This window comes from bacterium (assembly GCA_016716565.1).
GTDB lineage: Bacteria > Bacteroidota > Ignavibacteria > Ignavibacteriales > Ignavibacteriaceae > IGN2.
Window position 1 is genome coordinate 57,672 of sequence record JADJWC010000002.1, and the last position, 57,671, is coordinate 115,342.

Annotated in this window: 51 protein-coding genes (1 of these 51 only partly in view); 26 read left to right on the forward strand and 25 right to left on the reverse strand. The window is 35.0% G+C overall.

The features are described 5' to 3' along the window. From IPM14_06940 to IPM14_07000, 13 genes are all read right to left on the reverse strand, one after another. On the reverse strand, nt 1–15 hold the start of the coding sequence (locus IPM14_06940; protein MBK9097855.1) for a pyridoxal-phosphate dependent enzyme. 951 nt of this gene lie to the left of the window's left edge; the window shows 15 of its 966 coding nt (coding positions 1–15); its start codon is at nt 13–15; its stop codon lies beyond the left edge, outside the window. Then, nucleotides 12–779 carry a 3-deoxy-manno-octulosonate cytidylyltransferase gene (gene kdsB / locus IPM14_06945; GenBank protein MBK9097856.1) on the reverse strand — a complete coding sequence of 256 codons (768 nt, stop codon included), beginning with the start codon at nt 777–779 and terminating at the stop codon, nt 12–14. Before kdsB ends, IPM14_06940 begins: the two co-directional genes overlap by 4 nt. A gap of 112 nt (nt 780–891) precedes the next feature. Next, nucleotides 892–1,593: a 1-acyl-sn-glycerol-3-phosphate acyltransferase gene (locus tag IPM14_06950; protein ID MBK9097857.1), complete on the reverse strand. Its 702-nt coding sequence runs from the start codon at nt 1,591–1,593 to the stop codon at nt 892–894. After that, nucleotides 1,590–2,735, reverse strand: coding sequence for a M48 family metallopeptidase (locus IPM14_06955; GenBank protein MBK9097858.1), 1,146 nt, complete (start codon nt 2,733–2,735; stop codon nt 1,590–1,592). Before IPM14_06955 ends, IPM14_06950 begins: the two co-directional genes overlap by 4 nt. Before the next feature lie 100 nt (nt 2,736–2,835). Beyond that, entirely contained in the window at nt 2,836–3,618 is a 783-nt protein-coding gene (locus IPM14_06960) for a tetratricopeptide repeat protein (GenBank protein ID MBK9097859.1), read from the reverse strand. Beyond that, entirely contained in the window at nt 3,611–4,711 is a 1,101-nt protein-coding gene (locus tag IPM14_06965) for a protein BatD (protein ID MBK9097860.1), read from the reverse strand. Before IPM14_06965 ends, IPM14_06960 begins: the two co-directional genes overlap by 8 nt. Before the next feature lie 11 nt (nt 4,712–4,722). Further along, nucleotides 4,723–5,481, reverse strand: coding sequence for a BatD family protein (locus IPM14_06970; protein ID MBK9097861.1), 759 nt, complete (start codon nt 5,479–5,481; stop codon nt 4,723–4,725). After that, nucleotides 5,478–6,200, reverse strand: a complete 723-nt coding sequence (locus IPM14_06975) for a tetratricopeptide repeat protein (GenBank protein MBK9097862.1) — start codon at nt 6,198–6,200, stop codon at nt 5,478–5,480. Before IPM14_06975 ends, IPM14_06970 begins: the two co-directional genes overlap by 4 nt. Continuing rightward, a complete protein-coding gene (locus IPM14_06980; GenBank protein MBK9097863.1) occupies nt 6,197–7,237 on the reverse strand; it encodes a VWA domain-containing protein in 1,041 nt (346 codons plus the stop codon). Before IPM14_06980 ends, IPM14_06975 begins: the two co-directional genes overlap by 4 nt. Before the next feature lie 3 nt (nt 7,238–7,240). Then, nucleotides 7,241–8,224, reverse strand: coding sequence for a VWA domain-containing protein (locus IPM14_06985; protein MBK9097864.1), 984 nt, complete (start codon nt 8,222–8,224; stop codon nt 7,241–7,243). A gap of 4 nt (nt 8,225–8,228) precedes the next feature. Next, entirely contained in the window at nt 8,229–9,179 is a 951-nt protein-coding gene (locus IPM14_06990; protein MBK9097865.1) for a hypothetical protein, read from the reverse strand. Beyond that, nucleotides 9,173–10,048, reverse strand: coding sequence for a DUF58 domain-containing protein (locus tag IPM14_06995; protein ID MBK9097866.1), 876 nt, complete (start codon nt 10,046–10,048; stop codon nt 9,173–9,175). The genes IPM14_06990 and IPM14_06995 overlap by 7 nt, the downstream gene beginning before the upstream one ends. Nucleotides 10,049–10,098: 50 nt before the next feature. Continuing rightward, nucleotides 10,099–11,082: a MoxR family ATPase gene (locus IPM14_07000; protein ID MBK9097867.1), complete on the reverse strand. Its 984-nt coding sequence runs from the start codon at nt 11,080–11,082 to the stop codon at nt 10,099–10,101. Between the two features lie 209 nt (nt 11,083–11,291). On the opposite strand from IPM14_07000, the gene IPM14_07005 reads away from it, so the two are divergent. Continuing rightward, nucleotides 11,292–13,121: a PQQ-binding-like beta-propeller repeat protein gene (locus tag IPM14_07005; protein ID MBK9097868.1), complete on the forward strand. Its 1,830-nt coding sequence runs from the start codon at nt 11,292–11,294 to the stop codon at nt 13,119–13,121. A gap of 104 nt (nt 13,122–13,225) precedes the next feature. Further along, nucleotides 13,226–13,876 (forward strand): HAD-IA family hydrolase, encoded by a 651-nt coding sequence (locus IPM14_07010; protein MBK9097869.1) that lies wholly within the window; start codon nt 13,226–13,228, stop codon nt 13,874–13,876. 13 nt (nt 13,877–13,889) lie between these two features. Here the strand turns inward: IPM14_07010 and IPM14_07015 are convergent, their stop codons facing one another. From IPM14_07015 to IPM14_07060, 10 genes are all read right to left on the reverse strand, one after another. Next, on the reverse strand, nt 13,890–14,156 hold the full coding sequence (locus IPM14_07015; protein MBK9097870.1) for a DUF3788 family protein: 267 nt from the start codon (nt 14,154–14,156) through the stop codon (nt 13,890–13,892). After that, entirely contained in the window at nt 14,137–14,310 is a 174-nt protein-coding gene (locus IPM14_07020; protein ID MBK9097871.1) for a DUF3788 family protein, read from the reverse strand. Before IPM14_07020 ends, IPM14_07015 begins: the two co-directional genes overlap by 20 nt. Nucleotides 14,311–14,342: 32 nt before the next feature. After that, entirely contained in the window at nt 14,343–19,733 is a 5,391-nt protein-coding gene (locus IPM14_07025; protein ID MBK9097872.1) for a T9SS type A sorting domain-containing protein, read from the reverse strand. 64 nt (nt 19,734–19,797) lie between these two features. Next, nucleotides 19,798–20,508 (reverse strand): WecB/TagA/CpsF family glycosyltransferase, encoded by a 711-nt coding sequence (locus IPM14_07030; protein MBK9097873.1) that lies wholly within the window; start codon nt 20,506–20,508, stop codon nt 19,798–19,800. Further along, complete coding sequence (locus IPM14_07035; protein MBK9097874.1) at nt 20,508–21,530, reverse strand: glycosyltransferase family 4 protein; 1,023 nt, start codon at nt 21,528–21,530, stop codon at nt 20,508–20,510. Before IPM14_07035 ends, IPM14_07030 begins: the two co-directional genes overlap by 1 nt. Nucleotides 21,531–21,592: 62 nt before the next feature. Further along, nucleotides 21,593–22,729 (reverse strand): glycosyltransferase, encoded by a 1,137-nt coding sequence (locus IPM14_07040; protein MBK9097875.1) that lies wholly within the window; start codon nt 22,727–22,729, stop codon nt 21,593–21,595. Between the two features lie 72 nt (nt 22,730–22,801). Further along, on the reverse strand, nt 22,802–23,866 hold the full coding sequence (locus tag IPM14_07045; GenBank protein MBK9097876.1) for a hypothetical protein: 1,065 nt from the start codon (nt 23,864–23,866) through the stop codon (nt 22,802–22,804). 155 nt (nt 23,867–24,021) lie between these two features. After that, nucleotides 24,022–25,257 (reverse strand): peptidoglycan DD-metalloendopeptidase family protein, encoded by a 1,236-nt coding sequence (locus IPM14_07050; GenBank protein MBK9097877.1) that lies wholly within the window; start codon nt 25,255–25,257, stop codon nt 24,022–24,024. Further along, nucleotides 25,251–26,036, reverse strand: a complete 786-nt coding sequence (locus tag IPM14_07055; GenBank protein MBK9097878.1) for a DUF4292 domain-containing protein — start codon at nt 26,034–26,036, stop codon at nt 25,251–25,253. Before IPM14_07055 ends, IPM14_07050 begins: the two co-directional genes overlap by 7 nt. Next, entirely contained in the window at nt 26,033–27,850 is a 1,818-nt protein-coding gene (locus IPM14_07060; GenBank protein ID MBK9097879.1) for a tetratricopeptide repeat protein, read from the reverse strand. Before IPM14_07060 ends, IPM14_07055 begins: the two co-directional genes overlap by 4 nt. A 199-nt stretch (nt 27,851–28,049) precedes the next feature. Between IPM14_07060 and IPM14_07065 the strand changes: the two genes are divergently transcribed. The 11 genes from IPM14_07065 (at nt 28,050) to menE (ending at nt 40,538) form a co-directional block, all read left to right on the forward strand. Beyond that, nucleotides 28,050–28,820 carry a hypothetical protein gene (locus IPM14_07065; protein MBK9097880.1) on the forward strand — a complete coding sequence of 257 codons (771 nt, stop codon included), beginning with the start codon at nt 28,050–28,052 and terminating at the stop codon, nt 28,818–28,820. Between the two features lie 175 nt (nt 28,821–28,995). Further along, a complete protein-coding gene (locus IPM14_07070; protein MBK9097881.1) occupies nt 28,996–30,276 on the forward strand; it encodes a hypothetical protein in 1,281 nt (426 codons plus the stop codon). Between the two features lie 61 nt (nt 30,277–30,337). After that, a complete protein-coding gene (locus IPM14_07075; protein ID MBK9097882.1) occupies nt 30,338–30,631 on the forward strand; it encodes a hypothetical protein in 294 nt (97 codons plus the stop codon). A 121-nt stretch (nt 30,632–30,752) separates the two neighbouring features. Next, nucleotides 30,753–32,087, forward strand: a complete 1,335-nt coding sequence (locus IPM14_07080) for a hypothetical protein (protein MBK9097883.1) — start codon at nt 30,753–30,755, stop codon at nt 32,085–32,087. Nucleotides 32,088–32,391: 304 nt separating this feature from the next. Next, nucleotides 32,392–33,186 (forward strand): ribosome small subunit-dependent GTPase A, encoded by a 795-nt coding sequence (gene rsgA, locus IPM14_07085; protein MBK9097884.1) that lies wholly within the window; start codon nt 32,392–32,394, stop codon nt 33,184–33,186. After that, nucleotides 33,186–34,592 carry an isochorismate synthase gene (locus IPM14_07090; protein MBK9097885.1) on the forward strand — a complete coding sequence of 469 codons (1,407 nt, stop codon included), beginning with the start codon at nt 33,186–33,188 and terminating at the stop codon, nt 34,590–34,592. The genes rsgA and IPM14_07090 overlap by 1 nt, the downstream gene beginning before the upstream one ends. Next, complete coding sequence (gene menD, locus IPM14_07095; protein ID MBK9097886.1) at nt 34,576–36,348, forward strand: 2-succinyl-5-enolpyruvyl-6-hydroxy-3-cyclohexene-1-carboxylic-acid synthase; 1,773 nt, start codon at nt 34,576–34,578, stop codon at nt 36,346–36,348. Before IPM14_07090 ends, menD begins: the two co-directional genes overlap by 17 nt. Further along, on the forward strand, nt 36,348–37,169 hold the full coding sequence (menH, locus tag IPM14_07100) for a 2-succinyl-6-hydroxy-2,4-cyclohexadiene-1-carboxylate synthase (protein ID MBK9097887.1): 822 nt from the start codon (nt 36,348–36,350) through the stop codon (nt 37,167–37,169). Before menD ends, menH begins: the two co-directional genes overlap by 1 nt. Nucleotides 37,170–37,226: 57 nt before the next feature. Beyond that, nucleotides 37,227–38,072 carry a 1,4-dihydroxy-2-naphthoyl-CoA synthase gene (gene menB / locus IPM14_07105; protein MBK9097888.1) on the forward strand — a complete coding sequence of 282 codons (846 nt, stop codon included), beginning with the start codon at nt 37,227–37,229 and terminating at the stop codon, nt 38,070–38,072. Nucleotides 38,073–38,186: 114 nt separating this feature from the next. Further along, on the forward strand, nt 38,187–39,071 hold the full coding sequence (locus tag IPM14_07110) for a 1,4-dihydroxy-2-naphthoate polyprenyltransferase (GenBank protein MBK9097889.1): 885 nt from the start codon (nt 38,187–38,189) through the stop codon (nt 39,069–39,071). Nucleotides 39,072–39,077: 6 nt separating this feature from the next. Further along, the gene (gene menE / locus IPM14_07115; GenBank protein MBK9097890.1) at nt 39,078–40,538 is read left to right on the forward strand and encodes an o-succinylbenzoate--CoA ligase; all 1,461 of its coding nucleotides are present in this window, start codon (nt 39,078–39,080) and stop codon (nt 40,536–40,538) included. On the opposite strand, the gene IPM14_07120 is transcribed toward menE, so the two are convergent. Next, nucleotides 40,517–40,930 carry an acyl-CoA thioesterase gene (locus IPM14_07120; protein MBK9097891.1) on the reverse strand — a complete coding sequence of 138 codons (414 nt, stop codon included), beginning with the start codon at nt 40,928–40,930 and terminating at the stop codon, nt 40,517–40,519. The two genes, menE and IPM14_07120, sit on opposite strands and share 22 nt — an antisense overlap. Nucleotides 40,931–41,120: 190 nt before the next feature. On the opposite strand from IPM14_07120, the gene IPM14_07125 reads away from it, so the two are divergent. Continuing rightward, nucleotides 41,121–41,528: a YbaN family protein gene (locus IPM14_07125; GenBank protein ID MBK9097892.1), complete on the forward strand. Its 408-nt coding sequence runs from the start codon at nt 41,121–41,123 to the stop codon at nt 41,526–41,528. Here IPM14_07125 and IPM14_07130 read toward each other — a convergent pair. Further along, nucleotides 41,525–42,283 carry a carbon-nitrogen family hydrolase gene (locus IPM14_07130; protein MBK9097893.1) on the reverse strand — a complete coding sequence of 253 codons (759 nt, stop codon included), beginning with the start codon at nt 42,281–42,283 and terminating at the stop codon, nt 41,525–41,527. The two genes, IPM14_07125 and IPM14_07130, sit on opposite strands and share 4 nt — an antisense overlap. Nucleotides 42,284–42,350: 67 nt before the next feature. Between IPM14_07130 and asd the strand changes: the two genes are divergently transcribed. The 12 genes from asd to IPM14_07190 all read left to right on the forward strand — a co-directional run bounded on the left by asd (nt 42,351) and on the right by IPM14_07190 (nt 57,563). Further along, nucleotides 42,351–43,400: an aspartate-semialdehyde dehydrogenase gene (asd, locus tag IPM14_07135; protein ID MBK9097894.1), complete on the forward strand. Its 1,050-nt coding sequence runs from the start codon at nt 42,351–42,353 to the stop codon at nt 43,398–43,400. 73 nt (nt 43,401–43,473) lie between these two features. Further along, nucleotides 43,474–44,961, forward strand: a complete 1,488-nt coding sequence (locus IPM14_07140; protein ID MBK9097895.1) for a PAS domain S-box protein — start codon at nt 43,474–43,476, stop codon at nt 44,959–44,961. A 15-nt stretch (nt 44,962–44,976) separates the two neighbouring features. Further along, entirely contained in the window at nt 44,977–46,332 is a 1,356-nt protein-coding gene (locus tag IPM14_07145; GenBank protein ID MBK9097896.1) for a sigma-54-dependent Fis family transcriptional regulator, read from the forward strand. A gap of 19 nt (nt 46,333–46,351) precedes the next feature. Then, complete coding sequence (locus tag IPM14_07150) at nt 46,352–46,765, forward strand: GNAT family N-acetyltransferase (protein MBK9097897.1); 414 nt, start codon at nt 46,352–46,354, stop codon at nt 46,763–46,765. Nucleotides 46,766–46,955: 190 nt separating this feature from the next. Then, nucleotides 46,956–47,306, forward strand: a complete 351-nt coding sequence (locus IPM14_07155; GenBank protein MBK9097898.1) for a cytochrome c — start codon at nt 46,956–46,958, stop codon at nt 47,304–47,306. A gap of 61 nt (nt 47,307–47,367) precedes the next feature. Beyond that, nucleotides 47,368–48,507, forward strand: coding sequence for a hypothetical protein (locus tag IPM14_07160; GenBank protein ID MBK9097899.1), 1,140 nt, complete (start codon nt 47,368–47,370; stop codon nt 48,505–48,507). Beyond that, complete coding sequence (locus IPM14_07165) at nt 48,441–49,499, forward strand: cytochrome b/b6 domain-containing protein (protein ID MBK9097900.1); 1,059 nt, start codon at nt 48,441–48,443, stop codon at nt 49,497–49,499. Before IPM14_07160 ends, IPM14_07165 begins: the two co-directional genes overlap by 67 nt. Further along, nucleotides 49,417–51,501 carry a hypothetical protein gene (locus tag IPM14_07170; GenBank protein MBK9097901.1) on the forward strand — a complete coding sequence of 695 codons (2,085 nt, stop codon included), beginning with the start codon at nt 49,417–49,419 and terminating at the stop codon, nt 51,499–51,501. Before IPM14_07165 ends, IPM14_07170 begins: the two co-directional genes overlap by 83 nt. Beyond that, a complete protein-coding gene (locus tag IPM14_07175) occupies nt 51,498–52,334 on the forward strand; it encodes a cytochrome b/b6 domain-containing protein (GenBank protein MBK9097902.1) in 837 nt (278 codons plus the stop codon). The genes IPM14_07170 and IPM14_07175 overlap by 4 nt, the downstream gene beginning before the upstream one ends. A 41-nt stretch (nt 52,335–52,375) precedes the next feature. Further along, nucleotides 52,376–53,914 carry a NapC/NirT family cytochrome c gene (locus IPM14_07180; GenBank protein MBK9097903.1) on the forward strand — a complete coding sequence of 513 codons (1,539 nt, stop codon included), beginning with the start codon at nt 52,376–52,378 and terminating at the stop codon, nt 53,912–53,914. A 187-nt stretch (nt 53,915–54,101) separates the two neighbouring features. Beyond that, a complete protein-coding gene (locus IPM14_07185) occupies nt 54,102–55,226 on the forward strand; it encodes a VWA domain-containing protein (GenBank protein MBK9097904.1) in 1,125 nt (374 codons plus the stop codon). A gap of 132 nt (nt 55,227–55,358) precedes the next feature. Further along, nucleotides 55,359–57,563 (forward strand): VWA domain-containing protein, encoded by a 2,205-nt coding sequence (locus IPM14_07190; protein ID MBK9097905.1) that lies wholly within the window; start codon nt 55,359–55,361, stop codon nt 57,561–57,563. The last annotated feature ends 108 nt before the right edge of the window (nt 57,564–57,671 follow it).

Consider the following 57,671-nt stretch of genomic DNA (forward strand, 5'->3'; position numbering starts at 1 on the left):
CTCAGGTATTTTCATTTTTCTTTCGCTCTCTTTTGAAGCCATTTGTAGTAGGTTCTCGCTCTTTTCAAATCTTCCTGAGTATCAACACTGATGCTTTCAAATTCAGTTTCCACGACTTTAATTCTAATTCCGTTTTCCAGCATTCTTAATTGCTCAAGCATTTCAGTTTTTTCTAAGTCTGTTTGCTTCAGTGTTACAAATTTCAATAGTGCTTTTCTTCTGAATACATACAAACCGATATGCTTGTAGTAATCCGTTATCTCGATTGCCGCTGAATCAGAAACTGCATTTCTTGTAAAAGGAATAGGTGCACGTGAAAAGTAAAGAGCAAAATTGTTGTAGTCAAAAACAACTTTTACGACGTCAGGCGATTTTAGTTCTTTAAGTGTGCTGATAAGCTTTATTAAAGTTGCAACTTCAATTGACTTGTCGAACAATAATGGTTCAATTGCCTGATCAATCATTTCTCCCTGAATAAAAGGTTCATCTCCCTGTATGTTTACAACAATATCTGCTTCTTTGTAGATTTTTGATACAAATGCAATCCTATCCGAACCGCTTGCAATATCTTTTGGAGTTTCAATAACATCTGCTCCAAAACCTCTGGCAACAGCAGCCACTTTTGCATCATCAACTGCAAGAATTACTTTCTCTAAAAGTTTTGATTTTTTTGCACTTTCATAAGTATGCTGAAGCATTGGTTTATCACCAATTACGGCAAGTGGTTTCCCCATCAAACGGGTCGATGCAAAACGAGCGGGTATAACTCCAATAATCATAAAAATTTAATTAATATAAATTGTCATTCCCGACAAACGATGTAAGATCCGGAATCTAATTTTGGATTCCTGCTTTCGCAGGAATGACATACTCTTCATTTTGAATAGAAGATCAAACATGATTTGCAATTATTATTTCTCTTACTCTGTTCATCAAATCTATTTCCTGTTGACGATTAACACTTCCAATTGATTCAATTGGCTTATCAAAATGTACTTTTATTGTTCCTCTTCTAAGTTTGTAAGTTCCTTTGGGCATTATTTTATTTGAACCAACAATCGTTGTCGGTATGATCGGATAACCAACCTGCGTGGCAAGTCTGAATGCACCTCTTTTGAATGGTTGAATCTCACCGGTTTTACTTCGTGTTCCCTCTGCGAATACTACGATAGAGATGTTTTGCTTTTCCATTTTTTGTTTTGCTTCATCAATACTTTTCAAAGCCTTTTCATAATTTTCTCTATCGATCATTACGTACGGACCCATTGCAAGCTGCCAGCCAAAAAATGGAATTTTAGCCAACTCTTTTTTAAAGATCATCGCCATTCTGTTTGGTATCGTTTTCTGAAGAACAACAATATCGTATTGGCTGGAGTGATTTGATACAAAGACATAAGTTTTCTTTTTATCAAGATTCTCAATACCGGTAATCTCTAATTTTATTCCACTTAACCAGAGCACACCGCCAGAAAAATATTTTGATAATTTGAAATAAAGAGTGTGTGTTCTGTCAACGATTGCAAAGATCATTGCAAAGATTGAGCAGATGAAGGTATGAATTACAATTAAGAAAAGTTTCAGAGTTGTGATCATGAACTAGTTTCCAGAATTATTTCCTTCGCCGGCCTCATCGGAATAGAATTTCTGATTGCAAAATTCTCAATCGCTTTTAACCTGTTTTTAATTGATGGATGGCTGTAGAAAAACCACTCAACAAATGGATGTGGCTCTTTATCACCAAGGTTCTGGTCAGTTAATTTCTCGAGTGTTTTTATAAATGCAACAGGATTCTTTGTTTCCTGAATTGCATATTCATCGGCTTCGTATTCAAATTTCCTGCTCAAAATATTTCCTAGCGGAGTTTGAATTATTCCAATCAGCATTGACCATAGTGCGAGTAAAGGAATTGCTGAAACTTGAGTGATAGAATCAAATCCAAACCAGGTTATTGAGTTTTCATACAATATTGCAATCAGAAAAAGTGTAAGGAACGACGAGGCTGTACCTATAAGAATATTTTTTACTATATGCTTTTTTTTATAATGACCCAGTTCATGAGCAATGACAGTTTCAATTTCTTCTGTGCTGTAATTATCGAGTAATGTGTCACCTAAAATAATGCGCTTAGTTTTTCCGAGACCCGTGAATGCAGCATTTGCTTTCTTTGTGTTCTTACTCATATTGAATTTATAAACGTTCTCGACTTTAATTCGTGCATTCGTGGCTAGTGATCTAATTCTGTTTTTCAAATCATTGTTATCGATTGGAGTAACCTTATAAAAGATTGGAAAAATCAAGACTGGGAATATCTGAGAAAGAACAACTGAAATAAAAAACATTATGATTGAAAATGGCAGCCACCAGAGAGAGTAAAAAGTATTTAGTATGTAGTAGAAAGTAAGTAGAATTGGGATTCCGATTATCAGCGATACAATCAACCCTTTTAATCCTTCCCAAATCCATTTCAGAAAAGTCTGGTTTGAAAGCTTGTATTTATGTTCGAGATGAAAACCAGAATACCAGCTTACCGGAAATGATATTACAGAACCGACAAAACCAATTACCAGAATGAAAACGATAAAAAGCAGGTATTGGCTTTCTATGAAACCTGAGAGATAATTTTCAAGCTGCAAACTGTAACTAAGTGATACAAATAATAAAAGTAAAATGAAGGAAACAATTCCCTCGCCTATTCCAATTGCAAGTTTAATATTATTATATTTTTTTGCATCCATCAAAACAAAAATAGTTAAAGGGGTTTAGGTAAGCAATGAATCTATTTTAGCTTTAAACGATTGGCTGGTATTGGAAGAAAAAAGAGCAGGAATGAATTGGTCAGATTCTCTCAACAGCTGTTTTTTCAATCCAGCCGACTTTCCCATCCGCTAATCTGATTTTAATCCATTCATCGAGCTGATCTTCCAGATTGACCTTTAATCCTTCGTGGATTACAAACGCATCCGTACTTTGGGAATCAGGTGAAGTTTTCACAGTAATTGATTGTTCAATTACTACACCTCCAATGACAGTCTGCTCTCTGTTGATTTTTACAATAAGAAGTGAAATGGTAAGAATTAGTACAACCAGAACTCCTAATCCGGAAAAAAGAATTAACTTTTGCTGTGAAATAGTTTTTGCAAAGAAATAAATCACAATCAGCACTAATAGCAGCATATAAAAAATGAAAACAGTGTACGTCCATCCATTAATCGATAGCGAAGCGAGCAATGATTCCCACCATTCAAAAAGAAAAAAGGTCGGCAGGGGTTGAATTCGATCCACTGTGTTCAGGTTTGCAAATGCAAGATTGTGTTTTACATCTTCATCGGAAGGTGTGAGTTTAAGAGCCCGTTCATAATTTAGTATAGCATAACCAAGCTTACCAATCCGATAATATGAATTGGCAAGATTATAGTAAAGAGAAGATCCTTCATAGTTATCTTGTCTCAATTGTTTGTATATCACGATTGCTTTATCAAACTCACCGTTTCTGTAATGGTTACTTGCCTGCTGCATCAGCTCATCTACATTCTGTGAATATAATGCACCTGTAAATACTAAAATGATATTCAAGTAAAAGAAAAGTTGTCTGAAAAATTTATCGTGAGAGCTAAGCATTTTTCTTTCCAACAAAATTCTTTTCGATATTAATAATGACAACTGCAATTTCATCATACATTTCTTTCATCGCAGCTGATTTTTCAGCGCCCGGAGCAAAACGAACAAACTCACATTTTTCTGCACTTGCTTTGAGATTTGAAACAAGCTCTTCAGATATATTTCTTTTCCTTAATTCATCAGCAGCACGATCGATTGTGAATTCTGATTTAGGAATGTGAAGTTTATCTTCAAGATATCCAAATAATGCAGTTGAGAGTTCAGTATAAAACTCTTTGAAATTCTGCGAGGCCATTAATTGATTTGCAGATTTCAATCGCGTCTTTGCTATTTTCTGAGCTTTCTGATATCTAAGTAAGACAACATTTCCGTGAAGCTTATCGTATCTTCTCTTCCATACAATGACTGTCAAACTGAGCAGGAATGGCAGCGCTCCAGCGATTATGAATCCGGTCGAACCAATTATATTATCTTCTTTCTTTTTAATATCACCGAATGAAGACTTAATAAATCTAATATCTTCACCAAGCTGTTTAATATCTTCCTTTCCCGCAAACTCAGTTGATACCTGCTTATCACCCGGTTTAATATCAAGCTTGAATGGTTCTGATTTGATGGTTATATACCTCTTTTTGGAAGCATCGAAATAGGAGAATTCAATCGGTGGAATGTCCCGAATACCAACAACTCTTGGAACGAGTAAGTATTCTGCTGATTTACTTCCCGAAACTTTTCCACTTCGATTGATTTGCTCATTAATTTTTGGTTCATACTTTTCAAAACCATTTGGAAGATTTATTTCCGGCATTTCAAGCAGTTTAATATTTCCTGTTCCGGTAATGTCAATATTCAGAGTCACCGGTTCGTTTGATTTTACAGTTGCAGTATTCAACTTTGCATCGAAACGATAATCCCCTACTGCACCTTTAAATGAATCCGGTTGTCCTTCAGGTAACGGATCAACCTGGATTTTAACTATGTTGGACTTTGCATTGAATTCATAAATTTCTGATCTGCCGAACGGATCACCGAAAAAATCATCCCAGATACTTTTACCGCTCCGCTGTTTCTGTATTTGAATCGGCACTGTCAACTCAAGAGGAGTTACTTCAAGAGATCCTGTTTGGGTTGAAAAAGTGCGACTCTTTTAAGAACTCCAACTCTGAACTGTTTTCCATCGACGACTTCAGTTGTAAAGTTGATGTTGCCCGAAGTTTCCAATTCTTCAGCCCAGAAATTCTGATACTGTGGAAGTTTATTCACTCCCATCTGTGAAGCGATATTCAGTCGTGTATAAAGTTTATAGACAATCGTTATCTGTTCACCTTTGAACGCTCTTGTTTTATCAACGCTCGCTCTGATATATAAATTTTTAGAAATCTCAGACTCAGAAATTTCAGAATCATTTTGCTGCTTCTGCTTGGGCTTATCCTGACCTTTGACTACTGATATTTTAATCGGATTTGATTTGTAAGTAGTTCCTTCCTGTTCAATACTTGCTGAACCAATCGTAAAATTGCCAACACTTTTTGGCTGGACTACAAAACTATAACTCAACGAAGCAGATTGAGCACCATTAATAATCTGAATACTTGTTGATTGGTTGGGACCGGACAGAATCAAAAAATTTTCAAATGATGGTGGAGAAAACTTTGCCAGATTATTTATGCTTTTACCAGAAAAAGTAAACGTTACCTGAAATCTTTCATTATCAGCAACGGTAGTTTCGTTAACCGAAGCGGTAAATTCCTGAGCAAAGCTTTGAGAAAGCAGGCCAAGAAAAAAGATAAAAGTAAAAAGTATCGAGCGAACTGCGCTTTCAATTTTGACTTTTGACTTTTGACTTTTGACTTTTTTTATCACCAGTCTTTCTCCGTTTTAACACGCTGTCCACGTACTTTTCTTAATTGCTTTTGCAGATCCTTTTCATTCTCTTTTAATGCATTTAAAATCTTTTCGGCTTCCTGTTTGGTAAGTTCCTGCTCTTTTTGCTGTTGAGATTGCTGCTGTTGTTGCTGCTCCTGATTTTGCTGTTCTTGTTGATTCTGCTGCTGATCTTGTTTCTGTTGATCCTGATTCTGTTGATCTTGTTTTTGCTGCTGGTCTTTATTCTGCTCGTTCTGTTGATTCTGCTGCTGCTGCTGATCAGGATTCTTTAACATTTCTAAAGCATAAGAGAGATTGTATTTTGTCTCTTGATCATTCGGATTTAGTTTCAGCGCTTCTTTGTAAGCACCAATACTCTCTTTTATTTTTTGTGATTTGAGCAGTGAGTTGCCAACATTATGAAATATCTTTGCTCTGTCCTGATCATTCCTCGCATTTACTAGCGCAGACTGAAAAGATTTTATCGCATCTTCATATCTCTCCTGTTTATACAATGCATCTCCGAGATTAAATTTAGCCTCAAAACTTTCGGGAGCTGATTCAGTACCTTTCTTAAAATTTACTTCAGCATCTGTGAATTTTTTTTCATTGTATAAATCAACACCTTCATTAATTAATCCTCTGGTAGATTGAGCAAAGGTAAACGTTGTGAAGAATATTATAATCAGTAATGAAAAATTTATTAGTATTCTCATTGTTCCAATCCTAATTTCTTATTTAATCTTGCATACAATGGTGATTTTTTCTCCGATATAAATAATTCCAATAACAATAGTATTAACGCCGGAATCAAAAAATAATAGAATCGATCTTCGTAGTCAGTGACTTTTTTAACACCAAACTCAGTCTGCTCCAATTCAGATAATTCAGTGTAAATTTTATCAAGATAATCCTCATAATTTGTTCCCCGATAATATTGACCATTACCATCGTAAGCAATTTTCTTCAGTACATCTTCGTCCAACCTGGTAAGTACTGTGTTCCCGGTGCCATCTTTTTTAAATCCAACTAACTGACTTCTATTGTTGTAGATAGGAATTGGAACTCCCGCTTGCGAACCAAGTCCGATAGTAAAAATCTTTATATCTCTTGATACTGCATTCTCAACAGCTTTCTGCACATCACCTTCGTGGTCCTCTCCATCAGTGATAGTGATGATAACTTTTTGGGTACTCAATGTATCAAAGGATGCAGTTGCAAGATTTATAGCTGCTGCAATTGCAGTTCCCTGTGTCGGTACGGAATTTACATCAACCGCTGAAAGAAAAAGATTAGCTGCGGAATAATCAGTAGTCAGCGGAATCTGGACATAAGCTTGTCCGGCAAAAATAATTAATCCGATCCTGTCCCCTCGAAGTTTATTTATAAGATTTGAAATCTGATACTTTGCTTTCTCCAGCCTATTAGGTTTAATATCCTCAGCGAGCATACTATTTGAAACGTCCAGTAAAATAAAGACATCAATGCCAGTTTGCTTAACTTCCTGCATCTTTGTTCCGACTTGAGGATTAGCTGCAGCAAATATGAGACAAGCTAAAGCTAATAGTATCAAAACAAACTTAGCCCATCTCTTTAGATTGCTATCAGTCGGGAATAAAGTTTTATGTAATTCCTTATCCGCAAAATTTTGAAGAAGTTTTTTTCTGTTTTTGCCAGCATACCAGAAAACTGCAACTAGAACTGGCAGCAGATAAAGTAAATTTAAATATTCAGGATGTGCAAAACGGAACATGATTTACGGCAGCTTTCTAAAAATAGTTCGTGATAATCCGAGTTCTACTAGTAAAAGTAATAAACCACCCCAAAGCCAGCTATGATACTTTTCACTGGCATTTTTATAAGAAGTGATTTCAATTTTTGTTTTTTCGAGCTTATCTATTTTTTCATAAATCTCAGCCAGTGCGCGGTTATTAGTCGCACGGAAATATTGTCCACCTGTTATGCTAGCAATTTCTTTTAATAAAGTTTCATCAATTTCAACTGGAACCATTTGGTACCTAATTCCAAAAGGTGTTTGAACCGGATACGGAGCTTCGCCTCTTGTTCCAACTCCGATGGTATAAATTCTTATTCCAAAAGCTTTAGCAATGTCTGCAGCACTTCTCGGATCAACTTCGCCGGCATTGTTAACGCCATCAGTGAGAAGAATAATAATTCTGCTTTTTGCATCACTTTCTTTTAGTCTGTTTACACCGTTCGCAATTCCATTTCCAATTGCAGTTCCGTCTTCAATCATTCCAGTCCGGATATCGAGCAACAGATTCCTCATAACATTATAATCAATTGTCAAAGGACATTGTGTAAAAGCTTCTCTTGAAAAAATAACAAGACCAATTCGGTCGGATGTTCTTCCCTGAACAAATTCATCGATCACATTTTTTGCTGCTTCCAATCGATTCGGTTTAAAATCTTCCGCAAGCATGCTTCCTGATATGTCAAGAACCATCGCGATATCAATTCCTTCAGTCACAACATTCTCACCGGATGTAAAACTTTGCGGTCGTGCAAGAGCTATAATCAATAATCCGACTGCAATCAATCTGACTACAAAAGGAACGTGTCTGAATCTCTCACGCAAAGTTGTAGGAACATCTTTAAAAATATTTAATGATGAATATTTGACGGACGATTGTACTTTCATTCCTTTAAAAATATACCAGGCAATTAGCAAAGGGATAATCAGAAGAAAATACAAAACCCACGGATACGCAAAAGTAATTCTGTCAAACATTCTGGACCTCTTCTTCGACAACTGCACTTTCCTTTAGAATAGTTTGAGTTACAATTTCTTTTGCTTGCTTCATCATCGTTTCATTAACTGAAGGCATCGGCTGGAATTTTGCGAACTTAACGAGATCTGCATTATTCAAAAACTCATTTGTGATGCTTAAAATATTTTTGGCTGAAGGAACTCTTTTAAGCTTTTGCATTTGTTCTGAAGTCGTTAGCTCCAGTGCAGGCAGTTTGAATCGTTCTTCAAAATATCCGCGGATGATACCAGTGATGTTTGAATGATACTCTTTCACTCTGCCTTTCTGCCACAGTTGCTCTCTTTCAAGATTATCCAATGCACTTAATGCTCTTACGTGTGCAGGAATTTTTATAATTTTTTTAATTACTGGTTGCTCAGCTTTTTTCTTTTTATATCTTCTGTAGAGATAGTATGCAACTGCCAGCACAACCAGGACAATAATCGCAATCAACAAAATAAATTTCCAGTCAAGTGGAATTGTTAGTGGCTCTTTTACGTCTTTAATTTCTGCCTGCTGATCGACCTGAACTGTATGAACCGTAAATGTAACAGGATTTGAAAGCACAACTTTTACGTCATTACTTCCCTTTGTCTTATATTGAACTGCAATGGGCGGGAGTGTAATCACTGCAGAATCGTAATAAGAAATTGTGTAACCAAAAGTTGATGATTTTATATTCTCATCCTCTTTTTTTTGTGTTGGGATTTCTTTTAAAATCTCAACTTGTTTTAAAGAATCCCTGAAGAATGGATTTATTATCTCAATATCCTTTTCTGCTCTGATTTCCAATGTGTAATTGATATAATCGCCAACAAGGTAATCGCTTGAATCCACTGAAGCAAGTGCTGATATTGATTGTGCCGATAAATTGATACTCAGCAAGAACAGGATAATGAAATATTTTACCGAAGCATTTACCATCTTCTCTCGCGCATCCTGAAAAAGTTTATCAGTGGAGCTATATAATTTTCTCCGGCCTGAACATATACACTGTCTAGTCTGCTTGTAATAAACAATGATCTTCGTTTTGTTTGAATTTCCTGTCTTCTTTTCCGAAGTGCTGCCTGCACACCTTGGCTGCTTGTATCAATCCATCGTTCTTCATTTGTTTCTGCATCCGTCAATTTGATTAATCCGATCTTTGGAATTTCAGATTCTCGTCTGTCATCCAGAACGATTCCGATAAGATCATGTTTCTTTCCAACAACCCGAAGGATTTTTTCATAACCTTCATCCATAAAATCTGAAAGCAAAAAAACTATCGAGCGTTTTTTAATTGCTCCGTTCATAAACTCAAGTGCTGAACGTAGATTCGTTTTATTTCCTTCAGGTTCGAATGAGAGTACATCACGCACAATTCTTAATACATGAGAATTTCCTTTTCGCGGTGGAACAAATTTTTCAACTTTATCAGTAAAAAGTATCAAGCCAACTTTATCATTATTTTTTAAAGCAGAGAAAGCGAGAATTGCGCTGAGTTCTGCTGCGACACGTTGTTTTGTTTTCGAGAGTGAGCCAAACATCTGAGATCCGCTGAGATCAACCATTAAAATAACTGTGAGTTCTCTTTCTTCCTCAAATATTTTTATGAATGGATGTCCAAATCGTGCGGTAACATTCCAATCAATATTTCTGATGTCGTCACCAAATTGATATTCACGAACTTCAGAAAATTCCATTCCTCTTCCTTTAAACACAGAATGATATTCACCAGAAAAAACCTGGTTGACAAGTCCTTTAGTACGAATTTCAATTTGTCTTACTTGTTTTAATAATTCTTTAGTTAACATTTGACTGCATCCTTATCCATCTTCCATTTGCCATCAGACATTTTCCATCATTACGGTACTTCCACTTTATTCAATATTTCACTTATGATTGATTCAGAAGTTATTTCTTCAGCTTCAGCTTCATAAGTAACTGCGACTCTGTGTCTCATAACATCGTAGCAAATCGCACGAACATCTTCAGGAATAACGTAACCTCTTCTTTTAATAAATGCCATCGCCTTCGCACCAAGTGCAAGATTTATGGAAGCCCTCGGTGATGCACCGTAACTAATTAATTCAGTTAATTTTTCAAGTCCGAATTCTTTCGGTTTGCGTGTTGCAAAAACAATATCCAGGATATACTTCTCAATTTTTTCATCGATGTAAACTTCATGGATAAGCTGCCTGCCTTTTAAAATATCTGCGGGAGTGATAACAGGATTCGGAGTTCCCATAGTTTCATTGATATTATGCCTCATTATTTCAAGTTCTTCTTTTCTGTTTGGATATGTAATCTTCACTTTAAGCATGAACCTGTCAACCTGAGCTTCGGGCAGCGGATAAGTTCCTTCCTGTTCAATTGGATTTTGTGTTGCTAAAACAAGAAATGGTTCATCAAGTTTAAAAGTTTGCTCACCAATGGTTACCTGTCGTTCCTGCATTGCTTCAAGCAAAGCACTTTGCACTTTTGCAGGTGCACGGTTTATTTCATCAGCAAGAATAAAATTTGAAAAGATTGGTCCTTTACGGATAAAGAAATTTCCATCACGCTGATTATAAATCTGAGTTCCAATTAAATCTGCGGGAAGCAAATCAGGTGTAAATTGTATTCGCTGAAACTTTGCTTTCATTGCTGATGCAAGAGTTTTAATCGCGAGAGTTTTTGCAAGTCCTGGAACACCTTCAAGAAGGATGTGCCCGTTTCCCAGCAAACCAACTACAAGTCTTTCAACCATTTCTTTCTGACCGACAATAACTTTTCCGATTTCAGAAAAAAGCAAATCTATGAAAGCACTTTCCTGCTTTATTTTTTCGTTCAACTGAGCAATATCCACTGTAAACCTCTTAATTATTAAATAGTGTGAAAAATTAAGGAAATAAAAATGAATGATTAGACGGGGGCAAACTTATAAATGTTGCGTTTTTTAATCAAGAAATTACACTGTGACCAATAATTATTGACCTAATTACCAAATGTAGATCCATCGGACTAAATGCCGTTCGGACAGGTAGTCTAAACAACAATATAATTAAATTTGCAGAGATGAAAATTATTATATCAATATTGTTACTTGGTTTGCGTTTAAGCTTTGCGCAGGTAAATCAGATTGCGGTCATCAGCAATCCTGAAATCGGTCCGCAAAGTAATGCTATGAATCTCATCGATGTTGTCGAAGATATTAATAAAAAGCAAGACATAGTTCAGGTTGTAGTAATCGGTAACATAACTTCGAGTGGGAAGATTGATGAATTTATCTGGGCACAGGAAATTCTTGAAGCTTTAACTGTCCCCTATTTTGTTGTTGGTGGAGAAAATGATTATCTCCTCAGTGAAGGGAAAGGCTTTGAGATTTCCTTGTTCTGGGGTGACGATAAACAGATCGTAGTTGGCAAAAACATTTCGCTGGTTGGACTTAATACTATGCTAACGACATATTCAAATAAAAAATATATCACTGCTGAATTATTGTCCTGGCTAGATGAAAAACTAAATTCATCTCAAGTTTCAAAATTAATGACCTTCTCGTATTTCCCTCTGCAAAGTGCAATAAACAGCAACCAGTTTTTTGAAAAGACATTGAATATGAGAATATTTTCTTTTGTTGGGAAAGAGGATAAATCTTTCAGCAATAAATCAATGTTAGAAGGATTATACTTAAACAGGAAGGAAGGTTGGGGTTATTTACTGGTTTCAACTAATAAGGATTCAATCCATATTAAAAAGATTCTCAGTGAAGACATTAAGAAAAAAGTGAAGCCTGAAATTGTAAGATCAATTTTCTCCAAATCACTACTTCGTGAATCAAAAGAACCAGTTCGTTTTGGCTCTGCAGGAAGTAAAATCTGGTCATTCAATAAAAATAAAACTACAATAACTTCCTCTGTGAATGATTCAAAAAACATTTATAGTGTATCAAAAAATGGATTAGTTCTCTGTCTTGATTATTCAGGAAGGGAGATTTGGCACTTTGAATCAAATGAAAAAATAAGCAATCAACCGGACATCGAAAGTGATTTGTTAGTTATTGCCTCTGATGATGGAGATATAATCACTTTAAATAAAAACAGCGGCAGTCCAAATCAGATAATAGGTATTGGAGAAGAAATTACTTCGGGGATTTCTGTTATCGATTTAGAAGAGCAAAGCACGATTGTTAAAAGTGTGATCGTCGGGACAGTTTACGGAAATCTTTATTGCTATGAACTGTTTTCACTCGATCCTATCTGGGTAGAACATATTTCGGAAATGAGCTCCGATATAAGCATTGCATCTTTGATTATATCTTCAGATAATAAAATTTTCTTTTATGATAACCTTGGAACTGTTTACTGCCGTAGTGCAAACAATGGATTGTTAATCTGGAAAATTGAAGCTGCGAAAGCTGGATGGAGAATTGGTGGAAAATCAAAGTTGACAAACCAAAACAAGATGTTTATAAAATACAAGGATTTATTTCTGATTGATGATTCAGGTAATCTCTATTGTGTTGATGCACTCCTTGGGATGGTAAAGTGGGATATCAAAAACATTTTTGCAAATGGAATAATAAGAACAAACAAGAAGCAGGAGTTGCTTTTTCCCACTGCAAAAAATAAGATTGTCGCTGTTTCCACCAAACTTGGAAAAGTAACAAGTGAAATTGAACTTCCCGTTGACAAGGGCAATGAATCAATAACTGATTTGCTAGTTATTAAAGAGAATATATTTGTCAGTTTTAGTGATGGATGGGTATATAGAATAAAACCAAAATTAAAAGCAGAAAAATTTTTCCGTGGTGGTTTGGCACCGGTAATTTCTCTTACAGAAATAAATTGGAATTGTCTCGTCACTGATTATGACGGGAGACTTACACTGTTGAGATTATCTCCTTAATCTTCTATTTGTGAGGCTTATTGCGTATAGTGATGAGGAATAGTCTTTTACCACTAAGACACTCAGGTCACTAAGATACACATAGAAAATTTTATTAATATTTTATGACAAAACTTTTCGACGGATATATTTTTGATATTGATGGAACTTTGACTTCCACCAATCAGTTAATATTTGACTCATTCAACTTCATCGCTAAAAAATATTTAGGTAAGATCTTTTCTGATGAAGAAATAATCGCGATGTTCGGTCCTACTGAAGATGTAATAATCAGACAATTGTGCGGTGATAAATATGAAGAAGCAAGAAGAGATTATTACAAATATTATATCGATCATCATGGAATTGCCGGACTTTATGATGGCATCAAAGAAATTCTTCATCATTTGAAAAGCCTTGGCTACCCGGTTGGAATATTCACCGGCAAAGGACGAACTGCTTCACTAATAACTCTGGAAAAACTGGGGGTTGATCATTATTTTGATCTGATTGTTACTGGTGATGATGTTGAAAACCACAAGCCTTCTCCCGAAGGAATTCTGAAGTTTCTAAATTACTTTGGGCTGAAGCCAGAAAGAGTTTTAATGATTGGCGATTCTGTAAGCGATGTATTTGCATCACGCGAAGCAGGGATCAAAATCGCATCGGTACTGTGGGACAGTTATGGACACGAGGAAGTTAAAACAATGCAGAGTGATTATTATTTCTGCACTGTTAATGAGTTGGGAACATTTCTTCAGAAAATCATTGACTAAACAATCCGGAAAACTATTTCATCATGAATTTTAATTCAATTAATTGCCTAGCTGAATCCAGATCCTTTTTCGTTTTAATAATCACAGTCAGTCCGATTAGCTTCTTCGTTCGTTTTTCTTTTTGAAAATGTTTTTTAAGTTCGATTGGTAGATCAGATTTAACTATTACTCCATCTGCTTTACTGGTGAAATAAAAAGTCATTCTGAACGCTTCTTTTATTACAGAAACCCAGCAGATCGTTTTGGATTTTGAAGATAATTTAAGCAGCCAGCTTCCCATCGTTGTAATATTTCCAGCTTTTTGAAATGGAAGGAAATTCTGTCTGGATTAATTCAAAGATAGATCTCCAGATTTTTTTTGATTGACCGAGATGCGAAAAAATAATTTCTTCACTCGGGAATTGATTCTTGTCAGTCAGAACAGGTGCTTCCATCTAGTTTCCCCATTTTTATAACTTTAAAAATTCTATTTTACAACCGCCAGTTTTTGAGTTACTTCTTCAGTTTTGTCCCCAGCATTCATTATCACTTTGTAGAGATAAACACCATTACCCAATAAATCATTGTCTTCATCTCTGCCATCCCAATAAATTTTGTTAAAGTCATATTTCAAATCATTACCAGTTAGCTTTATTTCTTTTACCAATCTTCCTGCAATCGTAAATATTTTTATTCTTATCTCTTCAGGAATCTGAGTCAACTTAAATGTAAAGTGAGTTTCACCAGTTGTTGGATTGGGATAGTTATAAACATTCAGAATCTTTGCTTCATTAGATACGAGGAAGAACTTTTCCACTCCACTTGAATCAACGATATTTCCCTCATAATCTCTCCATAACACCTTCAGATTATATTCACCATCTACCAAAACCGGCGTAAAATCAACCGACACTTTCGGATTAGTCTCAGAGAAGGTGTAAGTGATAACAGATGTGTCCGGTGGAATTAATTCATCATTCAGATAAACCATAACAGAACTCGGCTCTGTTATTGGCAGCAGTGATTGGTCATTTAGCTCAATATGTATTACCGGTTCAGCGGAAATATATTCACCATCGAGTATATCATTTCCATCAATTGTCAGGTTCAGAGTTGGTTGAGATGTATCAGGTTTTACATAAAATGGTACACTGAAGAAATTGTTATCCTCAAAAAGTTCCCTTATTTGATTTTCTGAATCAATATTAATTAAAAATGTTTTTGCACCGCTGCCTGAGGAAGTATTGTGAACAATATCAAAACGATTTTGTGAGCCCGGACTTAATGAATCAACTTTTTGTGTGAGTATAGTCTGTCGTGTATTATCTTCATTAATAACTTCAACTTTTACACTAAAACTGTCTGCTTTGCTCTCGCCAACATTGTAAACATAAAACGTAAGACCGATGTTCTCTCCAATCAAAACACTATCATCAGTCGCAGAAACAACCTGGTAGTTGGTGGCGAGGTCGGGAACGGGAATAAAATCAATACCTAATTCTTTAAATGCAGGGGTTTCATAATCATCATTAGCAATTATCCTGGTTAAAATTTTAATTGAAGGGTACGTGTTCGCATTAATGCTTTTTATATCCGCGGTGTTTCCGGAAAAAGTCAATGCATTAAGCGTATCTGTTGTATTATCGCTTTTTATTCCGATCGGAATATAATTTATTTCAGAACCCGAGGGCAGCGAATCTATTTTAGTAACACTCAACCATTGATGCGCATTTTTTATTTGCGGTAATTGAATCCATCCGGTTGTAAACGAGACAAAAACATTTGTATCGATCATTGCAAATCCTGCAGAACTTTTACTGAATGATTCCAGAACCGTTCCCTGAGATGCACCCTTTTTACCAATCATGCACCAGGAATCCCTGTAAAAAACACTATCTATATACAGGCTTCCAAGAGATTCAATGGCCTGACGAACAGGAGTTCCGGATGACCAGCCAAGTACAGATTGTGCTCCATCAGTAGCAAGCGTCATAGCAAGAAGTGTGTTTACAGGAAGAGAATCAATGTAAGCTATCAGTAATGAGTCAGCTATCATAGGTTCGTGATAAACAAAATATCTGAAATCTGTTGGGTTAAGTGTTATTGAATCTATTACAGCAGTTGCTATTCCCCAGTAATATGAATTTGGCAGTAATTCCAAGTCATTCAACTTAATTGAACCAAAACCGCCGTCATTAAATCCGGCAGATGTGATTTCGAGAATATTAGTATAATTTTTTAATTGCCAGCCATTATTTGTTGAGTCAAAGGAGATATTATTGAACTCAACATCTTCAGGATTAAACGAATTACCAAAATACCAATCGTAGTTTACATTCGTATTAAAAAATGAGAATGGTTCCGACCAATTGGATTGGAAAGAATTTATTCTCGCTTGTAACCAGTATCGTTTATTTGGTTGAGTGGATAAAAGTTGATAATGTGTTGACAGGGTATCTAATAATATTTCATCCTGAAGCGGATTTATGAAATCTGGATTGTCAGAAATATTTATCTGCATTGAAGTAATATTTCCTTCCGGCAAAAATACCGGATTTAATAATTTTACTTTAGCTCTTGATGAATTGTAAAATCTTTCTGCTTCAATAGTTCTGACTGATGACGAATAAACAACAAAATTAAAAGAAGCGGAGTTGTCATTCTCATATATCTCATCAAATTTATTATCTTTGTCAAGTGTGACTTGAAGATTATGTTCACCAACAAGTCCTGATATTGGTATACTGAGCAAAATATCCTTTTTGTAAAGCGGTAAAGGAATGTAGTATTCAAGAAAATATTTCTGTACACCGAGATGATTATCAACGATGGTTATTAGAACTGAATCCCCCTGAACCTTCCCATAATTAAATAATCCTACGTTAACTTTTACCGAATCATCAGTATCTAAAGGAAAATTGTTTTCTGATCTGAACGATTGTTCCGTAATAGTAATATTTGGTTTTTGTGGCAAACGGAATTCAATTATAGGATCGCCAAAAAGTATATTAGAATAATTAAACACTCTGTTAACATCTCCGGTACCAAACTGATTTAAAAGCTGCATCTTTGCCAAGTAATGTATACGGGAAATTACCGGAAGTGAATCCGAAAGTAAGTTTGTATAAAATAGTTGCGGATAATTAACTGATGTGGAAACGTAACCCCAGCTTGCATTCCCAAGATAGGCAATTGACTGACCATCAACTGAACCAGAGACAAACAATTCACCAAATGCATCAACGTCAGGTTCAGCAAATTTGCCGGTTGAACAACCAAAATCTGTAATTAAGCTAAGTCGATCATTAAATGAACTTTTTAAATCTGCTACATCTGTAATTCCATTATCCCAGGTTTCAGTTCCGCTGTGTCCGATATAAGAAATAAATAATCCGCTACTGTCAATTGCATTGTCAATCTGCTCACGAGTATAAGGGCCAAAATTTGAAGGTGGATCAATTGTTTTATAGAAGTGAACCCCTTCTCCTCCGATCGGAGCTGGTTTAATTAAGTTATTAAGAACATTTGAATTCGCTGTTTTTAATAATTCAAGCTGGCCCGGATTGCCGGGATCACCACCACTGAAAAAAAGATATCTCTTATTAAAATCATCATATACTCTATTAATATAAACTTGATGTTTATTAAGATATAGGTTTAAATCCTCGTTTGACGTCACAGGAAGTCTTCCAACAAACATTTGAGGAAGGTTGACATTTGAAGTATCCCACATTGTGAACCAAACATCGCTAACGGGATTACCATATGAAGGTACAAGATTTTTTCTTCTCTCGACAGGCGGAGGTGTAATCTTATTTTTGTAATCATAATTAGCATCACCAATCAGCAATAAGTAAGATGGCGAAGGAAAAATCCAATTTAGATTTGCATATAATAAAAAATCTTTAATTGCTTCGGGCTTATTAAATCCAAATGAAAATTCATCATAAATATCATCAATATAGATTAACTCATTTCTTGTATCATAATTATTATCAATAAAATTAAGGTATTCTTCAGATGAAGATTGCAATATCCTATTGGAAATTGCGATGTAATCAGCACCCCGGTTCTGATCACGAAGGTTTATAAAGAATTTTTTAGTGACAAATGCAGGTGTCTTAACTAAAGCCTGCTGAATTATCATATACCGATCATTTGCAGAAACAGTATCAGAAAAAGTTAAAACAGAATTTGAAACATTAAACGAATTAATTTTTTTGTAATTAGGTCCGATCTTATAGATTATTATATCTGAAGAATCCTGTGTGATATTGGAAACCTTTATAACTTTTGCTGATGTTATATTATTTTCCGGAACCCTAATCAGCAGAGAATCATTTTCAGCAGTATTATATCTGTCATATTCTATGTCAACCCAATCTACTAATCCCTGATGCCATCTGAGTGAATCGTTTTGCATTCCAAAAATTCTAACAAAATTATTTCCCGAAATAAGCTGATTAGAAATATACTCTGCAGAAAAGTTTACTGTCTCCTTGAAACTGAAGACTATTGTATCTTCCGGTAAACCTGAATTTAAGCTTAAACCAAATCGATGATTATTTGTGAATAGTCCATCAGTTGCATTACTTATCATTCTTGCGGTTATTTTAACCGGAGAATCCTGAACAAAATTCGTTGAGTTGAAATTAATATCTACACTTCCGCCGTTACCGAGAAAATGCCAGGTCCAGACTTTATTCTCCTGCCAGTTTGGTAACTGAACTCTGGGTGAAACGGCATCATAGTACCAAAGTCTAACATCCTCTTCGATATGATAAAATGCTTTGTGATGCTGCAAAGTATCTGTTATTCCTGGATTAGAAAGATTTTGTTCAAAAATTCTTTCTCCCTCATTTCCATTCCAGCTTAACCAGACAATAGAAGTGTCAGAATATCTATCAAAATAATTAAGATAATCTTCACCAGTGTTTACAATTTCTTTATAGTCTGATGAGCCATAGTTCCTTTCAGCCCAAAACTCGATGTAATCTCCCGGATCGAATGAAAGATCATTTTGACCAAGAACAAACAACGGAATTTCTTTGCCTTTTGCAAAAACCTTAAAAGTTTTTGGATTGATGTTGTGAGGATTGATGCCATAATTGATGATCTGATCATGATCAATTCGATATATTCCATCATCAGCGATTTGAAGCTTGACATATTCTTTTGAATAATCGATCCAATTACCTGAAGTATCCGCCGGATAATAAGTTGTATTATCAGCTTTGAATTGTGAGGCTGTTTCATAATTTAAAATAACATCTTTTAAAATTTCATCGAATTGACCGGGAGAACCAGTGTTCTGAGGATAACTCTGAATATCAGTAAAATCAATATGAATCCTTGATGAAACTATTTCCCTGATTTCTTTTTTCTTCCAGTTAAATCGATGAGTATTTATTCTGATTGCTGCACAATAGTAATTCCTGATCCATGTATAACCTACTGTTTCAATTTCTTGAGTTGGATATTCATCAAAACTAAAATTTTCAAGATCAGCAGTTGTCTTCCGATATGAAAGGATTGAATCTTGTGAAAGAAATATTTCCGGATTAAAAGAAATCCCAATATCTTTTATATAATTATACTTCTGGGAGCTGGAATGGATTTTAATTTTACTTAATGGCGGTATTGCGACAAAGTAAGTTTTTGTTGGTAATACAGGAGTTCCCGGCTGTGATTCATCGAGAGAATTTATATATTCAATTACTCGTTTATCTCTATCAAGCTTTTGCAAAAATGGTTCTGATTTGAAAGTTATTTCAATATCTATTCCATTTTCTCTTGCCAACACGACTGGTTCATCAGTCTGACTAAAGATAACTACTGGGAATAAGAGTAATGCTTGAATGATATATAAAATTTTCATTAAAAACTTCGAGTGTTAAGCAAATAATTATTTACTATTGAGAGTGTAATAATTTTTTTAAAATTTACTTTGTACTAAACTTAATTTTTATCACTCTAAAAATAAATTCAGGAATCCCGATCAAGTATCTCCTCCAAAGCCTTTTCGGTTCATAGAGCAATCTGAATAACCATTCCAATCCAAATTTCTGAATTAGAACAGGCGCTCTCCTGGTCGTTCCAAAGTAATATTCGAAGAAAATTCCGACACATATAATAACTTTATTTTGCAATGCTCTAGATAATTTTTCAGCAAATAACTCCTGCTTTGGAACTCCCATGCCTACAAATATTACCTGAGCATCAGTCAATTTGAGATTTGCGACAATATCGTTGATCTCTGATTCAACAAAGAAACCGTTTTTATAAAATGCCAGATTAATGCTGCGCCTTTCCGCTTCTTTGAGTAAAAAATTTTCTTCAAAACTTCCACCGATTATTACGATAGGACTATTTACATTTATCAATTCATTCAGGATAAGGCTATTTATTGCAGTAGATTCGATACGTTTTGGATCCGAATGATTTAGAAATTTTGCGGCGAAATAGACCCCATGATCAGCCTGATAAGCATTGAACTTTTGATCGATTAAATTTCTGTAAGCCTCATCCTCACAATAAACATTAAAACAATGCTGATTGAAATATGTAAGCAAAAGAGCTCGTTCTTGTTTAATTGACTCGAATACTTTTTCGGTAACGGCTTCAGGAGAGGTTAAAAGTTTTTTGAATATCATTATGAAGTGATTAGAGAATTATAAATTTTTTCTACTTTGCAAAAATAACTATTATAATTACAAAGTCGCTTAACTTTTTCGTGTAGATTTAATCCCATAATTTTTCCGGTTTCCGGGTTATTTAATAGATAGATGATTCTTTCAGCAAGTTGTTCGTGATTCTCTGGATCAATAAGTAGTCCATCTTTTCCATCTTCAATAAATTCAGCAATGCCACCGGTGTTGCCGCCGATGAAAGGCTTTTTGAAAGAACCTGCTTCTATCATTACGAAAGGAAAAGTATCTGATCTCGATGGAAGCACTACAATATCCGCAATTGAAAACAACTCTTCACTATTATTACCTGGTTGAAGAAATTGAATATTATTAACGTCAGAAGTTAATTTATAAATTAGATTTTTTGTTTGGTCAGAGCCGCTTAAAATTAAAAACGATTTCCTGAATTTTTCATTAACTTTTATAAATGCTTTCAAAAGGGTGTCATAACCTTTTTCAAGGGTAATCCTACCCATAAATAGAATAACTTTGTAGTCATTTGGAAGTGAATACTTTGATTTAAGATTATTGGTACCTGATTCATTATCATACTGCTCTTTATTAACTGGGTTGTAAATCGTCCTAATCTTATCCACTTCAACACCGTAATCATCAATAAGATTTTTTGTTGCAGAGTAACTCACCGAAATTATTAAATCCGATTTAAAGCTAAAGCGTTTATAACCGTAAACAAATCCATGCGGTGAAAAAACGGTTTTAATACTCAGCTTGTTGGCAAAAGTACTTAAAATAAATTCCGGAAATCTGTGGTGAGAATGTACCAGATCGATTTTATTTGCAATTAAATATTTTTTAATCTCTTTATAGAAATTTGCAAGCTGAAAAATATTACTTATCCCGGTCGAGAATTTTAAAATCTTAAAATGTAGAGAATTAATCTCTTTTAATCTTTCTAGTGAATCGCCACCGTTTGTAATGAAATGGACCTGATAATCATTTTTATTACTGAAATATTTTAAATACATATAAGCAAGTTTACTTCTACCGCAGCTATAATTGAAATCCGGGGTAATATGCAGAATCCTCTTCAAGAATTAACCAGATCTGAATACACTTTTTCAATCTGCTGAATAAATTTGTCCTCGTTGTATTTAGATTCAATGGCAATTCGACCATTCTCACCTAATCTTTTTCGGTACGGCTCCTCATCTAAAAGTTTAGTGAGCTTATCTTCAGCATCCGTTAGATTTCCTGGTTCGTAAATAAGTCCACAGTTATTTTCTTCGAGTATTTCTTTAAAACCACCTACATCCGGGGCTACAACGGGAACTGAGTTTGCCATAGCTTCCCACATTGTTAAAGGCATTCCTTCTCTTTGTGAAGTAAATAATAAAATATCAAAATAATTAAAGTACTGAGTTACTTCTGGGACATAATCGAAGAAAATTACTCTTGAATCAACTTTAAGATTATTGCAAAGATCCATCAACTGAGTTTTCAGAGGTCCATTCCCCAAAATTAGAAGAATTAAGTTGCTTCGATTTGCTGAAACTTTACTAAAAATCTTAATAGCATCATCAATTCTTTTTTCAATTTCAAGCCTGCTCACACGTGCTATAATTCGATATGCGGATTTTATATTAGCTAATTGTTTTATTAATTCCAAATCTGTACTTCTAAATTTCTTTTTGTGATTATAGCCATTATAGTAAACAAACGGTTGAGGAAACATTTTAGATTCACTAATTAATAATTCTCTGCTTCTGTTTGAAGGTACAAGTACAGCGTCCGCTTTACTAAATAGATAAATTAGATAATGAGAAAGATAATAAACTGTTTTCTCTGCGATATTGTAATACGGGTTATCCTTTATAAATAACCCGTGGTAATTGAAAACTAATTTCTTCCTTGCTAAAATATTTACCAACCCACCTAGTATGTAAGGTTTAATCAGATGTGCATGAACTATATCGATTTTGAACTTCTTCAAAATTTTATAAATGTGAATAAATGAACCAATCGAAAACTTTTTCTTCAGCAAATCCAATACGACGACTTCAACTCCTAATGACTTAACTTCTTTTTCAATAATACTTCCCCCTTGAAATATTAAATAGTGTTTAAATCTATTTTTATCGTAATTTTGAAATATCATTTTCAAGTGCGTATATACACCATCGGATTTACCTGTAATCAAATTAACTATGTGACATACTTTTATCATCTATTAACTTACGCACTCAAAATTTATCAGCTAAAATTCAATTAAATTAAATATTAGAGTTGTAATTATATTTTATCCCGCCATTAAATTTCTTCTATATTTATTGAATAAGAAGACAAATATAAATGCCATAAGATTGTATACCGTCTGCAATTTTAATATCCAGTAGACGTCATCCCAGATCAATGAAATAATAATATTTACTGATATCAGAAATAAAATAAGTGACAGTTCAATATTTCTTTCTCTAAAAATTTTTAATGTATTAACACTCAAAATGATCATCAATGGAAAACTAATTACAATTAACCGCTGAATATTGACTGCAAAGAATAATTGAGAATATGCCAGTATCAACAGCGGGTAGAATTTTTTTAGATAGTTTAGATTTGCCCTGCCACCGATTATACTTAATATTCCAGTAACTCCAAATGATCCTAAGGTCAGAGTATATAGTTTCTTAAGATCAAAATTTGAAAAATTTTCAAAACTGAAAACTGAAATTATGTCATATGGATCAACTACAGTCAGATTATCTGGTAATAACTCAGTATATGAAACATAACTGTTTAAAGTAGGAATAGTATACCTGATCAATAAGAATACTAAAACTGATGGAGCACATACCATAATTGTCTTAAGAATTGACTTGTAGTCTACCAATCGTGTTGAATTAAAAGAATAATAAACAGGTATTAGAAATAAAGCACTTTCTTTTATCATTACGGCAAAGGCTAAAATTACAGCAAACATTATATCTTTATTTTTTACTAATAGAATCAGGCAAATCATTATGAACATAAACAGCATTGAATCAACCAGCCAAAAGTCCCAAATCAAAAATTTTACTACCCAACTCATGGAATAGAACAGAAGGATTCCTGATAATGATTCTATTGTTGAAAAGCTTAGTGATTTGAGTAAGTAATATGTAAGTATTGAAGTTATTAATAATGGAAAAAAAGTGAGACCAAAAAAATTATTTTCAGTTGAGAAAGGAAAAATACTTACCATTAAAGGGACTAATAATCTATGACAATATGGTGCAATGTGATAGTTCCAAGGACTGTTTTCTGCCATGTAAATGTAATGATGATGATCCCACGGTGAATTAAAAATTGGATTTGAAGAATTCAATTCATCGGTACAGATGGAAAAAATAAAAAGAAGAGCGGTTGAAAGAATTAGAATTATAGTGAATTCACTTTTTGATTTATTTAATAAATCATTTAAATGAATAGATTTAATGTATTTCAGATATGCCCCAATCTAAATTATTTTGATTCTAAACCTTAATTCCTCCCAAGCCAGCTTTCAGGGTTCTGCTTATCCCTCCCCTTCCATAGTTCAAAATGCAAAACGAATCCGTCTATACCTTCATCAACGATTGCGATCACTGAGCCGGATTTTACTTTATCACCCTCAGAAACAAATATTTCTGAAACGTGACCATAAACCGTCCGATAATTTTGCTTGTGTGATACAATAATCACATTACCGTAACCGGGAAGCCAGTCAATTGCTGCAACTACTCCTTCTCCTACGCTTCGGACATTCTTATCTTTATTTGCTTTTATATCTACACCGTAATTAAGTGTTACTGTGTTTAATGATTTATGCTTGTTCTCTCCAAACTTTCGGATGATTTTACCTTTATGCAAAGGCCAGATCATTTTACCTTTTAAATCAGCGATCGATGCAAATGAACTTGTCGTCAAATCATAATCGAAAGCTATATTTTCGTCTTTAATTTTCTCAGATTCACTTCCACTTTCGGTAACAGAAGCATACTTCTGCTCATTTTCCTTTGTAGCCTGCTCCATCAAATTTGTGATAAGTTGTTCAATTTTCTTCTGAGATTCTTTTTTTGCGACGATTATTTTTTTTAACTCTTTGTTGTTTTTCTCAATCGATTTAAGAGTTGATTTTTTTTCACTCAGTTTTTTATTAAGAAGTTTCTTTTCAGAATCTCTTTCAGATACCAGCTTAATCTTATTGGCTTTTTCAAGTTTGAGTACTGTTTTAGCTTCAGCAAGTTCATCCTTTTTAGACACAAGTTTTTCCAGATCTTTTTCACGTTGCTTTGCAAAGACCTGCAGATAATAAGTACGCATCAATGCCTGCTGAACTGATTCAGCATCGAGTAGACTTTCAAGTTCATTGTACTGCCCTTTTTTGTAGATAGCATTTACATAACGAGCATAATTATCCTGAAGAACTTTTATGTCATTTTCTGTTTGCGCAATTTTCTTCTCCACTGATTTAATTTCAGAATCTTTCTTATTTATTTCATAACGTAAATCTGCCAGCACTTTATTTAACAGATAATTTTGTTTGCTCAGATTTTCAACTGCCTCAAAAGTTTTTTTCTGAGATGCTGATTTTGCTGCTAATTCTTTTTCTAGATCGTTTATTTCAGATTTAATCGAAGTGAGTTCTGATTCTTTTTGCTGGATATCACCCGTCTGTGGAAAAGATTTAATTAAGAAGAGGAACGCAACAAATAAATATGTAAGTAATTTTACCATTCTATTATTTGAGCATCAGGCGGGATATCAAATTTAACTTTTAATCCTTTGGCATTAGCAAAAATATTTTTATACCGGATCTTAACTTTCTGATTTTCAACTTTGTTATTGACTTCAATATTGAATGGTACAGCAACATTTTCAATCAACTCAAACTTCGAATAGTTACCTTCAAGATTAATACTTTTATCAAGAGAATATAATTTATAATTAGTGATTCCCAATTCAAGAATATCAACTCTGTAAACTGAGGTCAATTGATTTTTCTCATCAGTATAAGTCAGAACATATTCCTGCCCATCTACAGAATAGTTGCTTGGTTGTTTATATAGATTTTGCGTCAAGTTAACCGATCCAAGAAACGCATCGACTAAATCCGAAAATGATAAATCTACCTTGAATATATTCTGCAGCACATCATCATCCACCCTGCCCCTGTAAGCAGTATTTTGTAATGCATCATAAAAAATATAGTTTTCCTTGGTAACCAAAGCTTGAGCTAGCTCCATTCCAAAAGGACCGAGAACAGAAAAATAAACAGAATCCGGTTTTTGCATTATCACCTGAAAACTTGCACTGTTACTATATTGTTCTGAATCAATTTCAAAAACCCCGACACCTTCAAAGTTTTTTATTTTTCTTCTGTTAGCTTCCAGTTTGTTAATCAACCTTTCTGAAGATAAAAGCTCCTCGTCTTCGATTGGTTTTGATGGGACACATCCTTCTAAAGTAAGAATAACAATTACTAACGGAAGAATTATTAGCTTAAATAATTTCAAATTGCACCTGTTGATACTTTATTCTTTAATGATTCATTGGAAGAATCAAGCTCAAGAGCTTTCTTCCAATACACCAACGCATCTTCCTTTTTGCCAAGCATAAAAAGTACATCACCCAGATGTTCAAGAAGTTCAGCATTACCTTCACCATCTATGCTGATAGCTTTTTGAATATAGTAATAAGCTTTGTTATAATCACCTAATTTAAACCAGATCCATCCATATGTATCGAGATATGATGAATTTGAAGAATCTGCTGCCATAGCTATTTCAATCATCTGTAATGCGCGGTCAAGCTGCAGATCTCTTTCAGACAATGAATAAGCATAATTATTATTTATCAATGCGTTTTGTGGATCTATCTGTAATGCAAATTCATATAAGCTGTCGCTTTCAGCCATCATTTCGAGATTGTTATAAAGAAGTCCCAACTGACCAATTACATTTACATTATTCGGATCGATTCTAAGTGCACGATTCAAATACTCAATTGCTTCATCTGTTTCATTCAACTGGCTTAAAGTAAATCCATAAGCAGAAAGTGAATTGATGTCTGAAGGATTCAGTTCAACGGCTTTTTTCAAAAAGTCTTTTGATTCGAGAGTTTTATTCTGCTGCGCGAGTGAAAGTCCGAGAATAAGGTTAACAGCAAATTCATTTGGGAATAAATCAATTGCTTCTCTCATAATTGTTTCAGCATCTTCATAGCGTCTGTTATCGAAGTAAAGTCCACCTAATCTTACCCAAGATTCAACATGCCAGCTGGCATTTTCAGTAACATACTTAAAATTTTCTATAGCAAGAGAGTCATTGCCTTCGTTCAGAGCAATAGCACCTAAATAAAGTTTAACCTGCCAGTAGGATGTATCCTTATCGATACTTTCGAAAAATTCTTTAGCAACTGGTAACGCTGTCGAATCAGTAAATGATTTGGCAAAATAGGTAGCACCAATCGAAATTTTTGCTTCGAGGGAAACATCCGGTTTTTCTATTATATATTTAAATTCTTTTGAGGCTTTTTCCCAGTCGTTTTGTATTATAAATATTTGAGCTCTTTTCTCTCTCGCCTCAATATCATCAGGCATAGCTTCAATTATATCATCCGCCATGCTTAGTGCTTTTTCATTATATCCGTTTCTCACATAAAAATCTATAGCAAGTTTTTGAAGGGCTACATTACTCGGATCAATTTCCAATAAGCCTTCAACTGATTCAGCTGCTTGCTCTTTATATCCAAGTTTTTCATAAAGTTCGGCAACACGCAGTAAGACATTCCAGTCTGGACCGATAATGTTAGTTAGTCTGTTATAAATTTTTATTGCCTCCAAAGGTCTGGTATTTTCATAAATTCTGGCAAGCTTATAATATGTACCAACATCTGTTGAATCTAGAGCCAAGATTTTTTCTAAAACAACTGCGGCGGAATCGTTTTCCCTGGCTTCGATAAATACATCAGCAAGTAGTAATTTATAGTCTGTGTTTGTTGTATCAAGTTTTACGGAAAGTTTTGAAAATTTTAAAGCACTACCGAGTTTGTTTACAGCATAATAATTTTTTGCTAGAGAATAGCAAATTCCTGCGCTGGTATCGTAGTCCAGCGCTTTATTAAACTCATTAATAGCAAGTGAATAATCCCCTTTTGATTCAGCAATTGATCCGTTTACAACATGTTCAAGAGCTTTTTGCTTTCGAATCTGAGGATCAGCAATTTCTTGATTTGAAGACGAATTAGTTTTTGTGACATCTGAACCTGAGCATCCCGCTGCAATCAGTACAATCAGACCAATTAATAAGATTCCAAGATATTTTTTCATAATCATAATTATTTTATCAAAAAATATATTACTGACAATGCTGAATAACAAGTGAATTGCCACAGGTTAACAATCCGAACCTTCGTCAGTTTTTAAATGCTTAAGTGTAAGTTCGTCAACTAAGGTTCAATCTAAACCAGTAAGAAATTTTTAATTCTTATTCTCAGTGAGTAAATTTTAAAAGAAAATAATAAGCACTATGCAAAAACTTTTAATAATTTTTATACTGTTATCTATTCCTCTTGATTCCATTCAAAGCCAGGGTTCTGCAGGTGATAAGGCTAAATATGAATACAGGTATCTCATAGATATGCCTACTGCTGGTGTGTTAGAAAGAGGAGTCGTGGGAGTTACTACTGAAATTTTACCTTACGGTGCACTAATCGCATACATAGAAGCAGGAGTTTTTGAAAATGTCAGTATAGGAATTTCCTATGGAGGCGGAAACCTGATTGGCTCAGGAAAAGTTGATTGGTATAATTGGCCGGGAGTAAGCATCCGCGGCAGGATTATTAACGAAGAAACATTTTTTCCTGCAATTACAATTGGTTTTGATTCACAAGGTAAAGGTACCTATGATGATGAAATAGACAGATTTGCAATTAAGTCTCCCGGGTTCTTTGGTGCAGTGAGTAAAAACTTTGACTTTCTTGGTTACTTGAGCTTACACGGTTCTGTCAATTATTCTATTGAAGGAAATGATGGTGACAATTTCGTGGATTTGCGAACAGGAATAGAAAAGACCCTTGGCTCCAGCTTTTCACTTATAGTTGAATACGATTTTGCATTTAATGATAATAATACTGATTTCGGTAGTGGCAAAGGGTATCTGAATGCAGGATTGAGATGGTCTATTGGAACTGGATTTACTGCAGGCTTTGATTTGAGAGATTTATTAAGCAATAAACCAGACAGTAAAAACGCTGCAGACAGATCTTTTAAAATTGAATACATTAAGAATATTTTTTAGATAGTTTTCTAATTTCTCTCAGATCAGTGTATTATATGTTATACACATCCGTTTAATAATAAATACAAATCCATCACACAAACTTCAAAAAATTGATTTTTTCGAACTCATTTTAACTCTTTAAGTAGGCTTAATAATTGTTTAAATTATTGTAGAATAATTAACGAGGGAAAAAATGAAATCAATAAATACCATATTAAGTCTGATTGCAGTTATGACTTTTACATCCTTCACCGGATGCTATACTCAAGTTGCAACTTCTGATACTACTGACCTTCCACAAGAAGAAGCCATCTCCGAATCTTCAAACTACTATTCAGAAGATGATAGTGAGATAGACTCAAATTATTATTCCGAATCAGATACCGAAATAACTGACGACGGAACCACAATCATCAACAATTATTACTACGATTATCCTTTCCCTTATAGAAGTTATTATGTTGACTACTATCCAACTTTCAGCATAGGAATTGGATTTAGCTGGGGATGGGGGTACTGGGGTTATTATCCATATTATACTTATTGGCCATATTATGCTGGTTGGTGTGGCTATGGATGGTATTACCCATACCCGTATTACTGCTATGCACCGAGTTACTATTACTACTATGATCCTTATTATTATTACCCATATTATGGATACGGTGGTTATCCTTCTTATCATGGATACAAAACCAGGACAGAATATTTATCCGGTGTTCGAAACAATTCTGGTGGAAGAAATTATGGAATGACAACAAGGGATCCGATTATATCCAGCAATAGTGGTTCTATCAGCCGTGATCGTGATGATATAACCAAAGGAAGAGACCTGACTGTTGATCGAAATCTTGGATTAGATCGAACTCGTGATATTGAAACCAAATCGGGAGACATTACAAGAGAAGTGGTCGGTCTCAATGAGATCGGTAGAAACAATGATAATACAAAAGAAGTAATCAATAGAGACAAAAAGCAGTTCGGTCTTGACAGAGAATTAACAACAAAGAAATCTCTTGGTAGAGAAAAACAAAATGATCTTACAAAAGAAGTAGTTAATCGTAACAAAAGAAATACAACCGAACAAATAAATAAGAATAATCGAATTGGAAATGAGACTCAAAAGATTTTTGAAAGACAAAATAACAAGAGCTACGATAGAAAAAATTCTAATGGGACGAATAACAAACAGCCAAATGTAAATAACAGAAATAATAACCAAACTCCTAAAAAGGAATATACTCCGAGAACAAACACTTCGAAGGAGAACAGGAGTAACACTCCGCCAAAGCAGTATACACCACCGAAGCAGAATAACAATCCGCCGAGAAGTTATTCTCCGCCAAGTGGGAACAATACTCCAAGATCATATTCACCACCAAGTGGGAACAATACTCCAAGATCGTATTCACCACCAAGTGGTAATAGTGGAAACAGAGGATCAAACAACTCGGGTTCAAGAAACAGGAGGTAAATAAAATGAAAGGGGTAATTTTTTTATCGTTTTTCGGATTGGTAGTATTTAGTCTGACTGGTTGTTATACGTACCAAGACACTATAATCATGAGGTTATAATATATTATGTCCCTGTTGATCCGCCTTATCCACCAGGACCGATTATAGACTACCCACCTCCTCCACCGAGTCCTCCGGTTTACTATCCGCCAACAACTGTCACTAATCCTCATAGAGACAGGCCTCCGGAAAAGCCAAAAGACAGTTATCAACAGAGAGATCCTTTACAAGGTGGAAGTAAGAGAGGAGATGGTACTACTAATACAGTACCACCAGTACGAACTCCTGAACAAAAGAACAGAGGTTCACAATGAATAAAAAATTATTGCCTGTTTAATTGTCGCACTAAGTACTCAATTTTTATTTTCACAAAATTATACTGATGCTCTATTATTAAGTGAGCCGGGTGTTTATTTAGGTGCAAGACCTCTTTCAATGGGTAATAGTTTCACTTCTTTGAGCAATGATTTTTCCGGGGTGCTTTTTAATCCGGCAGGACTGGGACTTATTAAAAAGTCCGAACTCTCAGTTGCAATGAATTTAAATTCCTTAAACAACCAGGCTACTTTTTTAAACTCATCAACTGGAATAAATAAGTCATCAGTTTCATTCAATCAATTTGGATTAGTTTATGCGATACCAACAGTAAAAGGCAGCTGGGTTTTTGCGCTTGGTTATAATAACACAAAAGATTTTAACAGCACACTTGAGTTTGCTGGTTTCAATTCAGCAAATAATTCTATGATACAGACACTAACTGGAGTATACAACGATCAGGTTCCAATAACAAATGAAGTAAAATTAGCCTACGAAGTGAGAGATCCTTTAACTAATAATTATCTGTACGACACAACTTTAATAAATGGATTTCTAAATCAATCAGGCAGAATCAAAAAAGAAGGCAACATTGGTAAATGGTCCTTTGCAAGTTCTATGGAATTTGCCAAAGGATTTTTCCTTGGTGGAACTTTCAATATAGTTTCAGGAAGCTATAAAAGTAGCAGAGATTATTGGGAAAATGACATTAATAATATTTACACATCCGACATCCAGCTTGTACCCGATGATAATACGACGAGAGATTTTCAATCCTTTTATTTCAATGATATAATCGACTGGGATCTTTCCGGCTGGGACGCTCAGCTGGGACTACTTTACAATTGGAGAGACTTTTTCAGATTTGGTGCGTCAGTTAAATTCCCAAGTTATATCAATGTAAAAGAAACATATTACGTTAATGCTCGGAGTACATTTGGAACAGGTTCCGAATATTCAATGGAAACACCGATTAATGATCCAATTGAGTATGAAGTAAAAACACCTTTTGAATATGCCGTTGGTGCATCGACAAGTTTTGCAATTTTCACTTTTTCTGGTGATGTAAGAATTATTGATTATACTCAGATGGAATTCACAAAAGGATTTGATTCAAATTACAGAATCGAGAGACAGAATGAAATCGATGAGCTTTTCAGAACAACAATAAATTATTATGCTGGCGGCGAAATAAAAATACCATACTTGCCAATCTACGGACGAGCAGGTGCAATGTATTTGCAGTCACCTTACAATAATGATCCAGCCGATTTCGATAAAAAATATATTACCCTGGGTGGAGGTATTATATTCGACGATGTTTTTGGAATTGAAGCAGCATATTCCCGTGGCTGGTGGACTGATTTTAGCGATAACTACGGCACAAACGTTTCAAGAACTTATCAGGATATTACTGTTGAAAATGTTATAGTAACACTATCAGCAAGATTCTAATCAAACTTAAGCCCTCAAATAAAAGGGAAGGAGTTTTCACCTTCCTTTTTTTTATGCCCTATTCCTTCAATAAAGATTTATTTGATATGCACATCTGAACATCATATTTTTTGTACACTCTTTTAAAAAGCATGGGCAAGAAATAAAAGGCACAATAACCAAAATAGAAAGCAAACATTATTACCTGATACCTGAAGGAAAGGAACAGGAAATTTTATGCTCTCTTCGTGGTAAATTCAAAAAAGATTATGAGCTCAAAAAGGATAAACTCTTTTTTACTGATTTTATCGCTGTTGGTGATGTCGTGGAATTTGAATTGAACCGGGATGGCAGCGGAGTAATTAAAAAAATTGATGGTAGAAAAAATCATATTTCCAGGAAACTGCCGAAAGTTCGCGGAGCAAGCTACAGAGGTGAAAGACTCGAACAAGTAATCGCAGCAAATATTGACAACGTAGTTATTGTAACCAGCAGTCACTTCCCTGATTTTAATAATCGGGTGCTGGATAGATTTCTCGTTTCGACCGAAAGTTCAAAATTACAAGTAGTCATTGTTCTTAATAAGATTGACCTCGATGAAGAAGGAACAGCAAGTAAATGGAAGAAACTGTATGAAGATATTGGTTATAAATTTATCTTGACCAGCATAGAAACCGGTATTGGAATTCAACAGCTTCAGAATGAAATGAAGGGTGCAAAAAATTTATTCTGGGGACATTCAGGAGTTGGCAAATCTTCATTACTGAACAAAATGTATCCGAACTTGAATTTCAAAATTGGTGAGGTCAGTCAATTCACTTCAAAAGGAACTCATACAACCGTTACAACTGTTATGAGAAAAGTTGATAAAGATACTTTCATTATTGATACTCCCGGAATACGTGAAGTTGATCCTTATGGAATTAAAAAATCTGATCTCGGACATTATTTTATTGAGTTCGGCAATTTTATAAATGAATGTAAATTCAGTACGTGCACACACAATCACGAGCCTGAATGTTCTGTAATAAAAGCGGTTGAACAGAATTTAATTTCAGAAGAGAGATATGACAGTTATCTCAGACTTCTCGACACAATTGAGGATGATATTAATTTTTAATGAATATTGATTTTGAAAATATCCGGGAAGAGTTTACTTCCTTCACCCAATCATTAAAACTATATAATCAGACTAAGCTGATTAGTTTCGCTTTTGAGCTCGATAATTTTGACCCGTTGACTATTGTTGATAGAATAATCCAAAATTTTGACGATATTTTTGTTTTCGGGACCCCGCATAATGAGAGAACATTAATCGGTATCAATTGGGCAGTTGAACTGTCAGACAGAAACTCAAAAATATTCAGAGACGCTATTAGTAATTATTCTTATTTCAAAAACAATAATATTAGAAGCCGGAATGACGCATTAACTCATTTCAATTCAATAATATTCTGTTCAGTAAAATTCGATCCTGCAAAAAATAATTCGTTGTGGAAAGATTTTATTTCTTTAAGACTGTACGTTCCCGAAATCATCTTTTCTTTCGGAAGTGGAAAGGCATTCGTCTGCTACAACTTTTTAACAAAGACTAACGAAAACTTAAGCGGGTACCTGAATAAATTAGAAGATTATTTGAATTCAATATTTGGTATTGGTACAAAAGAAAAAAGATTAAAAGACTCCACTTCAGATTTATTAGGAGGAAGCGATGAAGAGCTTAATTATTGGAATAATTCTGTAACCAGCGCATTAGAGAAATTAAAAGATGATCAATTAAAAAAAATTGTTCTTTCACGAGTCTTCAACTTTACGATAAAGCACGAAATAAAATGGTATATATTGCTTCAAAAATTGAAAGAAAGATTTCCTGATTGCTATTTATTCTTTCTAAAAAAGAACGACTCAATCTTTTTTGGTTCATCACCTGAAATGTTTTTAAAGATTACAGACAAGATAGCAGAAGTTGAATCTGTTGCAGGTTCTGCTCCACGAGGTGATAAATCAGAATCTGATAAAGAACTGGAAAAATTTTTAAGGTCAAGCGAAAAAAATCATAAAGAACATTTGTTCGTAAGTGATTTTATCTCTGACATACTTATTCAATATTCAAATGATGTACGAATAATCGAAGAGAAACAAATAAGAAAGCTTGATAATATTCAGCACCTGATCACAAAGATTTTGGCAGTACTCAACACAAAAGAAAATATATTTGAACTGATTGACTCATTGTTCCCGACACCTGCGGTCTGTGGTGTCCCAAAAGATGAAGCAATGAAACTAATCAGAGCTCTTGAAAAGCATGACCGTGGTTTGTACTCAGGATTGGTTGGAGTATTTGATTTTGAAGGCAATTGCGAACTCGCGGTTTCGATCCGTTCAGCATTGGTAAAAGGAAACCAGGTAACTGCATTTGCAGGCGCAGGATTATTAAAGAATTCAGATCCCGAAGAAGAATTTCAAGAAACTAATCTTAAGCTGAATACTATTTTATCACTGTTTGAAAATGAAAATAAAAATTAATAGAAATATTCTCTGGTCGAAAGTTTTTATTGATCAGCTTGCAGCTCTTGGGGTAAAGTATGCTTGCATTTCTCCCGGTTCAAGAAGCACACCGCTGACTTATACCTTGTCCAGGAACAGAAAGATAAAATCATTCATCCATATTGATGAAAGAAGCTCTGCTTTTTTTGCACTCGGTCTTGCGAAAGTAAGCGGTAAACCGGTTATAATTGTCACTACTTCAGGCACCGCAGTTGCCGAATTGTATCCTGCAATTGTTGAAGCATATCAGCAGCGAACTCCATTAATCATTTGCACTGCTGATCGTCCTCCCGAGTTGATCGGCACCGGTGCAAATCAAACTATTAATCAGCATAACATTTTTTCAAACCACATCCGATGGTTTCGTGATCTTGGTTTACCTTCGATTAGTGAAATAGGTTTAAATCACTTACAGAAGATTGCCATAAAAGCATATCAAATTAGTTTCAACAGCGATAAAGGACCGGTACATCTAAATTTTCCTTTCAGAAAACCACTTGAACCTAACACACATACAGACATGGTTAGTGATAAAATCATCCGATTAAAACCGCAGCGAAATTCCTTAAAGAATATTACTTCCAATCATCGGAATGAGCAAAGCATCATAAATAAAATTGTTGAAGGATTAATCAGAACCGAAAGAGGACTAATTATTGCCGGTCCAATGGAGTACAACGGAAAAGTATCGGAAGCAATTAAAAAGCTTTCAAGAATTCTACGCTATCCCCTTCTTGCTGATGGACTATCTCAAATCAGGTTCGGAATCAAAAAAAATGATGGAAACATTGTCGCAAATTTTAATTCAATATTAAGGTCAGAAAATTTCAGAAATCATTTTGAACCGGATATAATTCTTCAATTCGGAAGAACTCCGACTTCTTCTGTGCTTGAAGGATTTCTTTCTGAAACTAATGCTGAAAGATATTTAGTTAATTTCTACGGCGATAGATTTGACCCAACTGGAAATGCAAAAGCAGTAATTCAACTCGATCCTGAAAATTTATGTCAGAACTTAATTGAAAAATTAAGAGACTTAAAATTCTCAAGACAAAAATCAGACTATTTGAAAGCATTTGTTCAGGCTGAAGTGATTACAGAAAAAATTAAATCGCGAATAATTGCCAAAGCAAAATTTCCGAATGAACCTTCAATAATTCCACAAATTATTAATTCACTACCAACAAGCTCCAATATTTTTATTGGAAACAGTCTTCCGGTAAGAGACCTGGATAATTTTGTGAGTGTAAATTCCATAAGATTTAGCATTCATTTTAACAGAGGTGCAAGCGGAATTGATGGAATAACTTCAACAGCACTTGGACTTGCGTCGAACAGAAAACCAACAATTCTGATTACAGGAGATTTATCATTTATTTATGATCTATCTGCACTGATCACAGCTAAAAAATATTCCATCAAACTTGTAATAATTGTGATAAATAATAACGGTGGTGGTATATTTGAATCGCTTCCAATTGCAAATAATAATAGTAAATTCAATGAGTACTTTGTTACACCACATCATATGGATTTAGGTAAGATTGTAAATTCATTAGCTATTGATTACAGATTAATTACTAATCTGAAAAAGTTGAATTCATCAATCAAGAATGGTTTAACAAAAAACTATCCTGTAGTTCTTGAAATAAAAACAGATGCAAAAAAATCATTAGAGCTGCGGCAAAAATATTTTAATGAAGTAAAGAAAAAATTAAATAAAGAATATTTATAATGATCATACAGTACGAAAATATAAAACTTAATGTCGAACATCTTTCTGAGTTTAACCCGTCAAAGAAGACCATACTTTTCCTGCATGGCTTCACTGGCTCATCAGGTGACTGGCATGAGATTGCCCAGAAGATTGATAAAAGATTTAATAAAACTGCTATTGATATAATTGGTCACGGTAAAAGCAGTTCTCCAACTTCATTGAATTATTACCAGACTGATTCAATGATCCATCAAATTGAACAAGTAATAAATAACTTGAATTTAAAGGAAGTTATCCTTTGCGGATATTCTATGGGAGGACGGCTTGCATTACAATTTGCTGTGGTAAATCCTGAAAAAGTTATAGGACTGATTCTTGAAAGTTCTTCTGCGGGAATGAGGAATGAAAAAGAACGAAATACTCGAATGAAAAGCGATGAAGAAACGGCTGCTTTTATTGAAAGCAACAGCATAGATGATTTTTTAACAATGTGGATGGATCAGGAATTGTTCGGAACACTCAGAAGGTTTTCGAATGATCGGCTTAAAAATATTAAAGAGGAAAGAGCTAAGAATTCAAAGACAGGACTAGCAAATTCACTTCGTGGGTTTGGAACCGGTGTAATGCCCTACATCGGACAAGAACTATCCAAACTTAAAATGCCTGTTCTTTTAATTACAGGTGGACTTGACGAGAAATTCACAAAAATTAATCAGAATCTTAAAAAATCCTTTCCATCTGCAAAGCATAAAATAATTTCTACAGCCGGACACAACACTCATCTCGAGGAATCGAAAAAGTTCATTGAATCTGTTAACGGATTTCTTAGCAGATTCTAACTGAACTACTTTTTCAATATTTTTGTTTGACTAACCTAAAAGTAATTGAGAATTATCATGAAAAAGAATTGGAAAAAAGTTAAAACCGATTTTGGTATTTATAAAGACATTATATATGAAAAAATGGATGGCATCGCTAAAATTACGATTAACCGTCCTGAGGTGCGGAATGCATTCAGACCGGAAACAGTAATCGAAATGTACGACGCTTTTTCCGATGCGAGAGAAGACCAAAGTATCGGTGTAATTTTGTTAACAGGTGCTGGTCCGGCAAAAGACGGCAAATATGCTTTTTGTTCTGGTGGCGATCAGCGAATTCGCGGAGATAAAGGTTATGTTGGAAAGGACGGAGTTCCACGACTGAATGTTCTTGATCTTCAAAAATTAATAAGAAGTATACCTAAAGTTGTAATCGCACTTGTGGCCGGTTATGCAATTGGCGGTGGACACGTACTTCACGTTATTTGTGATTTAACCATTGCTGCTGATAATGCGATCTTCGGACAAACTGGTCCAAAAGTCGGTAGCTTTGATGGTGGTTTTGGATCAAGTTTTCTAGCAAGTATTGTCGGTCAGAAGAAAGCGAGAGAAATCTGGTATCTCTGTCGTCAATACAATGCAGAAGAAGCGTTGCAAATGGGTTTAGTCAATGCAGTAGTCCCGGTAAAAAAACTGGAGGAAGAAGGAATAAAATGGGCTAAGGAAATTCTTCAGCATAGTCCTATGGCCATCCGTGTGTTAAAATCTGCGTTCAATGCTTCTCTTGACGGACAGGTTGGAATCCAGGAATTAGCCGGCAATGCAACTCTTCTTTATTATATGAGTGAAGAAGCGCAGGAAGGAAAGAAAGCTTATCTTGAAAAACGTAAACCAGATTTTAAAAAATTTCCTAAGCTACCTTGACAATTAAAAATCGTCATTGCGAGGAGTTTACGACGAAGCAATCTTTATCCATAATTTTAATCTTATGTTGCTTCTCCGGCAAATTTCGGATTGCAATGACCAACTTAATTAAATATGAGTAAAGACGACAGAATTAATTCTTGGCTACTCGCCAGCAGACCTAAAACATTACTTGCCGGAGTTGTTCCTGTAATGGTTGGATCAGCACTCGCGATCTCACAGGGAAAATTTTTTCTTCTTTACTCCATTGTTGCATTAATTTGTTCTGTATTAATTCAGGTAGGCACAAATTTTACGAATGATCTATATGATTATTTAAAAGGATCGGACACTGTTAAACGCAAAGGTCCACGGAGAGTCTTAGCATCAGGTTTGATTTCAGTGAATGAAATGAGATTAGCTATCATTCTGGTTTTCGGAGTGACATTCATTCTTGGATTATATCTTGTCTATTCTGCGGGATTATTAATTCTCTGGGTAGGAGTACTTTCAATTTTTGCAGGAATAATTTATACTGCCGGACCATTTCCTCTCGCATATAATGGTCTTGGTGATGTTTTTGTTTTTTTGTTTTTCGGAATAGTTGGAACGATGGGTACTTTTTATCTCCACACACAGGAAATATCGATGCTCGCACTGATTGTTTCCATTCCTGTTGGTGCATTAATTACAAATATTTTGGTAGTGAATAATTTTCGTGATGTTGATGAAGATCGTGAAGCGAATAAAAAAACATTAGCTGTCATCATGGGAGGAACATTCTCCAAATGGCAGTTCATAATTATGATCGCAATATCATATTTAACTTCTATAATTCTTCTCTTAAAATTCAATTATAATTACTGGATATTACTTCCATTTCTAACTATACCGCTTGCTGCATTGCTTCTACAAATGTTAAATACATTTAAAGGTGAAGAATTAAACAAAACACTTGAATTATCAGCAAAGTTTGCAGGTTTATTCGGGCTTTTACTTTCAATCGGATTGATACTTTAATTTGAAATGAAGAATCTCAGTCCCGATAATTTTTTACTTCATAAACAAAATTCAAATGCAAAAGCAATAATTACTTCTTCGATTAACTATACTTTTGCTGAACTTCGTGAAAAGGTTTTTCAAAGAGCATCAATTTTAAGAGCGCAGAATATTACTTCAGGAAATTCTGTCGGCATACTTGAAAGGAATGATCTTGATTTTGTTATTAGTGTATTTGCACTCTGGCAGCTTTCTGCTGTTCCTGTTTCTATCAATACAAAACTCAATGCGTCAGATATTGAAGAACAATTGGCACTTTCTGATTGCGATTCAATTATTGTTAGCGAAGAATTTAGTGAGTTAGTAAAAAATAAAAAAAGAAATTTAATCAGTTCGAATGCAGTTAAAGCTGAGCTACACACTGAATATAAAGCTGAAGTAAATTTATCCGATCCCGCTGTTATTATTTTTACTTCTGGTTCAACAAATAAATCCAAAGGGATTGTTCTTTCTTTTGGCAGTCTATACAATAGTGCATTGAACAGCAATCAACTGCTGCGATACACGCATAGCGATCGATGGCTGGCAAGTCTTCCCTTTTATCACATTGGAGGATTTTCAACTATTACGAGATCGTTGGTATTTGGAATACCATTAGTAATTCCCGATTCACTGTCAACTGAACATTTAGTTGACTCAATGAATAAATTTCACCCAACTTTCATATCACTAGTTTCAGCGCAATTAAAAAAAATTGTTGATGAAAGAATTACTCCCAATCCTGAAGTAAAAAATTGCTTGATTGGCGGAGGTTTTTCAGACATAAAGTTAATTAAAGAAGCCAATGAACTTGGCTGGCCTGTTAACCTGGTCTACGGATCGACTGAAACTTCTTCTTTCGTTACTGCTCTTTTAAAAGATGAGATCTTAATCAAACCAAATTCAGTTGGTCGAGCTGTTCCAACGAATAAAATTAAGATTGTCGATAATGATAGAAACGAGCTGAAACCTTTTGAAATTGGTGAAGTTGCTGTTCAAACGAACGCTTTGATGAAAGGATATCTTAATCCAGAAGAAACTTCTCTGGTAGTAAGAGATGGATTTTATCATACAGGTGATATCGGATATCTGGATGAAGATGGATATTTGTTTTTAGAGGGAAGAAAAAATTATCTTATATCATCCGGTGGTGAAAATGTAAATCCTGTGGAAATTGAAAATGTATTGTTAAAACATCCTGATATCTCCGAAGCCGCAGTTTTTCCAATTAAGGATGAAAAATGGGGAGAGATAATTGCTGCAGCAGTCGTTCTAAAAAAAAGTGCTCCTGATCTTTCTTTTGAAGATATCAGGTTGTTTCTTCAGGAAAATTTAGCGGCATTCAAAATACCGAAGAAATTTTTTTTCGAAGAACAGCTTCCCAAAACTGAGCTTGGTAAAGTTCAAAAGGAAAAGCTTATTGATCGTTACAGATTAACATCCCTTTGATGTGATTCCAAACCTTTTACAATGTCATCGTAAATTGGAATTTTAACCCATCGCTTTTTGTCGACAAAAACATGGACTGTTCTTGCTTTTGCAGCGAGCTCACCTGCTTTGTTTATCCATTCGTAAGTAAGTTCGAATGAATTTTCTTTGCGAAGTGTGACTGTAAGATTTATCGAAACAGTTTCACCTGCTTTTAATGGTTTGAAATACGCTCCGTCAGTCTTTATTATCGGAACGACGAATTCATCATTGGTCCAATAGTTTTTTTTCAGGTTGAAGCTGTTTATCATTTCCTCATAAACAGAGTGACTGATTTCAAATAATTTTGCGTAAAATAAAATTCCTGCTGGATCGCAGTCGTAAAAATTAATTTTTCGTTTTATTGTAAACATAATTGGTGAATATTTTTGGATTTTTATTTTTGAGTAGAAAACTTTTTATGTATTTAACCAAAATTGCTATTTTGTAATAGTGAAATATAAGTTTAGCTAAGATTATTATCTAAATTATTAGACAATATCTGCATCAAAATTGAGATAGTTATCAATTATATACTGAGACAATAAAGAATTAAAGTAACCAGTGTCATCAGAACAAAATATTCAAGTAAAAGCAATTTCGCCAGTAGTGAAATACTTATATCTTATTTCAGGATTTCTTCTTGTTATAATAGGTGTGATTGGTATTTTCCTTCCAGTTCTTCCAACAACAATCTTCCTGATTCTTGCATCTGCCTGTTTTATTAAAAGCTCACCGCAGGCAAATGAGTGGCTGCGAAATCATAAAATACTAGGTATGTATATAAAAAATTATCAGGATAACTCAGGATTAACTGTAATGTCAAAAGTAATTAATATTACTTTATTGTGGTTAATGATTTCTGTCTCCGCATTGGTATTCACTGAACTCTGGTATATAAGATTACTATTATTTTTAATCGCAGTCGGTGTGACGATACATCTGCTGTTGGTGAAGACTAAAAGAGATTAGATTAATTTTATATCATCAAGAAACGGAAATTTCTCTCTCACCTCTTTAACATAATTTTTATCGAGTTCAACAACAATAACTTTTTCTTCATTCTCAACAGTAGCTAATTCTTTCCCCATCGGATCAAACACACTGCTGAATCCCGGATAAAATAATTTTGGATCTTTCCCAACCCGATTTATACCAGCAACGTAACATTGATTTTCGATCGCACGAGCTTTCAATAAAGTTCGCCAATGCTCGATCCGTGTATCAGGCCAGTTGGCAATATTTACGACAAGGTGATTTCTCTTCTTTCCATATTTTCTGTAAAGCTCAGGGAAACGTAAATCATAACAAATTGTTAATCCTATTTTCCAGGTTCTGATTTTTGTGTAAGCTGGTTTCACTCCTGCATTAAAATGTTTATTCTCACCTGAATAAGAAAATGGATGAATCTTCCTGTACAGTTTTACCAGATCTCCATCTGGTTTTATATGAATAAATGTGTTGTAAATTCGTTTGTCTCTGCGTTCAATTATCCCGGCAAATACATTCGAAGCTTTTTCTTTTGCTAGTAATGAAAAAAATCTGAATGATTCTCCCTGAATTGTTTCAGACATCTCCCGGGACTTCATAGTAAAACCAGTCAAAGTCATTTCAGGAAAAATGAATAACTCAACTCCTTCAATTTCCCGGACAAGCGAAAGGATTTTCTGCTTGTTTGATTCTTTATCTTCCCAGGCTGGGTTATATTGGACTAGTGCTATTTTCATATCATCAGATTGGCATTATTTATTATCTTACGCATCATTAAAATAATAAATATTTGACGAATTAAATTTGAATAACTTACAAGAAAAAATACCTGTAGCAATACTTGGTGCAACTGGCAGCGTTGGTCAAAAGTTTATTGAATTACTAGCTAACCATCCATGGTTTGAAATTACGGAACTTTGTGCATCTGACAAATCAGCCGGGAAAAAATATAAAGATGCGGTCGACTGGTTTCTTTCTGCTCCACTTCCTGAAAAAGTAAAGAATATTTTGGTTCAGAAATGTGAACCAACTCTAAAATCCAGAGTAGTTTTTTCAGGGCTAGATTCCTCGGTTGCAGGAGAAGTAGAGACTGAATTTGCCAAAGCAGGATACAAAGTAATTTCAAATTCAAAAAATCACAGGATGGATGATGATGTTCCGCTACTTATTCCTGAAGTAAATCCTGATCATCTTGAATTAATCAATTCTCAGAAATTTGGTGATGGATGTATAGTTACAAATCCAAACTGTTCAGTTATCGGACTCGTTCTTGCACTAAAACCTTTATTCGATAATTTTGGTTTGGAATCTGTTAATGTAGTAACGATGCAGGCAATTTCGGGTGCAGGACATCCGCGAGTGGTTAATCTGGATATTGATGATAATGTTATTCCTTTTATTGGCGGTGAAGAACCAAAAGTTGAAATTGAACCGCTGAAAATTTTAGGTTCTTTAAATCGAAATAAAATTGTTTATAATAATTTTAAAGTCAGTGCACAATGCAACAGGGTTAATGTCACCGATGGACATACAGAGTGTGTGCAGATAAATTTAAAGAGAAAAGCGTCTGCGGATGAGATAATAAACGTCTGGCAAGAATTTAAATCAACTCCTCAACAGCTTGATCTTCCTTCATCTCCTGTTCAACCAATTCACTATGGAATCGAGAATGCATTTCCACAACCAAAGCATCAGCGCAACGCTGATAAAGGAATGGCCGTTTCAATCGGAAGATTAAAGAAGGACAATATTTTTGATTATAGTTTTGTAATACTTTCACATAATACGGTACGTGGTGCTGCAGGTGGTGCTATACTTTGTGCAGAACTTATGAAAGCAAAAGGATATCTATAGTCAATCCGATACGATTTGCACCATTCAAAACCCTGTTTTGATTTATATTTGATAACTAATTATGCGCTCATCAGTGAATAGCAAGAAAAAATCTAATGCACATAAAACAGTTCAATTTGATTCGATGGCTGTGAATCCATTTTTTGGATTTGATCTCTTCGATTCACTGCCGGATATGTATTTTCTGCTTGATGTAAATGGTGAAATCATCAAGATGAACAGGAAGTCAAAAGAAATCATAAAATCTTTTCTTAAAAATAAACCGACAAATTTTCTTGATTTTATTGATCTGTGTAACCGTGAGAGTGTCAACAATGTATTCTTTCAATGTATAAGTTTTACCAAAACCGCTGAGATTGAAACACAATTTCTTCTCGATAAGGAAGAAATAGATGTTAAAATTTCTTTTACACATCATATGCTTCCAACTGATGGCAAAGATAAAGAATTTGTTTTTGCAGTTGTTAAAGATATTACCAAGGAGAAAGTCAAGGATATTGAGCTGCAGCGTTTTTTCAATATTGTTGAAAGCAGTCTTAATCCGATATTGATTACTGATTTAAATGGAAAAATGATTTATGTAAATCCTGCTTTTGTTAAATCCAGTGGTTATAGTAAAGAAGAACTGATCGGGCGAAATCCGAGAATTTTTGGAAGCGGAAAACTGCCAAAGAAATTCTGGGATAAAATGTGGCAGACAATCTCAAGCGGTAAAGTTTGGTTTGGCGAGGTTGAAGACCGAAAGAAAAACGGCGAACCATTTTATACTCAGTTGTTGATTTCACCGATTTTCGATAAGAACCAAAAAGTTACCGGATATTTCGGAATTCATCGTGACTTAAGTGAAAAGAGGACACTTGAAAAACAATTGATCCATACACAAAAGATGGAAAGCATTGGCACCCTCGCAGCAGGAATTGCTCACGAAGTTGGTAATCCATTAGCTTCAATTTCGGCATTGGTACAAGTAGCAGAGCGAAACACTGAAGATACTTTCATCAAAGAAAAATTGGGGCTTGTTAAAAATCAGGTCACTCGAATATCAAAAATAATTCGTGACCTTGTTGATTTTTCCCGACCATCAAATTTTGAATTACAGCGTGTCAATATTAATGAATGTCTTAAAGAATCAATCGAGATTACAAAAGTTGGTACAAAAGCAAAAAATATCTCTTTCGAAGTGAAGTTAAGTGACGATATACCAAATCTGCCGCTTGTTGCGGATCAGCTTGAACAGGTTTTCGTGAATATATTATTAAATGCAGTTGATGCTATTAACGAAAATAAAAATTCTAAGAAAGAAAACAGAATTAGCATTGAATCGGCAATGGTTAATGATGAAGTAATTATCGCCTTTACTGACTCAGGTAGCGGAATCAAAGAAGAAAATCTGAATAAAATTTTTGAACCATTCTTTACTACAAAATCGCAAGGTAAAGGTACCGGACTCGGTTTGTGGGTTAGTTATGGAATTATAAAAAGTTTTCAGGGTAATATTGAAGTTGAGAGCACACCGGAGTTCGGGACAAAATTTACAATCAGGCTGCCAATTGATAATTAAAACAAGGAACAAATGATGGCTGAAAAAATATTAGTAGTTGATGATGAAGATATAATTCGTGAATCACTCTCGTATATCTTAACAAAAGAAAAATATGAAGTCGCGGAAGCACCGAATGGAAAAGTTGCTTATGAGATGCTGAAAGAAACTTCTTACGATCTTGTAATCACAGATATAGAAATGCCGGAGATGAAAGGCATTGAACTCCTCGATGAAATAAAGAAAATGAACCTCCAGACAAACACAATTGTAATTACAGCTTATGGTTCAATGGAAACTGCAATTGCAGCTCTCAGGAGCGGTGCCAGTGATTATATTCTGAAACCTGTTGAGTTCGATGAACTTCTGATCAAAGTAAAAAAGCTTTTTGAAGTCAGAGATCTGCATCTTGAAAACAGAATTTTACGTAAAGAGTTACAACGTGAATATGATTACACAAACATCATTGGTAAAAGTCCTGCTATTGCGCAGGTATTTGAGATGATAAAAGCTGTTGCTGATACTGAAAGTACAGTTTTGATCTCCGGAAACAGCGGCACCGGAAAGGAACTTGTCGCAAAAGCTCTTCACTACAATTCAAAAAGATCAAACAAACCTTTCATTGCATTGAACTGTGGTGCCATTTCAGAAAACCTGATTGAGAGCGAATTATTCGGCCATAAAAAAGGAGCTTTCACAGGAGCAATCAGTGATAAGGAAGGTTTTATTAAAGCTGCAGAAGGAGGAACACTTTTCCTTGATGAGATAAGTGAAATGCCTCCACAACTGCAGGTAAAACTTTTGCGAGCAATACAGGAAAAAGAATATACTCCTGTTGGTACTACATTATCACTTCCTGTTAATGTCAGATTCATCGCGTCTACAAACAGGAATCTCCAGGAATATGTCGGCCAGGGTAAATTCAGAGAAGATTTATACTACAGACTTAATGTTGTGGATATTCATTTACCATCATTGAAAGATCGTGAAGGTGATATACCGCTTCTAGCGGACCATTTTCTGGACAAATACAGAAAACAGATGAATAAGAATATCAAAGGCATTTCAAATGATGCGATGAGAGCGTTGATGAATCACGAGTGGAAAGGTGAAATCCGTGAGCTCGAAAACGTAATAGAAAGATCCGTAATATTCTGTAATGAAGATTTCATAAACATAAAACATCTTCCGGCACAATTTCAGTCTGTAACCGAGCATTCGGAATATTCACCTTCAGGTTCTCTTGATGAATCTGTAAAAAGATTTGAAAAAGATATCATCACACGAGCACTTGAAGCAAACGAATTCAATAAAGAAAAGACAGCTGAAACTCTTCAGGTTGGGCTTTCAACTTTGTACAGAAAGATGAAAGAACTGGACATTCAGATTTAACAAGTAAATATTTTTTCCAATGAATGACATTTTAATCTCTGATGATAAATCAAAATTGGATATCGGAGTAATTCACCGATTTCTTACTAAATCTTACTGGGCTGAAGGCAGATCAATTGAAGATGTAAAAAAATCGATTGAACACTCTGATTGCTTTGGAGTTTATTTAGATGGCAGACAGATTGGTTTTGCAAGAATAGTAACGGATTATGTTGTCTTTGCATATTTGATGGATGTTTTTATTCTTGAAGAATACCGTGGCAAAGGTTACTCCAAACTCTTTCTCAGTAGAATCCTGGATGACGAAAGATTTAGAGGAATAAAAAAGTGGGTGCTTGCTACAAAGGATGCACACTCACTCTATACTAAATTTGGATTTGAGCCTCTTAAACGACCCGAGCGGATGATGGAAAAAGTTGTCTTCAGAAAATAATTAACCTGAGAGTTGATTTTATTTCTAAAATATGCAAATACAAAGCTTTTAATCTTCTCAATAACGAGAAGATTTTATAAGTTTAGGCGAAGTAAGCAACAATATTGAATTAGTTTAATGGTATTGTCTTTGTTAGCAATTAGCAACTAATTTTCTTAACTAATTAACTTAAAAACAAAAGGATCGTTAAATGAAAAATACATTCTTATTCGTTTTGTTTATATCAGCAATAGTTGCACTTTTCGCAATCGCTTTCTCATTTGCACAGGACCAGGGACTTGATGGGAAGAAAATCTTTGTTGATGCAAAGTGTAATAGTTGTCATACAGTAACTTCCATGGAAATTATTTCAAAAAAGGATGATGCAACCGATCTTTCCAACGCTGGAACTTTAGGCGATGCTCAGCTTATGAAATCATATCTTCTTAAAGAAGCAAAGATTAATGAGAAAGAACATAAAATGAAATTCAAAGGAACTGATGAAGAGTTAAATGCACTTGTAAACTGGTTGCTATCTCTCAAAACAGAATCTGAAGGATAATCCTGTACATTATTAAATTAAAAATTAAATGAACATAACTTATTTAAATAGAAGAACACTCATGTTATTAGTGGGTGTTCTTCTTTTTTTATTTGGCAATCTGTTTGCGCAATCTAATGATGATTGTTTGATGTGTCACGATGATGACTCATTTACAATGGATAAAAATGGTAAGGAAATCTCCATCTATGTCAGCGAGTCAAAATTTTCCGGTTCAAGTCATTCAAAATTAAAATGCGTTTCTTGCCACACTAATTTTGATCCCGAAGAAATTCCCCATGCAGAAAACTTAACACCAAAATCTTGCGGTGATTGTCATCAAAAGCAAATTGTTAAACACCTGTTTCATCCAAAGTTACTTAAAGCTTCAGGACGCGAAAAAGAAAAAGATGTTAATTGCCTGAGCTGCCATGACTATCACTATGCAAATGATCCTACAGCTAAAGGTGAAAAGTGGAGCGTAGAAAACTTACCCAACTCTTGCGGTCAGTGTCATAGTGATATAAAGGAAAGTTATCTTTCATCTGAACACTATAGTGCCTTCAAAGATGGAATGCTCGGTGCACCAAACTGTTTGCACTGTCATAAAAATCCCGTGGCGAGAGTTCATACAAATGAAGATACTGTGAGTGTTAAAATTTCCCAGGAGAAATTATGTTTATCGTGTCACCTTGATTCTCCTGAAGTTCGCGCAAGAACTGCTCCCACTGCCGGCTTTATTACAATGTACGAAAAGAGCGTTCATGGTTCTGAATTAAATTCAGGAAATCCCAAAGCGGCAAATTGTGTTGATTGTCATAATTCTCATTCAGTACATAAAAGTACTAATACTGAATCGCAGACATTTAAAACTAATATTCCAACGACCTGCGGAAAATGTCATTCGGATATTTCGCATGAATATCTCCAAAGCATTCATGGAACTGCTCTTTTAAGAGGTGTTAGAGAATCTCCTTCCTGCACGGATTGCCACGGCGAACACAATATTTTGCGACACGACGACCCAAAATCTCTGTTGCATTTCAAAATCTATCAAGAGAAGTTTGTTCTCCGTGCCACAGTTCTCTCAAACTTTCGGATAAGTATGGATTATCTAACAACAGATTTGAAACATTTTCTGATAGCTATCACGGATTGGCTGTTGAAGGAGGATCTGTTTCTGTCGCTAATTGTGCAAGCTGCCATGGTTCGCACAATATAAAACCATCATCCGATCCAACATCAACAGTAAGCAAGGAAAACCTTGTCAAAACCTGCGGAGGATGTCATCCTGGTGCAAATGAAAGATTTACTGTCGGAAAGATTCATATTACAAGACAAGAAGAAAGTGAACCAATAATTTATTTCATCGCCTCGATGTATATCGCTTTGATATTTATGGTGATTGGTTTGATGTTCGTACATAATATTATAGACTTTTTCAGAAAGTCAAAAATTAAAAAGATGAAGCAGCGCGGGCTGATTCGTGAAGAAAGACACAGCCACAGACTTTACCTGCGAATGAGTGTTAATGAGCGGATTCAGCATGCAACAATGGCAATTAGTTTTATGATATTGGTAGTTACCGGTTTTATGTTAAGCTATCCAAATTCCTGGTGGGCGTCACATATTCGCGATTTGAGCAGCGATACTTTTGAATATCGAAGTTTGATCCATAGAATTGCAGCAGTTGTTATGGTAGCCATTAGCTTATACCATATTTACTATGTTTCATTTACTCAGAAAGGAAGACAATTAATAAAAGATCTTCTTCCCAGATATCAGGATATTAGAGATGCAATTGATGTAGCTAAGTTCAATCTTGGTATCTCAAAAGTAAAACCAAAACTCGATAGATTCAGTTATGTAGAAAAAGCTGAATACTGGGCTTTAATTTGGGGAACAATTGTTATGTCGATTACCGGAGTAATTATGTGGTTTAATAATTACTTCATGGGTCTGATAACAAAGCTTGGCTGGGATATTGCAAGAACCGTGCATTACTATGAAGCCTGGCTTGCGTTCCTCGCAATAGTCGTGTGGCATTTTTACTTTGTGATTTTTAATCCTGATGTTTATCCGATGAGCCTTGCCTGGTGGAAAGGAACTATAACAGAAGAGGAAATGGCTGATGAACATGCTCTTGAGCTTGAGAAGATTAAACAGAAAGAACAGGAACAAAGTAATCCCGAAAGTTCTGAAGACAAATCCTAGTTATTATTTTTTGATGAAAATAATTCTCATAAAATTATTTGTAGTATTAGCTTTTCAACTGGCTGCTTTTGGCCAGTCAAATGATGATTGCCTTGCCTGTCATGATGACCCCGGATTCAAAGGCAAGGTTAAAGGTAGAACCGTTTCTCTGAACGTTAATCCTAAATCTTTCTCAGGTTCTGTTCACGGTACATTGGAATGTATTGACTGCCACACAAACTACAACGCAGAAGATTTACCTCATACAAAAGAATATTCCCGGGTAAATTGCGGTGAATGTCATTCAGATGTTCAAAAGCTGTATGTTGATTGTCTTCATGGAAAAGCTAAAGCTAAAGGAGATCCACTAGCTCCACTTTGTCAGGATTGTCACGGAAATCACAACATCCTTCCGGTAAAAGATCACAATTCTGCAGTTGCACCGATGAAAGTTCCATTCCTGTGCGGAAAATGTCATAGAGAAGGTTCACCGGTTCAGCTCCAAAGAGATATTCCTCAGGACAGAATACTTGAGAACTATTCGGAAAGTATTCATGGTGAAGGTCTGCTAAAAAAAGGATTAGTGGTCTCTGCTACCTGCGTTTCCTGTCATTCAGCACACAGAATCTTGCCACACACAGATTCCCGATCTACTATATCAAGACAAAACATTGCTTCAACCTGCGCAACATGCCACGCTGAAATTGAAACTGTACACAGAAAAATTATTAAAGGTGAATTATGGGAGAAACAAGCACATGTTCTGCCTGCGTGTGTGGACTGTCATCAACCGCATGAGATCAGAAGATCATTTTATGCTTATGGTATGGCAGATAAGGATTGTCTGGAATGTCATGATAATCCTAATATTAAAGCTTCTGATGATGGAAGATCATTGTTCGTGGATTATGATGAGGTAAAGCATTCAAGGCATTCCACAATATCCTGCGCTCAATGTCATACTGAAGTCAATGTATCCAAGAAAAGAGCTTGCGAATCGATACAGAATAAAGTTGATTGCTCTTCCTGTCATGCAGAAATTGGTGCTGAATATTCGGTAAGTATGCATGGAACACTTAATGCAAATCTGGACGCAAATGCACCAACTTGTAAAGAATGTCACGGTACGCACGGAACTCTCGGAAGATTGGATCCAAAGTCACCAACCTTTGCTACAAATATTCCAACTTTATGCGGCACCTGCCATCGTGAAGGTGAAAAAGCAGCAATCAGATATACTGGTTCTGAAAAAAATATAGTTAATAATTATAATGAAAGTATTCACGGAAAAGGACTGCTGAAAAGCGGTTTGACTGTAACCGCTACGTGTACGGATTGTCATACAGCTCACAAAGAATTACCTCACACGAATCCTGAATCAAGCATCAATAGGAATAATATTTCTGCTACTTGCGGTACTTGTCATCACGGCATCGAAGAACAATTTGCAAACAGTGTTCACTCACCTCTTGTTACAGATACGGATAAAGAATTGCCTGTTTGTTTTGATTGTCACAGTGCTCATGAAATTAAAAGAGCAGATACAGAAGGATTTAAACTTGAAATAATGAGTCAATGCGGAAGATGCCACGAATATATCGCTGAAACTTATTTTGATACTTATCACGGAAAAGTATCACAGCTTGGTTATACAAAAACAGCAAAATGTTATGATTGTCATGGAGCTCACGATATTCTGCCCGTTACAAATCCGAAGTCGCATCTTAGCCGTGAAAATGTGGTTGAAACTTGTAAAACCTGTCACCCAGCAGCTAACAGACAATTTGCCGGATATCTAACTCACGCTACTCATCACGATCCTGATAAATATCCGATTCTCTTTTGGGTTTTCTGGGGAATGACTGGTCTGCTTGTTGGTACATTTATTATTGCAGGATTACATACACTTCTTTGGCTACCCCGATCATTAGAGTGGAGAAGAAAGTTGAAAGAGATTCATAGTCAAAAAGAAGGCGATGAATCCGATTCTGATGAAACCAATTCGGAGAAAGAAGAAGCATGAGTCTCAAAGAAAAATATGTTTTAAGATTTACCAGATTAAACAGGATTCTTCATGTTTTTATGATCGTGAGTTTCATAATACTCTCACTGACTGGAATGAGCTTGAAATTTTCTTACACCGGCTGGGCAAGATTCTTATCCAAATTTTTTGGCGGATTTGAGATGGCCGGTTATTGGCACAGATTTGCTGCAATTATAATGATAATTGTTTTTACCACTCACCTCGTTGATCTGGTTCGTCTCCGAAAAAAAGAATTCAAATCATGGAAAGCATTACTAATTGGTAAGAATTCCATGTTGTTCAATAAAAAAGACTGGCAGGATTTTAAGAGTTCCTTAAAATGGTTCATTGGAAAAGGACCAAGACCCGAATATGGAAGATGGACTTACTGGGAAAAATTTGATTACTTCGCAGTTTTCTGGGGAATGTTTGTTATCGGTTCTACCGGAATGACACTCTGGTTCCCGGAATTTTTCACTAATTTTTTCCCGGGATGGATGATAAATGTCGCAACTATTATCCACAGCGATGAAGCATTGCTTGCTACAGGATTTATTTTCACAATTCATTTTTTTAATACTCACCTTCGTCCTGAAAAATTTCCGATGGACATTGTTATTTTTTCTGGTAGAACTCCTCTCGACGAATTTAAGTTAGACAGACCACAAGAATATAATGAGCTAGTTGAAAAAGGAGAACTCGAAAAATATTTAGTCGAAGATTATCCGCCTATAGTTATAAAAGGCATTAGATTGTTTGGCTGGACAGCTCTTATAATTGGTTTTAGTATTGTCATCTGGATAATCTATGCAATGATTTTTGCGTACAGATAATTTCACCTTCAACAATTTAATAATTATCTTTTAACAGCTTTATGAGAAAATTATTTCCGCCTATAGTATATAATCCTGTAACTCTTGTCGGAGCAGCCATTGCCGCTGTTAGCTTTGGGCTAATAATTTTTCTGTTCATACTGGAATTTTTCAGCGGTGAATCCAATCCCTACCTTGGTATAATAACCTTTATTGTGCTACCTTCTATCCTGATTATTGGCTTGCTTCTGATCGCTTATGGGATATTCAGGGAGAGAAGAAGAATTAAAAGAGGTATCGAACGAAGCGGAAAGTTCATTGTGATTGATCTTAACGATATTAAGCAAAGAAGAGTTGTTGCCACTTTCACCATTGGAACCTTACTACTACTATTATTTTCAGCTTTTGGTAGTTACAAAGCATTTGAATATTCTGAATCGGATGAATTCTGTGGAAAGATTTGTCATGAAGTAATGGAACCTGAATATACTGCATACCTCTCTTCTCCACACGCCAGAGTTGGTTGTGTTGGATGTCATATTGGTTCAGGTGCAAACTGGTTTGTGAAGTCAAAAATCTCCGGTGCATACCAGGTTTATTCAGTTCTCTTTAATAAATACTCAAAACCGATTCCAACTCCTGTAAAAGAACTTAGACCAGCAGAAGGAACCTGTGAACAATGTCATTCACCAGGTCATTTTTTCTCCGAGATAAAGTATAAGTCTGATTATTTTTTGTATGATGAAGCAAATACGAAATCAACAATTGCAATGCTTTTGAAAATTGGCGGTGGCAATTCAGAACTTGGAAGAGCCGAAGGTATTCACTGGCATATGAATATTTCAAATAGGATTGAATACATTCATCTTGACGAAAAGCGCAACACAATTCCCTGGGTAAAACAAATTAAGAGCAACGGTGAAGAAATAATTTATAAGAGTACCGAAATCGAATTCAACGAGAAAGAAGTGCCGGAAGAAAATCACAGGGTTATGGATTGCATAGATTGTCACAACAGACCTTCTCACATTTTCAATCCTGCAGATAAATCTGTAAACCTTTCATTGTCACTTGATCGAATTGATAAATCACTCCCATACATAAAGAGTATTGCAGTTGATGTTCTGGAAACAGGATATTCCTCAAAAGAAATTGCTCTTGACAGTATTAAAATTTTTATCACCGATTTTTACAGATTTAACTATCCTGATATTTTTAAAGAAAAATCATTTGAGATTGAACAAAGCATTAAAGAAGTTCAAAAAATTTATAACAGAAATTACTTTCCGCAGATGAATGTTGGCTGGCGTGCATTTCCAAATCACATTTCACATTTGTACGATACCGGTTGCTTTCGTTGCCATGATAATAAGCACGTTAGTGAGGATGGGAAAGTTATCCGCAAAGATTGCAACATTTGTCATACAATTATCTCGCAGGTAACTCCTGATGGAAAAGAAAATGTATCGCTTACAGGTATTGATTTCATTCATCCAGTACAAATAGAAGAATTCATTATTGAGCAGGAATGTGTAACCTGTCATGCTCGTGACCGCAAGCAGGATTATTACAAAAACTATCAGAAGATCACTTCTAAGTAATTTTCTACAGACGTGATAATTGACGTTGAGAAACAGACTAATACTATTTTAAATAGTTAAAGTTCCCGTCAGCAATAAGTAGAAAAATTTACCCTCCGTTGGAATTCTAAAGTCGGGAACTTTCTTCACATCATTTCAGTGAAAAAGCCTGTTAAATAAACTTCATCAACACATTCGGAGAACTGAAATGAAACAATCAATTATTTTTCTGGCTAGTTTTCTTACTTTCCTGATCATTTTAGGAGACTCAACTTACTCCAGTCAAAAGCCAACTACGAACACAGTTCAACTTGCTATCCTGCTCGACACAAGCAACAGTATGGATGGCTTAATTGACCAGGCTAAAACCCAATTGTGGAAAATTGTCAATGAAATGGCGCGCTCAAAGCGCGAAAGTATAGCCATTAGTTTGTATGTCGCATTGTATGAATATGGTAATGATGGACTTTCACCGACAGAAGGATTTGTCAGACTGATAACTCCACTGACGAACGATCTTGATAAAATCTCTGAGGAATTGTTCAAGCTTAAAACAAATGGCGGAAGCGAATATTGCGGAACTGTAATATCAGAAGCAATAAAAGATCTTAAATGGACAAAAAGTTCAGATGACTACAAAGTTATTTTCATTGCAGGTAACGAACCTTTCAACCAGGGAGAAAAGGATTACAAAGAAGCATGCAAGTCTGCAATCAGCAAAGGAATCATTGTTAACACAATTTATTGCGGCAGTTATGATGAAGGATTGAATTCCTTCTGGAAAGATGGCGCCGATCTCGCTGATGGGAAATATATCAATATCGATAGTGATCAGCAGATTGTTCACATTGAAACTCCTTTCGATGATGAACTCGTTCAGCTTGGTCAAAAAATAAATGAGACTTATATCGCATTTGGTTATGAAGGAAACGAATTAAAACTGAGACAAAAAGAACAGGACGAGAATGCAACTAACCTTGCACCATCAGTGATGGTGGAAAGGTCGGTGACAAAAGGCAGCGGACAGTACAATAATTCAACCTGGGATTTGGTAGATGCTAAAAAAGATGGCTCACTTGATTTAGCTAAAATCCCGAAAGATCAATTACCAAAAGAAATGCAGAATATGACTTTAGATGAAAAGAAAAAGTATGTTGACAAAAAAGAAAAGAGCGTGAAAAAAATTCAAACTGAAATAAATAAGCTGGATCAGCAACGAAGGGATTACATAGCAAAAAAGGTTGCTGAAAATAAGCAAGAAAATACTCTTGATGCTGCAATGCTTAATATCATTCGTGACCAGGCTTCAAAGAAAAATTATAAGTTCGAATAAAAGGACACGGCTGTTACGGACGATTCCGTGACAGCATTTCGTATGTCATTCCCGCGAAAGCGGGAATCCACTTATTATAAAATAGATTCCGCATCAAGTGCGGAATGACATTCAAAGAAATTTGAGACTAAAATGAAAGTACAAAAATATTTTTACGTTACGAGTTTTCTAATCCTTTTAATCAGTAACTCACTCTTCGCAGATGGCTTAATCATCATTCCTCGGCCTGAGCCTTTGCCTACGCCTTATCCTTTGGAAGTTCTCTACCACCATGTTGATGTTAAAATAAACGGGAATGTAGCTGAAACTTATATCGACCAGGAATTCCACAATCCATCTGATGTAATGCTCGAAGGGTACTACATTTTTCCGATTCCAAAAAATGCTGTAATTAAAGATTTCAGTATGGAAATAAACGGCAAAATGGTTTCAGCTGAACTACTCGATGCAAATAAAGCACGACAAATCTATGAAGACATAGTCAGGCAAATAAAAGATCCTGCACTTCTCGAATACTCTGGACAAGGAATTTTTAAAGTAAGGATTTTTCCGATAGAACCGAGAAGCAATAAAAAAGTCAGCATTAGTTACCGGGAAGTTTTAGATTCCGATAATGATATTTATGAATACATCTATCCGCTAAACACAGAAAAATTTTCAGCAAAACCAGTGAGGAATGTTTCAGTAAAAGTCGATTTGAAAACGAATAACAAAATAAAAACCATCTATTCCCCTACTCACCCCATTGATGTTGTTCATAAAGACGCCAAACATGCAATCGTTTCATTCGAAGAAGAAAATACAAAACCGGATATCGATTTTAAATTTTATTTCAGCACGAACAATGATGAGATTGGAATTTCTCAACTTACTTATAAATCAACTGATGAAGACGGCTACTTTTTCCTGACAGCTTCACCATCATTTAATATTGATGAGACTAAAATAGATGCAAAAGATATAACATTTGTTCTGGATGTGTCAGGAAGCATGGTCGGTGACAAAATGAAGCAGGCAAAACAAGCTCTTCTTTATTGTGTAAATAATTTAAATAAAGGTGATGGTTTTAATATTATCAGATTTTCAACTGAAGCATATTCTCTATTTGGTAAGATCGAAACAGCAAGTGAATCCAATATCAAAAAAGCAGAAAAGTTTATTGAAGAATTGAATACAGTCGGAGGAACGAATATCGAAGAAGCTCTTGGTCTTGCTTTAAAAGAAAAACCAGCAAATAACCGAACTCACCTGATAGTTTTTATCACGGACGGCAAGCCGACTATTGGCGAAACAAATGATGATATGCTGATAAAGAAACTAGCTGACTCAAATATCAAAAACACTCGCATCTTTACATTTGGAATCGGGAATGATCTTAACACTCACCTGCTTGATAAAATTACTGAAAAAACAAAAGCCTATCGAACTTATATTTCAGAAGATGAAGACATTGAGATAAAAATTTCTAGCTTCTATGATAAAGTACAATCGCCTGTCCTCACAAATCTTTCTCTGTCATTCAGCGGAAACGTAAAAATGTTTCAGACATATCCGAAGGATTTGCCTGATTTGTTCAAAGGTTCAAGCATACTTGTATTTGGGCGATACTCTGGTGATGGAGATTCAAAAATAACTTTGACAGGCTCGATAAAGGGTGAAAGGAGATCTTTCATATTAAACACTAATTTTTCTGATGATAATGACGAGTATGATTTCATCCCTCCTTTGTGGGCTTCAAGGAGAATTGGTTATCTGCTTGATCAAATTCGACTTAATGGAGAAAACAAAGAATTAGTTGATGAAATAACTCACCTTGCAAGAGAGCACGGTATTGTTACTCCTTACACAAGTTATTTGATAATGGAAGATGAGGAAATCAGGATCAGAAGAAATGAATTAACTAATCATTTCCAGACACTTCCTCCTGCTCCTGAGTTAAGAAGAAATACTTCAGAAGACTTTGATGCAATGAAAATTGAATCCGGTGCATACAGCATCAGAGCCAGTGAAGAAGTCCAGGAATTAAACAAGGCAAGTAATTACGCTGAGACAAAACAAGGATCCGGAAGATTGAAGTACAAAGATGACTCTGGTTATGATAGAAACTTAGTCCAACAGGTAAGAAACATCCAGGGAAGAGCCATTTATCAAAGTGGAAAGTTTTGGGTTGATTCAGAATTACAAAATCAAAAAGCTAAAAATCAGAAACGAATTCAATTCAATTCAACTGAATACTTCAAGCTGCTGAAAGACAAGCCTGCGACTTCTCAATTCCTCGCACTTGGACAAAATGTTAGGTTTTATTATGACAATACTTTTTATGAGATATATGAGTGAATACACCTGTCATCACGAACGAAGCGAAGTTATCTAAAAGAGATTGCTTCTCCTGACTAAAGTCAGGATCGCAATGACATAGTAAGAATCACTCTCCTCTTTTCATTA

Coding starts and splice junctions, on each gene's coding strand:
- IPM14_07025 (MBK9097872.1), bottom strand. CDS start 19,733: ATGAAAATTTTATATATCATTCAAGCATTACTCTTATTCCCAGTAGTT.
- IPM14_07035 (MBK9097874.1), bottom strand. CDS start 21,530: ATGTATTTAAAATATTTCAGTAATAAAAATGATTATCAGGTCCATTTC.
- menB (MBK9097888.1), top strand. CDS start 37,227: ATGAAAAAGAATTGGAAAAAAGTTAAAACCGATTTTGGTATTTATAAA.
- IPM14_07010 (MBK9097869.1), top strand. CDS start 13,226: ATGACAAAACTTTTCGACGGATATATTTTTGATATTGATGGAACTTTG.
- menE (MBK9097890.1), top strand. CDS start 39,078: ATGAAGAATCTCAGTCCCGATAATTTTTTACTTCATAAACAAAATTCA.
- IPM14_07020 (MBK9097871.1), bottom strand. CDS start 14,310: ATGGAAGCACCTGTTCTGACTGACAAGAATCAATTCCCGAGTGAAGAA.
- IPM14_07090 (MBK9097885.1), top strand. CDS start 33,186: ATGAATATTGATTTTGAAAATATCCGGGAAGAGTTTACTTCCTTCACC.
- IPM14_06955 (MBK9097858.1), bottom strand. CDS start 2,735: ATGGATGCAAAAAAATATAATAATATTAAACTTGCAATTGGAATAGGC.
- IPM14_07185 (MBK9097904.1), top strand. CDS start 54,102: ATGAAACAATCAATTATTTTTCTGGCTAGTTTTCTTACTTTCCTGATC.
- IPM14_07155 (MBK9097898.1), top strand. CDS start 46,956: ATGAAAAATACATTCTTATTCGTTTTGTTTATATCAGCAATAGTTGCA.
- IPM14_07190 (MBK9097905.1), top strand. CDS start 55,359: ATGAAAGTACAAAAATATTTTTACGTTACGAGTTTTCTAATCCTTTTA.
- IPM14_06995 (MBK9097866.1), bottom strand. CDS start 10,048: ATGTTAACTAAAGAATTATTAAAACAAGTAAGACAAATTGAAATTCGT.
- IPM14_07065 (MBK9097880.1), top strand. CDS start 28,050: ATGCAAAAACTTTTAATAATTTTTATACTGTTATCTATTCCTCTTGAT.
- IPM14_06975 (MBK9097862.1), bottom strand. CDS start 6,200: ATGAGAATACTAATAAATTTTTCATTACTGATTATAATATTCTTCACA.
- IPM14_07110 (MBK9097889.1), top strand. CDS start 38,187: ATGAGTAAAGACGACAGAATTAATTCTTGGCTACTCGCCAGCAGACCT.
- IPM14_06980 (MBK9097863.1), bottom strand. CDS start 7,237: ATGTTCCGTTTTGCACATCCTGAATATTTAAATTTACTTTATCTGCTG.
- IPM14_07015 (MBK9097870.1), bottom strand. CDS start 14,156: ATGGGAAGCTGGCTGCTTAAATTATCTTCAAAATCCAAAACGATCTGC.
- IPM14_07170 (MBK9097901.1), top strand. CDS start 49,417: ATGAACATGCTCTTGAGCTTGAGAAGATTAAACAGAAAGAACAGGAAC.
- IPM14_07130 (MBK9097893.1), bottom strand. CDS start 42,283: ATGAAAATAGCACTAGTCCAATATAACCCAGCCTGGGAAGATAAAGAA.
- IPM14_07080 (MBK9097883.1), top strand. CDS start 30,753: ATGGGTAATAGTTTCACTTCTTTGAGCAATGATTTTTCCGGGGTGCTT.
- IPM14_07030 (MBK9097873.1), bottom strand. CDS start 20,508: ATGATATTCAAAAAACTTTTAACCTCTCCTGAAGCCGTTACCGAAAAA.
- IPM14_07150 (MBK9097897.1), top strand. CDS start 46,352: ATGAATGACATTTTAATCTCTGATGATAAATCAAAATTGGATATCGGA.
- IPM14_07060 (MBK9097879.1), bottom strand. CDS start 27,850: ATGAAAAAATATCTTGGAATCTTATTAATTGGTCTGATTGTACTGATT.
- IPM14_07175 (MBK9097902.1), top strand. CDS start 51,498: ATGAGTCTCAAAGAAAAATATGTTTTAAGATTTACCAGATTAAACAGG.
- IPM14_07040 (MBK9097875.1), bottom strand. CDS start 22,729: ATGATAAAAGTATGTCACATAGTTAATTTGATTACAGGTAAATCCGAT.
- IPM14_07180 (MBK9097903.1), top strand. CDS start 52,376: ATGAGAAAATTATTTCCGCCTATAGTATATAATCCTGTAACTCTTGTC.
- IPM14_06990 (MBK9097865.1), bottom strand. CDS start 9,179: ATGGTAAATGCTTCGGTAAAATATTTCATTATCCTGTTCTTGCTGAGT.
- IPM14_07050 (MBK9097877.1), bottom strand. CDS start 25,257: ATGGTAAAATTACTTACATATTTATTTGTTGCGTTCCTCTTCTTAATT.
- IPM14_06950 (MBK9097857.1), bottom strand. CDS start 1,593: ATGATCACAACTCTGAAACTTTTCTTAATTGTAATTCATACCTTCATC.
- IPM14_07160 (MBK9097899.1), top strand. CDS start 47,368: ATGTTATTAGTGGGTGTTCTTCTTTTTTTATTTGGCAATCTGTTTGCG.
- IPM14_07120 (MBK9097891.1), bottom strand. CDS start 40,930: ATGTTTACAATAAAACGAAAAATTAATTTTTACGACTGCGATCCAGCA.
- kdsB (MBK9097856.1), bottom strand. CDS start 779: ATGATTATTGGAGTTATACCCGCTCGTTTTGCATCGACCCGTTTGATG.
- menD (MBK9097886.1), top strand. CDS start 34,576: ATGAAAATAAAAATTAATAGAAATATTCTCTGGTCGAAAGTTTTTATT.
- IPM14_06960 (MBK9097859.1), bottom strand. CDS start 3,618: ATGCTTAGCTCTCACGATAAATTTTTCAGACAACTTTTCTTTTACTTG.
- IPM14_07005 (MBK9097868.1), top strand. CDS start 11,292: ATGAAAATTATTATATCAATATTGTTACTTGGTTTGCGTTTAAGCTTT.
- IPM14_07070 (MBK9097881.1), top strand. CDS start 28,996: ATGAAATCAATAAATACCATATTAAGTCTGATTGCAGTTATGACTTTT.
- IPM14_07145 (MBK9097896.1), top strand. CDS start 44,977: ATGGCTGAAAAAATATTAGTAGTTGATGATGAAGATATAATTCGTGAA.
- menH (MBK9097887.1), top strand. CDS start 36,348: ATGATCATACAGTACGAAAATATAAAACTTAATGTCGAACATCTTTCT.